We start from the raw sequence: 57,671 nt of genomic DNA, 5'->3' as shown, positions 1-57,671 counted from the left end.
TCTTACATGAATAAAGGAGCGAAACAATATGTTACAGGACTGACAACAACTAACGGAGTCAATGTTTCTAAAAAATGGAGAAGGGAATTATCAAAACACATATATCATTGTAAAAGAGTTGGTGTAGAAAATCATTTAAATTTTAGGAAAGAACTTAAGAATGAATTTAAAAATTATTCTGTTTTGAACTATCATGATTGGCTATATGGTCACATTTGTTTTATAAATTCAATAAATAAAGAGCATAGTGAAAAATTATTATCTGATTTTAACAAAATAACGTGGTTTTTAGATTAAAATTTATATTCCTAATTCACAAAAAAAATATTTGCACCTGTAAATAAAGCTCTTTTAATCACCCATTAACGGAGCCAAAACACTACCTTAAATAACAATTTTAAGAAGTATTTTCTACGTTTGGACTCTTATACTATAGTTAGACATAAAAGCCACGTACAGCACTAAAATCAATAGTAAACTTCCAATTTAATTTTTATTTCCTGACCATGTGCCATTCATTCCCGCAGAATTATTTATCCATGTGCCATTAGCAGAATTACCGCTCATTTGCCCTGTAAACGTTGCTCCTGATGTTGCATTTCCAGCAATTGCAGAGAATTGTCCTGATTGAGATACATTTCCGTTTATATCAAAATTTTCTTGAAATACGACTGACATTGTTGTTCCAGTAACAATACCAGTAGAACTTACATTGATTGAAAAAGTTCCGTGGTCTTGTTGTCCTGAGTAAGTTCCCGACCAATGCCCTTGAAAAGGAAAAGTATTGTTTTCATCATCATTGTTTGAGCATGATAACATAATTAGGCTAAAAATAATTGTTAAGGTTGTGAAAATTAGTTTTCTCATAATGTTTAAGTTTATAGGATTAATATTTTTAGATTTCTTTATTGAAAAATTTAATAATGATTGTAGCAAAAGTCTCATTATCAGTTACAAAATATATGACATTGATAAATGCTACTATGATAAGAAAAACTTGAAAAGGGATGCTACCCTGATATTTATTGTTTTCACCAGAAAAACATTCATACAATGGAACTGAAAGCCACAAAATTCCAGCAATAAGAATAGATGTAATCACACCTCCAAAGACTGATATTAACACCAATGAAATGATATTCATCAGATTATAATTTTCTCTTTCAAAAAAAGAAGTATAGAAATGTAAATAATTTGAAATTCCTGAAAGAAGTAATATAATTAACGTTTTTTTTCTATATAAAAATGATTTTTCCATTTCTGATTTTATTCTTTTTGATTATATGTGAATTTGGTTCTAAAGTTATTCTCAACTTATGATTAATTTTTACGGATAACCATAACTCAAATTCCTTCCTTCTTTCTCATTAGAATTAGCATAATAAAATTCACTACAAATTCATAAATTAAATAAGCTAATAGAAACCAACCAATAAACTTGAAAATGTTCCACAATTCAAATTCTTCAAATCTTGAATAAACAAAGGAGATAGGGATAACGAAAGCTGATAGTTTCAGTAAAAAAAGTAATAATTTTCCTATTGGGGAATAGCAACCAATACCATAGAGGTCTAAAACTGTTCTGATTCTGTGAGTTGTGTTTGAGCCAAAAAACATATATCAATATTTTTTTTCATCGACCCACTTAATGAAAGGTTATAAAACAAGAAGACGTGTGGGTTCAAATCTTGTTGTAAGACGGCTCGGCAAAGCCTACAGCAAACAAGTTTTACTAACACACGCCCAAGCGGACGGTGCATAAGACTTGTTATTCTTGCTGTTAAAAATTTTGCCGATTTTCTTACAGAACAACAGAGTTTACGCTCCTATATATTTTAAAAATTCTATTTTTTTATTATATCATTCTAAATTTTTGTTAAAACAAAAATAGTAATTGTCTTTGTTCTATTCAAATTTAATTTTCATTAACTATTTCAAAGCTATTTATTAGTTCATAATAAACAATTCTAACACTCAATCCGAAAACAGTATTATCCTCATTACTGATTGGACTTTTACCAAATCTTTCATTAAAAACTTCATCTAAAGCAATCAAATACAATAATTGCTGATGAACTCCCCAAATTCTTTTTTGACGGTTGTAAGCATCTATTAACTCCTGATTGGATTTGTTTAAAAATAACACGATGTATTTTTGAATAATCTCATTATCTTCTTGGGTACATATATCTGTTTCATAAAACAATATTTTAAGAAGTTAAAATATCATTCCGACAACAATAAGAGAAAAAATTATGTAATAAACATATTTTTCAGTTGGAGACTGCTCATTGTTTTACCACCTTCGCTTGTCAGCAGGTTGGTTTAGCTTTATTGCTAATCGTAATGATGAAGTAAAAATATAAATAAAATTCTTAATTTACATTTTCTTATCAAAAACAAATAACACATGAGTTTCAAATTATTAGCTATTAGACCTCTGGCAAATTGTAATGAAAAATTCCTAAAAAGTTTAGAAGTTGGAAGAATTTACAAATTCTATAATGATTACAAGTTTTTCAACAATGACATTGAACTTGATAATATATCATTAGATGATATAACCAAAATAGAGCACAAACCTCTAATTTCCATCCCAAAATCATTTTTCAACAAATCTAATGTCAATCTAAATATTTCCGCAATCGTTGGTAAAAACGGAAGTGGAAAAAGTGCATTAGTAGAATTACTTTATATGGCACTGTATAATTTATCAGTTTATAGAGGCATATTAAAAAAGAAAATTAATCCTGACTATGACAAAATTGAAGAAATTGAAGTAGATGATAAAATAATTGAAAAAATCACTGGTATATTAAACAATGAATACATTGAAGAATTAGAGCTTAAAAATTATATAGAACAGATTCTTTCAGTTAATAAAAACAACAAAAATTTAGCTATTCAAAATGGTAACGGCATTAAAGAAAATTTTGAAAAAGAGATAGATATACTTAAAGATAAAGCAGATGCAGGATTTATGTATGATGATGATTTTGATAAAGTTAATAAAATGTTGAAAAATTTTAATGACTTTAAATTTGATAGACAATTGAATTATTTAAAAAGAGTCACTGAAGGTTCTAATATTGCTATTAAAAATATTAATATTGAAATATTTTTTCAGTATACTATCGAAAAAAAAAATATAATTTATTCATTTAGACTGGAGGGAGAAGATATTAGACTTCATCAGCTTACTTCTACTAAAACTGATTTATTTCTTTTTAATAATCCAACTTTATTAAATGAAGTAGATACAACAGAATTAATCAAAAGCAATTTCTTTTATACTTTAGCTATTAACTATTCATTTTATGCTTTAAACTCAAATGATTTAGGATTATGGCTTAAAAATATTTTTCATAAAAATGATTCTTACCAAATGCCTGTTGTTCTCAATCCAATGAGAACGAAAGGAGTTATTGATGTTAATACTGAGACAGAATTAACAAAATCAAGATTTTTATATAACTTATTCCATCCCCTTGTATTTGGTAAATTAGAAAAACCTAATCCAATTAATGGTAAAACTCCACACAAATTAAAAATAAGAGTAAATCATCATAAACTAATTGAAAGTTTATTAGAAAATAAAATCAAATATTTATCATTTACAATACTAAAGCAGTACGAGCATTTTATTCCAATGATTAATGAAGTGTTTGAAACTAACATTGATTATACTGGCTTCGAAAATCTAAGCGAATTTGAAAAAATATCCTATCAATATATTTTGAATAAAATCTTTTCTATTGTTGGCAATTATGGTACATATAGAAATGAAAAATATTTAAAGGTTTTTGCTATTAAAGAACAAAAAGGTGATATTAATGAATTTAAAAAATTATTAATCCACTTAAAGGAAAAAGATAACAGTCATATTACAACAAAATTAAAACAGGCTGTGAACTTCTTAATTAATTATGAGGAACATTTTAAAAATGAAATTAAACCAATTAAAGAAGGGCAAAACAATTTTTTAACAGATGAGTTTGAAATTAAAATTTCCGACTATACAAAGAAAATAATTGCTTTAGTTAAAAAAGGAGATACTTACAATCAATTATTATTACCATCATTCTTTGAATTTGATGTTATTTTCGAAGATGGCAGTAGCTTTTCATCATTAAGCTCTGGAGAGAAACAATTAGTTTATAGTACTACTACCATAATCTATCATATCCTAAATATTGAATCAGTATTTGATAACGAAGATGGAGAATTATCTAAATATCAACATATAAATATGATATATGACGAGATTGAGCTTTATTATCATCCTGAATATCAAAAACAATTCTTAAATTACCTTCTTAATGAAGTCGACAAATTAAATCTAAAAAAAATAAAGGACATCAATATTCTTTTCATAACACATTCTCCATTTATATTATCAGATATTCCGAAACAAAATGTTTTGTTCTTAGAAATTGATGAAGCAACAAAAAAATCTATTGCTAAAAACAACTATCTAATGAATACTTTCGGAGCAAATATTACTGACTTATTTGCTGATAGCTTCTTTATAAAAGACGGTTTGGTCGGTGAATTTGCCAAAAAGAAAATAAATGAAATATTAATACATTTATTAGGAAAAAAAAGATTTGGAAAAGCAAAACAAAAAGAACTTTTCGAAGCCATTAATTTGATAGATGAGCCAATTATTAAAGACAAACTTCAAGATATGTTTAATTATAAATATTCTGAGTATGATATATATTAATAGAGATTTTGAAAAATCAGCACTCGCTCATTATTATAAGATAAAAGATGATATAGAGAAAAAAATTGACAATGGTCACAATTATATTAATTCAAAAAACAAACCTCCACTTTCTGATTTTCACAAAAGATGTTTAAAAATATTCTTAAAAGAAATCATTCTTGCTAATCCTGATAAATTAATTAGAATCTTTAATCTATTTGAAAATAAATTTCCAAATACTGATTATAGATTGATTTTTGATTACAAATGGTTTAGTTCGAAAAGTAGAAAATATGGAACTTACGAACTTGCGAAAATTTTAGGTATACGAATATGTTGTTATTGTAATAGAAATTATACAACAACAGTAATTCGCAAAAATGAAAAAATTTCAAGACCACAGTTTGACCATTTCTATTACAAAAAAAAATATTCAATTTTAGCTCTTTCTTTTTATAATTTAATACCTTCTTGCAGTTTATGTAACACAACATTTAAGGGAGAAAAAGATTACAATATACTACATCCTTATATTGATAATATAGTTAGCAATTTTGGATTTACTGCAATTCCACAAAATATTACCACGTTATTAAATGTTAACGAGGATTTTAAAATTAATATAGTTAAGAAGGATAAAAAAAATATATTAAATTCCAAATTAGATGAAAGTATAAAACTGTTTAAAATAAAAGAAATGTACTCATCAAATGGAAGTGAGATTAAAGATTTATTTTTATTAAGATATAAGTATTCTGATAAGTATTTAGAAGAATTACAAAAAATGACTAAAAATAAATTTACCAAACCAGAATTATATCGCCTTGCTTTTGGGGCGGAAATTAACGAAACAGACTTTGAGAAAAGACCATTTAGTAAATTAAAAAAAGATATTTTAAAAGAATTAAAGATTTTAAAACCGTAATATTTTATTAGGCAGTAGGTAAGTTTAATTTTTCAAACAATACCTTATTTCTTTTTTTAGAATCCCTCAATAGCTTATCAAAACTAATTATCTCAATATATAAACTATAGTTTCTATTGAAATTAAAATAACCATCATTATCAGGTAATATCGTAAAATTATGATCATCTGCAAATTTTCTCATATTGGGAGTTAAATCACAAACGATATAAGCATAGATAGGTGTTTTATCTTTTATATCAAATTGTCGCCCGTCCTTATCTAAAGCCTTATTAGTAATTATTTCTCTTGCATAAGTAGTTACTTGGTTAATTGGATTTTCAGTATCAGAATAATCTTTTCTCATAGGTCTTTTAAACTCTACGATCACAATTGATGAATATGGTTTTTCATCATCGCTTAGAAGATGAGGTTTATTAAAAATGAGTAAGTCGGTTTCTTTTGTTGATTTTGATTCAGTTCTTTCAATTGATTTAAAAGTTTTATCTGAAGACAGATAATCATGAAAAGACAATTTATCATCAATTACCCATAAATTATGTTCTTCAAGAGAAATATCATTAGATGTTTTTCGTAGTGGAAATATTAAACTATGAATAACCTCTTCAGTGGAGTATTGACTATCTTTTTTCTTTAGGTGTAATTCCAACAAGTCTAAAATATGCTTCCTATGTAATATATATTCAGAAAGTTTAGCATTTCCTACGTCAAGTATTTTTTCGTATAAATCTTCGTTAATTGTATCTTCCTTCGAAACAATATTTTGCATTTCCGCTTTAGTTTCTGTTAAAACTTCTAACTCCATTTTTTGCTGAATTTTAAAAAGCTCAACCTCAAGTTTCGAGTCGTCAAGAGAATTTGATATTCCTAAAATATCATTTGGCTTGTATTTTAACAAATGTCTATATCTTGGATGCGAAATAACAAAGTCTCTAACACGATTTAACTTTTTTTCAGAAAATTCAACTAAATATTCTTTAAAGTGCTCTCTTATAATTTCAGAAACGACACTTTTTACTTCTGGTAGAGTAACGGCTTCTTCAAACATACTATTTTCATTATCGAAGATAATTTCAGTTCTTTCTTCATTAACTTTCTCGTCAAAATAATTCCCCGACACATAAATACTAATTGAAAACTTTTGCCCAACCTCATCAGTAATGTACTCAGGTATTTCAGGTATTGTTTCTGAAATTGAGAAATTTGTAACTTCCCTCTTATTGGCAAGTAAGTGTACTTTATTATCTGTTTTTGTATTATACAATTTAACTATATCAAGCTTGAAGTTGTTTGTATTAACAATAAATGGTTTTTCTTCAACAGCCTTCTTCATATATTGAAGAAAATAGTCATTTACCACGATTTGTCTTTGAATATCCTTTAGAACGATGGTAGGGCAGTTTGAATCTAAGAAAAAAGAAAAGCAGTGTTCAATAATTTTAAAAGCAATATCTTCAGAATTATTATTACACCATTTTCTGTAATTCTCTTTTAAATTTTTAAGAATTACTATAGTTGACCAAAAATCTTCTTTGCTTTCTATTTCAATTAAAGATTCTTTTTCAATACCTTTTCTGGTTGGTTCAAAATTAAAGGTTCTTTTCTTAAGTGAATTCCCTTCTTTAAAATGACTTTCAATAATTGCCTTATCAAATGCTCTCAACCAAGTAATTCTCCCTATTCCTTTTCCTCCTCTTTCAAATTTGTAAGATGAGTGAGCAAAATTAAATGACTCATAATTCTCTTCATTAAAACCAATTCCATTATCTTTTATGTGAAAATCAATTATTGGTGGCAACTTTTGTAAATCTTCGTATGGAAACTCTTCTTGATTAAGTCTTATCAATTCAACTTCAATTAGCCCTTTTTCCGGAAGATTTGCATCTTCAATTGCATGAATGGAATTAACTATTGCTTCATACAAAGGAAGCAAAACATTATTGTTTGAAAGTTTTTTCTCTCTTACCTTTCCCAAGATGTCTATTTGCATAAGAAAATTAGTTTTTCCAAATTTACAATACAATATCTTAATATCTAAGCAATTGTACAAACAAATCTGCAAAACACTAATAATCAACACTTAGCATATTTTAAAATTGTCTAATAAAAACCTGCAACATTAGGGGTTGGATTCCTTAATTTATGTTATTCTTGTTACCAGTATTCTTCTATTGCTATTGCTTGGTACTTCTTAGTATCTATTGTTGTTAAATCACTCAAAATCTCTTCTATCTGTTTTTTTAACAACTCAACATTACTTTCCGTTGTTACTAAGCTGTCATGAATGCTCCAAATCGGCACATTTGGATATTTTTTACTAAAATTCAATGCAACTATATCTAATAGACAATGAGCTTCTACATTAGTCAATAAACGGTCAAACTCAACACAATGCAATTTAATATATTTCATTATCTCGAAAACACTCGGATATGATTGTTTGAATGCTTTTGTTCCTTCAAAATTATGATTTGGTCTACTAAAAAAAGTCTCCATAACAACTGATTTTGAGTAACTCCTCTCATTTTTATAAATCTCCTTTATGAAAGGGTTTTCAAAGTTTATTACCTTATTTTTCTTGTTTTTATAATTTGTAACCATTCGATACGGACTCCCATTTTCATCATATTTCATTTCTAAACTCTTTTGAAAGTTGATGTAGAAGTCACCATTTAAAACAATATTAACGAATTCTATAACATTAGATTTATCAATATTTAAAGAAAATAATCCATCTATATTTTCATTGCTTAACACTTTGGTTGCTCCAATCTCATGAAGCAATTGTTTATCTTTTTTAAGAATAGCTTTTAAGATGACCGAAAAAAAATATGGTTGTGATGTTTTTATATCTACAGCCCCGAGTTTTTCACCAAAATAATTTAGCGTTTCTCTTAATTCCTTATTTAATCTTGTTAAGTTACTATGTAGCCTATCATCAGTTTGATAACTATTGGTACACCTCCATTCTTGATAGTGAAATTCCTTTATTATTTGCAGACCAGATTGGTACTTTTTATAGTTTGTTTTTCTGTATTGTTCAATAATACTATAAGCCTTTTTCGTATCAATTATTAAATTACCATCAAAGTATTTTATTAGATGAGGTCTTCTATTTAAACAATTTAAAATCCTATCATCGTTACCTGTGTTATTTAGACTTTTAATTAATTTGGGATTTGTAATTTCATAACTCACTATTTTACTAAAAAAATATTTAGTGTTTAATACAAATCTTCTACTTGTTTTATTATCCGAACTATGATTAGAAAGTATTTTAATAATTTCATGCTTAATCAAAAAATCAAAGCAATTCACATAACCAGAATAAATTTTTTTTAGGTTTTTTGATGAAAGGCTTACAATATGGTAATCTTGATTTTCATTTCTATAATAACTTGGTAAGCTAATAAATAAGCTCATATAATAAACTAAATAATCAAGATTGAGCTTTCCTGTTTTTCTATTGTAATTATATTTTATCAAAAAGCCCTCTAAATCACATAGAAGGCTTTGTTGGATTAGGACTTTATTTTTCATAGCTAAAGAATTAAAGTTGTACTAATGCTTTTTCTATGTCAATCATCCTGTAATAAACACGACCACCTAAACCAATGGGTTTAAGTATGCCTTTCTGATGCCAATTCCATAATGTACTTACATCTACACTAAGTAAATTAGCTGTTTCTTTTTTTGTTAAAAATGGTTTTTTAAAGAATTCCCCATTCTTATCGATTGCTGTTGAATTTGTACTCATAACATTTATTTTATTTGTTAATGAGCAAAGATTCATTTAGGGGAAAATTAGGGTCAAGGAATTTTTATTTGTTGGAGTCGTTTTAGGGGAAAAATTAAAGTCCCTAACTAAAACCTACACATCAAATCCGTAATCAATTAGTTTATTCTTAATTATTTCTACTTGCTTTTCATTACTTACAAATGGATTATTTCGCTGATTTACAGAAATATTATCGATCGGATTTATCATTGGCTGTATAGTCTGCACTTTTTCTCCTGTAATTGCACTTAATACGGTAGCTAATTTATTAATTGAAATTCCTTTTTTTGCTTGACTTCTCAAAAAATCTAAAATCCCTAATTTTTGAAGGTATATTATTTTTTGAACAGCAGAAGTTTCACTTAGATCAATTAGGATTTCTTTTGAGATTATTCGATTATCCAAGTCTTTTGAATAAATGTAAGAAGTTACTTTGTCGTTTGACTTTTTGTCTATTTTAAAACCTAATTCTTTTATTTTTTCATCAAGAAATTCCTTTACTCTTCTCATAGAAACCTTCATATTCTCTTTTAGGCTTTCAGAAGCAAAAGAAAATATAGATTCTTCTTCTAAACTATTATAATCACTTATTATAAAATCTATCTCCAAAGCATCAGAAGTATTTTTTAAATACTCTTGTAATCTTTGAGGATAATATTTTTTATAAATCTCAAGAGTACATCCAATGAAGAAATTTTTATTTTCTATTAAATACTCATAATCAGTTTGAAAAATTTTTGATAAATCATAATCCCAAAATTTTCCAGTATGACTATTTTTAATTACTTCTGCATCTGCGGGTACATCTGGAGGTAAACAGTTCAAATCATCTTCAAAAACTCTATATAGATTTTGCGTATTGGTAAATTCTTTTGGTATCATAATTTTAATTTGCTGTTTTAAGAACTGTTAGTTTAATGTTTTTCTCTTCTTGTATAGCTTGTTCTTTCCAAATTTCTGCGAGTTGTAAAGAATAATCTAAAGGTTTTTTGCCTATGTATTCAAGAAATTGCTTTTCAGAACTATGTGCCGTTATATTCATTAATAAAGGAGTAGGGAATTCTCTTTTAGAATAAAAGTTGGTGGCAAAACTCCTTCTACAATCATGAGAAGAAACCAATTGCCATTTATTAAATTTACCTTTTTCAGTTTTTTTTGTTTTTTTGTCAAATAAATTCCCTTCTACGATTTCGTTAAGTTCTGCAAGTTCACAAACCTTTTTAATATATCGATTAAAGAGAGTTGTGTTAGTCTCAATATTATTTGAAAATAAGGGTGGAAATTCTCCGTTTCTTTCATTCAAAATATTTTCAACTTCTCTATGTATAGGTATTTGAACAGTTTTTTTTGTTTTTTTCTGAGTAATCGTAATAAATCTCATACTTTCAAATACCTCTATCATATTCTTGTTCATTCTGAATAAGTCTGATGCTCTTTGTCCTACATAACATCCTATAACAAACCAATCCCTTGTTATTTGATATTTTTCTTCAACAAAATTTGTACTTTTGATTTTGTTTATTTCTTCTATTGAAAAAGGATTTTTAGGAGGAGCAACAGTAAACCCTTTTACGCTATCGATTTGACTGTTTACTTCGTATCCGTTTCTTCTGGCATCTAAGACAATTGTTTTAACAAATTTAATATATCTTCCTGCCGTATTTTCATTTGTAATACCTTTATCTAAGAGATATTTTATAAATTCTCTTCCAAACTCAATATTCACATCCTTTAATAAGAATTTTTTCTTTTTAAAATTTTGAAACTGAATTATTTTATTAACGATTGTTGTGTATTTTTTTACTGAATCAATACTATTACCTTTTAATCCTTTAGAGATTGAAGCATAAGGCAATTGTTCTACATAATGGTTTCCATAGTTTACCAGATATTCTTTATCATCAGGCTCAATCCTACCATTAAACAGATCAATCTTACTTATCAACCAATCTCCATTAATAATAACTCCCTTGGAAAAGTCATTATTATACTCCTCCAAAATAAGAACTTCTAATTTCTGTAAAGTTGTTTTAAGATTTTTATTATTAGCTTCTCCTGTTTTAGGAAGACCAGTCTTAGAACTCCAGTTTTTCGCATCACAAATAAAACCTGTCTTTCTTTTTATATCTAAAGCTCTACCTAAAGAAAATCGGACATATATTGGCGCATTAGGAGATTGGCTTTGAATAAAATATTGGACTCTTGCCATAGTAAATGTATTTGAATACAAATCTATTAACAATAAAATAATTAGGCAACATTTAAGCAACAATTTATATATACGAATAAATCAAATTAGATAATTTTCAACGCCATTTTTCACAAAACACTTATTAACAAACAATTAACTATCTAATAATATCTAATAACATTGAATCAATTTTAAATAAAAAACATAGTCTGGATCCCTCCAACTCCACCGGAATGAAAGGTTATGAAATCTTTTAACAAATAAAACACTCTTTATCACTGATTTAGAGTGTTTTTTATTTTTCACTAACTTCCATTCATTGTCATTGAATATCATTTTGGTGGGTGCAAATGTGGTAGCAAACTTAAAAGTTGCCCCACCAAAATTCAAGCGTTTAATTTTCTCTTAGTTATTTTGAAACTTTCTGAATTACTCCAATAATTATTGTCATTTACATTCATTAGTTACTATTTACTTTCATTATCATTTTAAGCGATGGCAACTTAGATTTTTTGCCCGACATTAGCCTTAAAATCAAGATTTATGAGTATAAAATATATATTAAGGAAGAAAAACGGTATTGCAAAAATTAACTTCAGATATCGACAAGGAAGAGATGTTGATATTGTATTATCAACACCATTTTCGATAAATACCGAAAATTGGGATTTAGAGAATGAGTGTTATAAAGAATCTCTAAAAAAGAAATCTGTAAGAAATGAGATTGACAAAAATTTCAATTTAGCAATAGATCAATTTAATATTAAATTAAAAGAGTTTAAAATTCATATTGAACAATTTATTATTTCACAGGATTATCGAGTCAATTCCGATAATCTTAAAAATTATATAAATTCCAAATATACCCTTAAGAAGAAAATTGTAAAAGAAAACACTATACCTTCCCTTTTCTCTGACTTTGTCACATATTATATTGAGCAGAAAAGTCAGTATTCTTTAGGGAAGCAAAAACCTATTACACAAGGAACAATAAAGAAATATGGTGTTGTAAAAAATAAAGTAAAAAAAATTGATTCCAAATTGAAAATATCAGATATCAACGATAATTTCCGTGATAAATTTACTCAGTGGAATGTGAAAAATAAATATTCAATTACAACCATTGTGAAAGAATTAAAGATTATAAAGGGTTTTGTAAAATTTGCCGAAAACAAAAAATTAAAAGTAAGTATCGATGTAAAAAATTGGACCTTTCATATTCCACAAAAAGATTATTGGTACCCTTCTTTAGACCATACTGAACTCAAAAAAATCTCTGAAAAAGTATTTGACTTAGATTATCTGGACAACGCACGAGACTGGTTATTAATCGGTTGCTACACAGGACAAAGAGTATCGGATTTACTAAATATTAATTCTTCTATGATAATCAAAGATAATTTTCTTTCCTTTAAACAGAAAAAAACGGATACCAACGTTACTATTTTTCTTTTACCACAAGTCAAGAAGATTCTCGAAAAGAGGAATGGGGAATTTCCAAGAAAAATTTCGGATCAACGTTTTAACGAATTTATAAAAATAGTTTGTGAAAAGGCAGGAATTAACAAACCAATGAGGGGAGGAAAAATGATTAATAAAAGAAAAATTATAGATATATATCCAAAATGGGAATTGGTAACTTCCCATATTTGTAGAAGAACTTATGTTACACTATTTCGTCATCTTTTTGGTGATGAAGGAATAATGATAAATACTGGTCATAAGTCTATAAATATGCTGGAAACATACGATCAAAACAACGATCTTGAAAAAGCGTTGAAATTCCAAAATAAAATCCACCATATCATAGAACAGTTGGAATCAGAATTGAACTAAAAAAGAGGCTGATCTTTTCGGACAGTCTCTTCAGTATTTTAGATAGTTATCAATCAGGTAATTTATAAACCTCTGAACTTTTATAATAAATTTTATTCCCAACATACCGCCCTTTAAGCTTACCGCTTTTAGTCCATCGATTAAGTGTTGATTCATGAATATGAAAATATTGACAAACTTCTTTCCTCGTCAAAAGATGATCATCTTCAGTTTTATTTCTTTCAAAGAGAATTTTTATCTCTTCGATAATTGAATTTTTAATTTCTTCTACTAATTCTTCTTTGGTAGATTGCAACATTAATATATCATTCATTTTTAATTTATTTTTTATCGTAATTAATTTTTAAAAATTTAAACCCACTGTTCTGGAATTTTAGACAACAAATTCCCGGTTCACAAAGTGTGTGAATTTGAAATTTTGTTAAAATTTAGAATTTAAATTACCGGAACGGTGGAAAATTGGAGTATAAATCTTAGGAAGGTTCTAAAACCTTTTAAGCGGCGTCATTCATTTGATCTTCAGAAGACAGGAAGTCATTTTTTAATGTAGTATAATCCGTCTCATTATATTCCGAAACCCCTTTTTCAAGAATTTCACATATCTTCACAATATTCTTCTCATACAGTTCGCTGATAATCACTTTGCGGTTCAGCATAAGCGCTGCCCTTCCGGTCGTTCCGGTTCCTCCGAACGGATCCCATACAATACCGTTTTCAGGAAAAAAAGATAAAAGAAATGGTATTGGAAGCAATGTTGGAAAAGAACCGAAAAATCCGTTCTGTAAGCCATCCTGTTGAGATCTTTCCTTTGAAATATTTAATTTCAAAATCTGTTCAATATCATTGTCACAAAGGAAGTTTCTGATTGTCTTATATTGGTTGGATATATGATAAGACGGTACTTTATCAGCCCCTTTATTACCCTGCTCTGAACACCCTTTCTTAACTGTCGCAGATTTCTCCGGATCAAATATTCTCAACTGATCATAGTAATAATCTTTAGATTTAGAGAAAATAAGAATTGATTCATATCCATTGGTAAACCTTTTAGTCTTATTTCCCTGTGGTTTATTGTTTGATTTCTGCCAGATTACCTGATCAATGTAGTAAAAACCTGCTTTCTGCATTTCGGTTATTAAAAGTGCAACTATACCTACACATATTCCGTCCTGATAAGAATCGTGAAGATTTATTACTATCACACCATTTTCTACCATGTTTTCCGCACCGAGTTTCATCACATCAACAATATTTCTGGTAAAGTCTTCTGGTTTCTTTTCACGACCGATCTCAAATTCCTGATCTTTAGTATTCTTTTCTGAATACTCAATCTGATTATAATACGGAATTGAAGTAAAAATACCATTTAATAGTGTTCCTTCTGGAAATTGAGTATCGAGACAGTTTCCCGGTAATATGGTGTATTTTTCTGAAGATATTTTAGTGATGGGATCTATAACTGTTATTCCTGTTTCCTTTTTAGTATTGTATTGTCTTACCAATGACTTTGCCTTTCCAAGGTCATATTTTTTGTTAATAAAACCATCAACAATTTTAGCTTCTTTTTCTTTTTCAATATTATAATCTAGATTGTTTTTTGTTAGTAGATCTAAAGTCTGTTTTGCCCTGTCAAATGAAATTTCATTTTCTAAAATCTTTGTAGACAAATTCAAATTATTATCCGGGTTTTCTTTTTCGAAGATCAAAGATTTTTTAAATGTAATTATATTATTTCGGCCCCATCCTTTTCCATACTGTTCAGAAATAAACTTATACTTTTCGTTATAAGTGGTTTCATCCAATTCACTTTCACAGTTAACAATTCTAAGATAATGGGTAAGAAGTTTCTTACGCTCCTCAATTGTTGGGACAGATTTCAAATTGAATTCAATCATCCAGTCTTTAATCTCATCTTTCGATTCAGGTTCATTATCTAAGATTATACAATCGATTTCGTTTAAGTTTAAATTCTGTAATGCCAGAAATCTTAATACACCATCGACAATTACATACTTATCTTCAAATTTAAAAACAACTATTGGAGAAGAGTATCCTGTATTTCTAATCTGATTCTCAAGATTTTTAATAAATTGACTTTTTTCTTTTCTCTCGAACAGTTCATCCCATTCTTCAGGAATTTCAATTTGTGATGTTGATAATTTTGTTACTTTGTTTAGTAATGGTAATACTACCCCTGATTTGATTGTTGACTTTTTCATAATATTTATTTTAAATTATGATACAAAAGTCCCGAAATTAAAAACGTACTTTGAGATTCTGCGACGCTGCAATTAGTTGTCGATTCTGTACTTTTTCAAATAATCCGGTATAGTAATATTGTTGTTAGTAGAAGAAATCTGATATGAATATATATCCTGTTCTATACATTGAGATTTGATTTTGAAATAGGAAGAAAGAACATCACTTTTAGAGTGTTCGATTATAACATCATTAGACCTGTTATGATTGCACCTTAAATTTTTTAAATGACTGGAATAATTAGTTTCAGTCATTTGATGATCTAACACTGATGCCAGTTCCAAAAATTTAGTTTTAATTTTTTCAGTTTTTAAATCGCCATTTGACAGAGGAATATCATAATTGATTAGGTGAAAAAGATAGTTAACTTTTGAAATCTTACTTTTTTTAAAATCAATTTTTCCATTACCTAAAAATACATTTCCTTCATCGTCAAATGTAACTTTTAAATCTTGTGCTGATGGTGTATACTCATGATTATGTCGCAGACGGTCACTGATAATTTTAAGTAATTTTTCAATGTGTTCAATATATCTGAAATCATTATAAAAAAGTGCTTTATCTTTACATTGTTGACATATAAATCCGGAACGGATTTTACCCTTTGTTTCCCAAAGTTCAGTACAATAATCATTAACACAGATTTCGGTTTCCTGATGAACACTTTCCAACTGTATTTGAGAATTCAATTCCATGTGAGATAATGCCTGAAAAACATTCTCTACAATCTGGTGAGCAACTGCTAAATAAACTTTTCCGTCAGTAATTTTTTGCCATCGGGAATAAGAGCAATTTACTGCTATGGAAAGATGGATAAAAACACTATTCCAATCCTTTTCTTTTGGTAATTTTATGATTGGGATGTCTAAACCTTTATTTGTTAAAAGTACTACGTAACTTTCTCCGATATATTCATTCTCTTTCCGTATACGATCAATAATTTCTAAAATTTTATCCTGTTTTAGTTTTGTCAAATCTTCATAGTCGTATTGAAGATTCCTGTTAGTTTCAATTTTCTTAAATTCAATCACACCATCAACAGAATTAAATAAGTTCAAAACTTGATCAACATACTTTTTACCGTAATTTTCCAATGCGCAAACATATACTTTCATAGTTTTTTTCGGAAAATAGCAACAAAAAGGGATTCCCGCAAGAATCCCTCAATATTTTCACATTTTTTTATATTTTTCTTTTCTCCGTTTATTCATTACCTTTTTAAATGATCTATTCCATATTTCATTAATTGTCTGTTCAATTCTGTCAAATGGGTCAGTGGTAGGCTTGATAACTAATCCTATAGGAGTTCCGGTGGTTTCTCTGATAATTTCTGCCAGAGAATTTCTTACTTCTATTGCTTTAGTTTGTTCTATAACAATTGAATCATGAACGGTGAAAAAATTTAAATCAGGCATTTCCTGTAACAGTTTCCTTATTCCTACATCCAAAAGCAGATACGATTCAAAACGTTGGAGGAGAATAGACATCCATCCCCTACTTTCATCAATTTCGTTGATCATTTCGATAATCCCGTTAACACTTGGAAAACGTTCTTTCATTTTTCGGATAAATGTATTGTTCTCCCGATGTCTTTTGAGATTCAGATAACTCATAACATTTCTTTTAATGAAGTTCCGGTCTTTCTCACCATTAAAGATAAGTTCATTCAAATGATCATAGATGTTATTATTGAATGGTAATGATCTGAATTCTCCTATATCCTCCTTATTTAAAAAAGTGCCACATATATAGGGTATATAACTACTTTTATGTTCATATAATAATTGATTATTGAATTTAAATTTTTTTATTAATTGTAGATAATATCTAGTTCTATTGAAATTCTTATTTATTTTATTATATAAATTACTATCTATATTAAATAATGATAAATTATTTTTATTTAAATAAAATGATTTATCTAAAATATTTGATAATATGTATAGATGACTATTTGATATATCTATTTCTGACACTTTGTTATTTTTTATTTTAATAAATTTCCTAATCTCCCGTTTACATGACGTTAAAACAGAATACAGTCTGTTATTTCTTTTTTGAAAAGTGGGTTCAAATTCACCATTTTTAATTTGAATAACATTCCTTCGCATTGAGAGTATTTTATCTTTTAGACTCTTTTCCAAAGATTGATAATACGGTTTGGCGGTTTTTTTTGAAAGTCTTTTTAACAGTTCTAATTCTATTGCATTTATATAATCATCAACACGATTATCTATTGTAATAATATCTTTTTCGTACTGAGAAAATAAATATTCCCGATCAATTCCGGTTTCACAAGTCTCATTTTTTATCTCATCCAATTTTTCCTTATTATATTTTATTATCCTGTTGTGGTAATTCTGAGAGATCAGAGATTGGATTTTAACATTTTTATTTCTACAAAAAAGGAAGAAATCATTTTTCAATTTGTAGGACTTTGCATAACTGCCGACTTTATAATTTCTGGTTTCAATAACGGGATAATCAGGATCGGTAAGGATTTTGACGGTAGTCGTGAGAAGGTTTCTTGTAACAGAATTGAACTCTTTACTGAGAATTTTTTTATAGAATCCATTGTCTTTGGTGTAAGTCATATAATTGGAGGACGGATAGATATAGTGTAGAAACAGATAGATGGAATCCTTTATTTTATTTCTGGCTTTATCACTGGCATCACTTACGTAAATTTCTATTTTTGACCACATTCTATCATAATCAATATTGTCAGGTACAGTCAAAACTTTTTCAACATATTTAGTCATTTATATAAAATTATTTTGTTTATACTGGTTTGATTATCAGTTATTTAAATTATATATAAAATAATTGGAAAAACCAAATAATGTAATTGTTAAAAGAAAAGTTTTCTAAAATTTTGAGAAAGATGGAAACCCTCTTTTTACATTCAATGATATAAATTGGGAGAGTTCTTGAGATTTAAAAAGAAAAAACCAGAAATTTTTTTTTCAGAAAATGACCATTAACTTCAATTTTTAGATTTTTTACCGGAAAATTTTTATTGAGATTTCAGGTATGGTATTGAACCCTGATTTTTTTAATCAAAACACCGCAGGGAGGGAGGTCGGATTTGAGGGGTACCCCCAAGGGAGGGAGTGGCAACTATTTAGGAATATGATAAGTGAGGATCAATTGACATCCTATTCTATAGTAATATTGATATCTCAAGGTATCGCTTATTATTTTGCTCTTAATGTACTTTATTGCAGTTTCAACTAAGCCTACAGTTTATTACATTTTTATTTTGCTCAATCTTGTCTTCCTTTATATTAAAACAAAAACTAAATCTATTTTAAACGCTAAATGGTGCTAAAAGCGTAGGCAGAACGGTGATTTCGCAGTAAATTTAATTCAGATTTTAAATTACAACAAAATGAGAGTTAAATATAATAGAGTTTCTACTTTAGGTCAGACAGGAAATCGTTTTGAAGCAGATCAGGATAAATATGACTTAGTTTTATTAGACAAAGTTTCAGGTACAGTAAATTTTAGAGACCGAGAGAAGGGTCGAGTGTTAATTGACTTGATTGAAAAAAATGAGGTAGAAACCGTTGTAACAGAAGACTTGAGTAGATTAGGAAGAAACACCCGAGATGTCCTGGCGACCCTTGACTTTTTTGATCATAAAGGGATTAATGTAGTGTAAGAAACATGGGATTGCAATCTCGTCCCAATGGTGAGAAAAACCCTATATGGAAAATGATCACTACCATAATGAGTTCGCTGCACCAGAACGAGATTGAGACTCAACGTCAACGTTGCGAAGTAGGACGAATGGTAGCTCGTCAAAATGGCAATGTGACCTTTGGGAGACCCAATGGATCTAATGAAAGTGATGCTACTTTTATAAATAAGCCAAAAAATAAAAAGGCGTTGGAATATCTGAAGAAAGGAAGAACTTTAAGAGAGATCGGAAAACTTCTTGAGATGTCTACAAAAACCGTTATGAAAGTGAAAAAGGTGGCGATAAAACTTGAATTAATTTAACCTTTAAAAATAAAATACAGACTACCGTTTGTATTTTAATTACGTGAGCAAAATAATATTTTCTGATTTGTAGAAAAAAATAACACGAATTCGTCGGATATATCGATACTTTTCAAATGGAATAAAGTCCTTATTTTTCTTAGAAAATGTTAAAAACCAATACTGGAGTATTGTATAAAGGATTTTAGTTTTAATTTAAACTTAAACTAGGTTTTAGGATTTACGGCAAAAATGTACCAAATTAGTACCGTAAAAACACCTAATAGTACAATAAATGATTATTAAAGTACATAGATTTTCACATAATTTTAGGTAAATGAATGAATAAAATATAATGTATTTGCCTATTTTGTGGTTTGCTTTTTCAGAATTTCCACCAATTCTTCCTGTGATTTTATTATTTTTTTCCAGTTAATTTCAGAGGATAAAAAAATCTGATCCTCAATTAACATATTTCCCTCTCCTTTAAATAACCAATTGGCATTAAGATCTGGACATCCATATAGTAATTTTGCTATATTTTCTTGAGATAACCCTCCCCGTTTTCTTCCTTTTCCAATTAATCCAACAGAAATACCAGTCTCTACGGTAATTTTATTATCGTTTAAACCCTTGTATTCCATGTATTTATCTAATCTTTCAAAAAAATCACTCATTATTGCTATATTTCAATTGACATATATAGTAATATTGATATATTTGTTTCGTCTTTGAAACAACATAAGCAATGGATAAAAATACACAAAAAAGATTGAGTTACAACACCCAAATCATCAAAGTTCTTTCGAAGTCTTATCAGGTTTCAGAATACTTTGTCCGTGAATGTGTCAAAGGAAATAAGAAGAGTCTTACTGCAGACGAAATCAAGAAAAAATATAACGAACTCAATAATCCTACACTGGAGAAAATCAAAGAGTTTAAAAATGAAAAATAAATTTAAAAACTTAATACCATGAAAAAACTTCTCATCATCTTAATCTTCAGTTCAGCACTGACAGGATTCAAATCACAAAAATGTTTCTATAATGATATGGAAGTGCAGGAATATCTTGCTCAAAATACCTCATTTAGAGATCAAAGTGATATTATAATCAGATTCTCAAATAGTGGAGGCGTTTTTTCTACCGGAATGGTGGGATCAACGATGTATTATCTTGACAGAGTCACACTTCTTTCTTATAGTAAGGCAGTTCTGACTTATTACGATTATCAGAATACAAATTCAATTGTAAAGATTTTACTAAACTGTGAAAACAATACGATTACAGATCTTGGTGATAAGAATGTATTCAGAAGTACAAAAGATTTAAGGAATGATTCTTTTAATCAGTTGGTTCAGAAAAACACTAAAAACAAAAGATAATAATGTGAATGCATGTTGAATACTGTTCATTACAGAAATTACAATTAATAAAATCTCAACCATGAAATATTTTGAATACCTGGAATATTTTAATTTCGAATCACTGTTGAATACTTCATTTTTTATAGCATTTTTTGGATGTATAATTGTCATGAAAATACTCTTCATTTTTATCTTTCAAAAAGTATTGAGCAAAGGTGGTGAAGATTATCATATAAGTGTATTTTCAAATATTATTTATTATATGATTTTTTCTTTTTTTATGGTCACTGTTTACGATTATAATAAAAGGTATAAAAATTATGATTTCCGGTTCTCTAACTTAAATGTCCATTCCCAAATTAAAAATACTATTAGTACTATTGACAGTACCGGAATTAGAGAAAAGTTTTCACCCAATGTAAAATACAGTCGGGTTCCTAATAATGAAGATGAATCTGAAAACATCGGTGAAAATGAATTAAAAAGATTGGAGACCGATTATAGTTATTTAAAAACACTGGAAAATATTCTGACTGATACAGACCAGTATAATGAAAGTTATGCGGGAGAGATTTGTGGTCATGAAGACGGTAAATGTCAATGGTGTGGAAAGATATTTCAATTGAATAAAATATATAAATCTTCTTATTTGGTTATAGGAGAAGAAGTGGGATTTAATATGGCAATATCCGGTGAAAACTGGAATACCCCATTGGTTTACAAATGTGTCAGGGATTATGAGAACGGTATTAAATATCAATGTGTCACTGAAAAAGAAAAATTTTGTTCTCCTAAATGCGAACGGGAACACCAACTTTACAATAATTAAAAAATGAAAACATTATCGATTATAGGGATTTTGCTCAGTGTATTGGGGATTATCATGTGTTTTGAAATTATTAATACCCATATTGATTTTTATCATTCCGTTATTAATTATCTGGGTGATGATCATGATTCAATACGGAAAAAAATATCTGAATTGGGAACTGAGCATTTGGATTTTGGAACAGAAATCTGTTTCGGATTAATGGGTATTTTTATATTTTTCCTATTTACATCCGTTAAGTTAAATCGATACAAAAATTAGTATTGGTTTAAGTTTAAATCATTTTTCTTTTTAAGACCATTTGATTATAAATGAGAATATATTCTTGGAATTATTAAATTTCTTAGAACGAAAAGTTTATACTCATATTCGATATACGCAAAGGGTGTCAATTGACATCCTTTTGTTTTTCTGCTTTACTCTTTTGCAAAAAACTAAATAATAGTTTTATATTTTTCACTTAAATTTTGTCTCAAAAATAGTTACAAGTTCATTCTTAATATTACACACATATTAAACCAATATTTTAAAATTATTAACTTTCAAAATCCCCGTTCTTTCTCGTCTTTTTATGATATAAATTCGCTCAATGAAAATGATCAAATCATTTACGGTACTGTTTTTTAATGAATCTAAAGTCCAATATGGTGACTTTTTGATAATAAATAAAATGGTACAATATAATAATTAACGGATAAAAAATATAAAAATAAACTGACCATGAAAAGAAAGGTAATTTTACCTATAGTTTTAACATTATTGAGCATCAATAGTGCTTTTTCACAGGAATTGCCCAAAGTTATGCCTCCTTCGCCAAACGCGTCTGCATTAGCCCAATATGCCAATCAGCCGGTGAGTAATTATACAGGAGTCGCTAATATTTCTATACCATTATATAACATAAAATCAGGAGAAATAGAATTGCCTATTTCTTTAAGCTATCATAGTTCTGGAATAAAAATTTCCCAGGAAGCAAGCTCAGTGGGATTAGGATGGGCTTTTAATGCTGGAGGAGTGATTACTCGTTCGGTAAGTGGAGTAGATGATTTGGATCCATTTAATGGGTATGTCACAGTGAGTGAATTGCCTTCAACTGGTGGAGATGATATTGTTGCAGGGCCGGGTTGGCAATACTTCAATGCCTACCAAGAAATTAATTCAGGTTTAAGAGATGGAAAGCCGGATATTCTTTATTATAATTTTGGTGGAGAGTCTGGAAAAATGATTTTTGAAAAAAGACAACCTAATAATAATAAAGTAAAAGGGATACCTCTACAACAAACCAATGCTAAGTTTGTTTATGATTTGGACACAAAAGAATGGGAAGTTACTGATGGAAATGGTTGGAAGTATTATTTTGCAGAAAGAGAAATTTCTCGTGGTTATAGTGGTGCTGATGATCGGAACGCACCTGTTTATTTAGTAAATGACATACAACGAGGAGCACAATATGATAGACTAGATCCCAGTATAAGCTTTAATGAATATATTTCAGCTTGGTATATTAGTAAAATTGTTAATCCACAAGATGATTCTATATCTTTTGAATACGATGGAGACGCAGGACACAAAAGTATAAGCCAATTAAATTTTTATGAACAGGAAAGCTATTGGGGTAACCCTCTTAACAATTCTGGGAAATTTTGGTATGGAACTCTTCTTGAGAAAAAGAATTCTATTGCAGTTAGTATGACATCGTCAGACAATCTAAATTTAAAAAAAATTAAATTTAAAAATGGTTATATTGACTTTCATACAAGTGACAGAGAAGATTTACGGCCATATAACAATTTTGGTACCTATTCATCCAAATCACAAAAATTGGATTCTTTTGAAGTCTTTAATTTAAATGGTGAATCAATTAAAAAGGTTGATTTTGGCTATAGTTATTTTGGAGATTCTTATACAGGGAAAAATAAAGAGAACTATTGGAGATTAAAACTAAATGCTATTCAAGAGTCCTTTTTTGATAATGTCTCAGGTGTTTATAAAAAAAATCCACCTTATAAATTAAGCTATAACTCAATGGAATTCCCAGATAAGACTTCTGCATCAACTGATCATTGGGGATATTACAATGGCTTTGACAATGATCATCTTATGTTATATGATAATGTAACGCAATTTCTGAATGGAACCAGTCCTGATGTAGAAGATTATCCAAATCCACCATCTTATTCAAATACCTATCAAAGTTTTGTGCCTTTTCAACTAGAATATGGGCCTACTCCAAATGGCCAGACAGCCGCATTTTTAAATGGTGCTTTCAGAGAGTCTGATCCGGCTTATATGCAAGTGGGCATTTTAAATCAAATCAATTATCCAACCGGAGGTGCAACCAAGTTTACTTATGAACCGAATAAATATAGCGTTGGAGATCAGGATATTTACAATTATGATACTAGCTCATTTTCGGTATATGCTGACGGAGACAGTGTAACCGATGAGGTGACCAGCTTTTACCTTAGCAATTATACACGTGTAAAAATTAACTGTAATATTTTTAATTCAGGACAACAAAGTGCTTTGTCAAGTATGAAAGCTTCCATACAAAACTCTGGCGGTATTGATATTATACGTTTTAGTCCAAGTGTTAATTCTTTTAATAGAAGTATTCAAGCAGTTTTATCTCCTGGCATGTACTATATTAAAGCCAATACCCATGCACCAACACAGAGTATGACAATTCATATAATGCTGAATTTTTTACAACGTAACTTGGTAGATGCAGTAACTGGAGGAGGTTTACGAATTCTCAAACAAGAAAACTTAGATAGAGATGGAAGTGTAAAATCAAGAAAAACTTACAATTATACTTTTAAGGATACGCCATGGACTTCTGGAAGGCCAATGAGTAATATCCAGCACATTTATAGAGACGGAGGTGACCGCATATATTATAATGAGTATGGACAGAATATGGCTTATAGAGATGTTATTGTTTGTTCTTCGGAAAACAATGCGCCTATAAGTTCATCTGCTCAAGGAAATTTTGTGGGATATTCTGAGGTATCGGTTTCTGATATTGATCAATTGGGAAATAACTTAGGAAAATCAATTTATTATTATTCAAATAATCCTGACGTAGAATGGGTGAATCACCTGCCAGGAATGCCAATAATAACACATATGGATAATGGAAACTTAATAAAAGAAGAACATTATAATAGTAATAATGTCCGTTTAAAATTAATTGAAAGTACATATGAAAAGGACGAATCTTCAACTAAAATGGTTAAGGGGGTATTTACTAAGAATGTTTTAAAGGATCCACCGTATGGACTAGGTTATGGTTGTTTTATCAGTCTTTATAGGGTTTATTCTGAATGGTGGCATCCAAAACAAACGATTGAAACAAATTATGATATGAACGGAAATAATCCTTTGGTTACAACAACAAATTACAGCTATGAGAACCCTCTTCATAAGAATTTGACGAAGACAACTGTTACACGAAGCACAGGAGAGATTGAAATAATAAGAAACAAATATCCTCAGGATCTATCTTCCGGTATTGATGAAACATCAGCAACCATAATAGCTGGTATGACAACGCAGAATAATATTAATCCTGTTATACAAACTGAGGTGACTGTTGATGGAAAATTAGTCAAAGGAACGATTAACAATTTTAAAGTTAAAAACTATACAGATCAAAATAATATTTCCAGAAGTATGTATCTTTTTAATAATATAAAAACTTTAAAAACGGGCACGACTGGTGATTACGATAAAAGAGTCGATTTTGTAGATTATGGAAAGTATGGAAATATAACAGAAGCAAAGAAAAGCGACGGCACAACATCCGTTTATGTTTGGGGCTATAAAGAGGAATACCCGGTTGCAAAAGTGGACAACAGTACATTGTCTGCCGTTGAAGCTACTTTAACAGCAACAGAGCTTGCTGGTATAAAAGGGGGGACTTATGATCAAATCGCTATGGTTAGCGTTTTGAACAAAATAAGAATTTCTTTGCCAAATGCCCTTGTCACAACATATACCTATTCTCCTCTTATTGGAGTGACAAGCATCACCCCACCTTCTGGTATTATAGAATATTATAAGTATGATTCTCAGAAAAGGTTGGAAAGAATTGTAAATATCGACGGAAAGATTTTAAAAGAATTTAAATACAATTATGCACCAATTGCTGCAAGTATTTTTTCTAATTCCTATAAAGATAAAACATTTATCCGTAATAACTGTGGTGCTTCTGCGACAGGAAATCCTTATCTCTATATGGTTCCAGCCGGAACGTATTTTTCAGATTTAAGTCAATTAGAAGCAGATCAAAAAGCACTTGATGACATTGATGCCAATGGTCAAAACATGGCCAATCAAAATGGGACTTGTACAGTACAACCGTCTTGTAGTTTTGTTTTTTCTTCTGGGGTTAGTCCTCAATACAGTACTAACTCTACGACAACTGTAAATAATACTGTTAATTTTAATGTGGTATTTCCAGCTTATGGACTTTGGCAAAATTGGACTAATGGAATAAATCTTGGCAAAATTGGGTCTGGTTGTATTCCTATTGCAAATCGACAATTTACATATTTGGAAGCAGGGGTTAATCGCCAGTGGAATATTTTCATTGATACCGCTGGGAATTGCACTGTAACTTTATTATCAGGAACATCAGCTGATCCAACTTCATATGATCCGTTGAATTTTACATTTCAATATCAAAAGTAACACAAGTATGAAAAAACTTATTATGAGTGCATTTTTTATATGTACAATCGGTGTATTATATTCTCAAGAAGTTATCTGGCAACGAGATATTAAATCCCCGACACAGGATTTCCTTTCTCAAGTTACCACAACCATTGATCAGCAATATCTGATTTCGGGAAGTTCAATTCAATCAAATAAGGTTTCTCAGGAAACTAAGCAGACCAATGGTTATGATTTTCACTTGATAAAATTAAACCAACAAGGGGAAGAGGTTTGGGAAAAGTACTTTAGTGGTAAGAATCATGATTTTTTATCTGCTACAGTAAATACACAAGAAGGAGGATTTCTTTTAGCAGGTACTTCATATTCAGGGAAAGGATTGGATAAAAAAGAAGATTCCAGAGGCGGATCGGATATTTGGTTGATCAGAATCAATGAGTTTGGGGATGAATTGTGGCAGAAAACCATTGGTGGAACTTCTGATGAGGAAGCAAGAGCTGTTATTCAAACGACAGATTTAGGATTTTGTGTAGCGGGAAATATTCAAAATTCACCAAAAAGTTACGGATCAAAAGATGTTTTGGTTGTAAGACTTGATAAAAACGGAAAAGAATTATCTCAGGCTATTTTAGGTGGAAAAGGACTCGATGAACTTGAGAAGATGATTCCAACGAAAGATGGTGGTGCTTTATTAGGAATTTATTCAAGAAGCAATTCAAGTGGTTCTAAGAAAACAGAAAACATTGGAGAGGGCGATTACTGGATTATTAAACTTTCAAAAGATGGAAAAGTAGAATGGGAAAAGAATTTTGGAGGAAAAGGAGATGATCATTTGAGAACACTTTCTTTAACATCAACTGGTTACTTAATAGGCGGAGAATCAAGATCAGAAAGGTCAGGAAACAAAACCGTAGGAATCGAAGAAGGTGCAGACTTATGGCTGATTTCTTTAAATGAAAGAGGAGAGGAAATTTGGCAAAAGTCTTACAATTTTGGTAACAGGGATCTTTTAATGGGCATAAGTGTTTTGCATTCTTCAGATGACAAATCTTCGAAAGGAATTCTGCTGGGAGGTTATACTCAGGCAGAAGGAAGGATTGAGAATAATGATGAGACTTTTTGGATGTTGTATCTGGACTATAATGGAAATGAACAATGGAGAAAACATGTGAAGGGAGAATCGAGAAAAAGAGAGGAGAGATTGTCTGATATTAAACTAAACAAAGATGGTTCAATTATTCTGGCAGGAACAAGCGCAGAAGTATTAGGTAAAGAAAATTGGAAAATTATAAAGTTGGGGGATAAACAAATTGATCAATTGATCGAAAAGCAGAATATTAAGATCTATCCGAATCCTGTTTCAGATTATGTTTATGTGGAAATCGGATTTGACTTTAAGGAAGCTGAGATTATGATGTATGATATGGGAGGAAGACAATTACAGAGTCTAAAAACTAAGAATAAAGTAACCAAAATGAATACGCAGGCTTTGATTCAGGGAGCTTACTTAGTGACAATAAAAACAAATGATCATCGAACTGCGAGCGCAAAATTGATAAAAAAATAAGCACACTCAACCATGAAAAGAATAATTTTACCGATCAGTGCCTTGTTTTTGTCAGGATTTATCTTTGGACAGGCAACAATTACTGAAAACTATATACAAACCAGAACCTATCTTGAGCCTGTAACTTCTACGAGTTCAACAGCCAAACAATCTCAAACAGTTCAGTACTTTGATGGTTTGGGAAGAGCTAAGCAGGTAGTTAATGTAAAAGCAACCCCTTTAGACAAGGATTTGGTTACTACGATACCTTACGATGGGTTTGGCAGACAGGAAGATTCCTGGCTTCCTGTGCCTATGAGTACTTTAAATGGAGGTATCCAATCATCTGTCAATGGTGCGACTCAAGCCTACTATAACGATACAAGAGCATTTACCCATCAGAATCTTGAAAAGTCCCCTTTAAACAGAGTCTTTTCAAAAATACAGCCGGGAACGATATGGGAAAATCATGCTGTCCAATTTAAATATGAAACAATTGGTACTAATGACCATGTGAGGAAATTAGTATGGACCGATAATGCCACTAATTTGCAAGTTGAATATGTTTCCGACTTTAGTTTAGGTCAACTATATAAAAATACAGTTATTGATGAAGACGGGAATACAACCATTGAATTCAAAAACGGACGAGAACAGGTTTTATTAGTTAGAAAAGTGATCAGTGCTACAGAAAATGCTGACACTTATTATGTTTATAATGAATATGATCAACTAGTATTAGTAGTTCCTCCTCAAGCAATTTTCGCATTTATAGAAGAATTGGGAGCCGGGTTTGGTGATAATATATCCGAGGATATTTTGAACAATTTTTGCTATCAGTACAAGTATGACATAAGAAACCGTTTGGTTGAGAAAAAGCTTCCAGGAAAAGGCTGGGAATATATGTTATATGATAAACAGGATCGAGTTGTTGCAAGCCAAGACCAGGAATTAAAAAAGAAAGGACAATGGCTATATACCAAATATGATCAGTTTGGAAGAGTCGCCATTACAGGAATTGGGACAGGGGGAAACAGGAGTGCAGAACAGACAATGGCTGAAACATATGGTTCTAACAATGTTAACAGATTAAGTACTCCATCTTTTGCAAGACAAGGAATGGATGTTTACTATGGAAACCAAGACAATACTTATCCGGATTCTACGAAATGGGTTACTCTGCTGTCATTAAACTATTATGATACTTACCCGGGATATGGGTTTAATCCGCCTGTTCCATCCGCTATATTAGGGGAAGCTGTATTGACCGAAATTCCTGATACCAATGGATTAAGCACAAAAGGATTGCCGGTGATAAGTGTTATTAAAAATATAGAAGATGACAACTGGACAAAAAATTATACATATTACGATAAAAAAGCAAGACCCATCGGATCTTACTCCATTAATCACTTAGGAGGACGTACAAAGATAGATTCCAAACTGGATTTTGCAGGAGCTGTCCAGCAGACCATCACTACTCACAAAAGATTAAATACCGATACGGACAGGGTGATAACAGAAAACTTCACGTATGATACCCAAAACAGGTTATTAACTCATAGTCATCAGGTTGACAGCAATCCCACGGAATATCTTGCTCAAAATAAATACAATGAACTATCTCAAATAGAAAGCAAGAAGGTTGGAGGTACATCAGTATCTTCCCCTCTACAGCAGGTGGATTATCAATACAATATCAGGGGATGGATGACCAAAATTAATGACCCTTCTACTTTAGGAAATGATTTGTTCGGATACGAAATGAGATATACCAATCCGATAAGTTCCAATATTGCTCCCGGAAGATTTAACGGGAATATTGGAGAAATAGATTGGAAAAATTCATCTGAAGATGTATTGAAAAGATATAATTATGAATACGATACACTTAATAGATTAAAAAACGCATTTTATAAAGAGCCCACTACAGGAATGGACAGCTCTTTCAATGAGTATCTGACCTATGATTTGAATGGAAATATTAAAACGTTAAAAAGATTTGCTCCTCAGGTATTTTCGACTACAGCAACTCTGATTGATGATCTTGATTATCAATATAATGGTAACCGTTTGGATCAGGTTATTGAAACGATGAATAGTACCGGGTATGAAGGAGGGAATAATGTTATTGATTATGACTTAAACGGAAACATGACCAATATGAAAGATAAGGGGATTGAATCAATTACTTATAATCACTTAAACCTGTCAGATTTTTATTCTATCAGTCAAATTGATCCATTTGGAACAAATGTAAGCTTTAGTTTAAATTATTTATACCGCGCAGATGGTACAAAAGTCCGTAAAACCTACACGAGTGGCGGAACTAGGGGGAATTCCAATATTACCAAAAATATTGTTGATTATTTAGATGGATTCCAATATAAGTTTTCAGAGGTTACTCCATGTCTTTGGTGCAGGACAAGTGTAGCCTATGAACAGGAGGCTTTTAAGGATCCTATTACTTTAGATCCGCCACCTCCCCTTTCTCCTGTCTGGCTATTGGATTTTGTACCGACATCAGAAGGCTTTTACAGCTTTACGGAAAATCGCTATATTTATCAGTATAAAGATCATTTAGGAAATGCAAGGGTAAGTTATGCAAAAAAGAGTGATGGAACATTGGAGGTAACTGATACTAATAATTATTATGCTTTTGGGATGAATCATATCGGAGGTATAAGGAGTTCTCTGGGAGGATATCAAAGTTATAAATATAACGGCAAGGAGATACAGGAATCTGGCATGTATGATTATGGAGCAAGGATGTATATCGCAGATATAGGGCGATGGGGAGTATTGGATCCATTAGCAGATAAGATGACAAGGTTTAGTCCATATGTTTACGCTTTTGATAATCCGATAAAATTTGTTGATCCAGATGGAAAAGCTCCAAGTGACATAGTATATTTTAATTCTCAGGGAGAGGAAGTATATCGAATAAAAAGTAATACGGAATTTAAAACTTATGTTCAGGCTACTGTACTTTCTGAATTTGGAGATCCTAACAGAACAACAGCTCCTTTCAATAGCGGAGTGTCTGGAGTATTTGTTCCAGCCCAAATGCCTAATGTAATCCAAACTAGAGAAGACAACAATGGAAGGCTTGAAGATGTATCAGGGAAAGAATATCAGCAAAATGATTATCAAATTGCTGCAAGTACTCATTTAACAAATAATGAACTCAATTCAGGTTTGATGGTTGTAGTTGATAGAGGAGGACATGAAATTTCTCAAAATAGCTTAAAAAATGTAGAAGATATTTCAGTAAATAAGGTTAAAGCTTGGAGTATGCAGGAAACTCACGCTGGAACTGAGTCAAATCGAGGCGGAATTTTACAGGTAAACGTAAATGGCGATTTTACTCCTGATAAAACAGGTTTAGGAATTAAAAAAGGTGCAGTTTATACTCCGCATAACCAAATAAATCTAGCCATAAGATATGCAATAGGAAAAGGATTTACAGCTGATGGAAAAGGTAATTGGAATTGGAATGGTTGGACAGAAGCACTTAAAAGATTCGGTCCAAATGCTAAAGATCCAAGATATCAGGAACGAATAAATAAAATGGAAGTCAAGAGCAGATACCCAGGTCCAGTTGATTATTAAAATATTTTAAAAAATTATGAAAGTATTAGCAATTATATTATTATTTTGTGTTAACAATTTATACAGTCAGGAAATTTTTGCTCATCAGAAAGCACGACATGAATTTAATAAATCGTTGATCAGTTCTAATGATATGAATAGAGTCAGAAAGAAAAGTTTTGAAAAAGGTTATGAATACGAAGCTAAGTTTCTTGGAAGTTTTAAAACGAAAAAGGGAGAGAAATTCTATATTATAAATTCTACTTATGTAAATCTGAGGAATTTAAGCAATGATAATTATATCTTCGTTTATAATAAAAAAAAACAATTTATTGGTTATTATATTGTTCCGGGATTTCAATTACCAACGAAACTCTCAAATAATGAATTGTTTTTTAAACAGGAAGATTGTATCAACAAAATTAGTTTAATCAATGGAATTAAAAAATGGATATGTCTGACATGTAAAAATGGAAAGGATTGTATTGAATTTCAAAATTAATTTTTAAGAAAGTTTCTCATTTTTTGTATATACTAAAGCTGGTATCTCGATTTTAAGCAGAAAGTTATACGTTTTTAATTATGAATTTGAAATAAGGTTTAAAAATCATAATGAAGCTTGCTATCTTTTTATAACAAAAAGTTTAAATCAAGAAAAGAAAAGAGTGTCAATTAACACTTTTTTCTTTTTCTGTTTTTTTTAAGAACAAATGAGTAATAAATTTTTATAAAAAATTAGTTACAAGTTCGAATATTAGTTTATAATTTAATGTCATCAATTATTTCTCGGAAATAGTTATTAATCCCATTTTTCCATAAATAATTTAGATGATATGTTCTGTAAATATCGTTTAAACTGGAAAAGTCATTCAAATTGACCAGTATTTTTCGGAGTAAATTGACCACCAATTATGCCTGAAATATTTATTTAGACGTTGGTATCTTTGAGAAAAGAAAGGAAGAAATACTAGGACAAAAGATTGTCGAAATAATTAAATGAACTTTCATTAAGATATTACTTTACAAATCCTAGAGTTACTATCTTTTTTGTGCAAAAATTTTGTACTTCGTGTTATTAAAATATAAACAAAAGGGTGTCAATTGATATCCTTTTGTTTTTCTGTTTTATTTTTTTATTATCAATTGAATAATATTTTTTGAATATGAATTTTTCACTCTAGCTAGTCATTCAAATATTATTTAATTAGATTTAAATCTGTTGCAATATCATTTTCAACAGAAGTTCCAAGTCTATCTTAAATAATAGTTTGAACATAGTTGGGTACATTATATATTCCTTCATTATCATTACCGTTACTGACTATAATTTTAATTATAAAAATCCACAGTTTTGGTTTTCGAATCTTGAATTGAATCCGATTCCGGAAACAATTATAAACCATATTGAAGAAAAATATGATATCTCGCAGGTAAATGAAGATGAACAGTCAGAAAATCATTATGATAGCTTCAATTGGGCAGATATCAGTATAACCACAGAAGCAGATAATCTGATAAATAATGCTGAATTCATCTTACAATATAATTTGAGTGACGAACAGATTGTAAAACTCAAAAAGATTATGAGTGATCCCAATCCAGATCCGCAAAATCTTTCAGGGAAACCATGTACTTCTGAAACCAAAGAATGCAAATGGTGTGGTAAGGAGTTTTCTCTTGAAAGTAAGTACTATTCATCCAAACAACTATTAAGTAATATTGTGGAACCAATTGAAGATCCTATGGAAGTAATCGGTTTATTTGTAAACCTTGGTCGTGTTGATCCAATCTTGTGTATTGAAAGTTATGAGACTGGAAATAAATATCAATGTATTATTCTTGAAAAGAAAGATTTCTGTTCTTTAAAATGTGAAAAAGAATATAAATTTAGTCACTAATTATTTCATTTCTTAATAAATTGTATAGTACAGTTATAAAAGGAAACTATTTCGCACTAATCATTAACTTTATTGGATTTCATTCTATCTCTTAAAATTAGATTTTATAACAATAGGAAGCCATGGCTTTTATCCTCTGTAATATATTCTACCATTGTCTGAAATTTAGCCAAATTAATTTCACAATTACAATTTAGTGGAACTGTTCCCATGATAGATGTTTAGATTTTTCTAAATAGTTATCTAAGCAATAATTTTATAATACCATGTCTAAGTAGACTTTTACCTTCCCAATTTTATAGACATGAAAGTTTTGAAAATTTCTCAAATTTGAAAGTTGTCTTAGAATGATTTCCCATTATTTTACTTAAACCTGTAAGTAAAAAACCGCAAAATCTGCGGTTTTTATTATAATTAAATATTTAAAAATACATAAGGCATTAGTTATCCTTAAAATCAGAAAAATTAAGGTTTTATTAAACCTGTAATAAGAGAATGAGAATCACATATTCTTTTCTTTCCTAAAAAAATTGCAATAGGTTTATTTACCAATTTTTCTTTTATAAAAATACTATCCTGTGTATTTATAATACCATATTTTTCGACTATCCATTGCTTATTTGCGGAAAATATGTCCATATAAAAGTAATCAGGCTCTAAATCTGTATTTCGAACTTTGATACGGACACCTTTTTTAGAAGCTTGAATATTGTTAGGCTCTATGTAAATGTTTTCAATTTTTGGGTTAGTTTTTACATAGCTTTCGTTTTGCATTGGTAGTAAGGTGATAATAGGATCATTGTCTACATACAATGTGAAGCCGTTATTATTTTCTACGATTTGTAAGTACTCATTTTGAGAATCACCAGATATATCATAAGTGTAATTATTTACATTGTTATTTACTATATTTTGTTTTTTACAACCAAAAAACAAGAAAAAACTACTTATGATAATTACGACATTTTTCATAGTTAAAAATATTTTTAAAAAAATTAGTATATAATTTTCTTTCTGACAAATGATTAATACTTGCAACATGTTTCTCCTGTCCATCAAGTGCTTTAGGATAATTGATAGCTGCCGAAACCTTTGTGGCATCATCAATATCTGCGTACTTACTTAAGTCTTTTTTATACCAATGCTGTAATACCCACTGTGCCATTACCTCACCTCTATAATTAAGCTCCTACAAATTTGCAGGAGCCCTAATTAATTAGTTTATGATTTTTTATTCGGATTTACTTAAGAATTTTATAGTCTTTTTTAGCAATAACCCCTTCTTCATCCTTAATCCATGTTTTTGTGTCATTACTATATTGTTTTCTGTATACTATTTCTAAACTGTCTTTTAAATCTCTTAATACAACCACTGGCAAATTATTAGTGTCAATATTATTTTTTTCTTTATTCTTAATCTTACCAACATTTATTGGAATTGCTATTCCCACAATGTCGTTATTTATTTTTTGTAATTTTAAGGTGTCATTTTTATTATAGCTCATAGAATTATTAAATATGATTTCGCATCCTACCTGTGGCGTTTTGCATAGTGTAATAATTGTATTTCCTTCTAATTTAAAACTAACATTACTGGCACTATTAGAGACAATAGTATCAAATACAGTGTTTTTATGAGTGGAATTTTCTAAAAAATACCCTTTTGTAAAAGACTTGTCATTTAAAATCCCTCCAAAACTTAGTGAACATCCGTATTTTCCAATATCTATCGGATTACAGAAAACAGTAACTTGATCACCTTTCTTTTGTAAGAGAACAGCATTGTTCTCAGACTTAAAATATTCAACTTTTGACTGTGGGTTTGCATTTAACAACGACTTCTCTTTTTCACAAGACAAGCAAATTGACAAAATAATTAATCCAAAAATTTTTTTCTCCATGGCTTTTTATTATAATATTGTTCTATATTTTTAGCATATTTAGGATTGTAAGTTTCCCACTGTGCTCCATTATAAATTGAAGCCGCTTTTCTCCAATTCTTATTATTTAAAGCGCTAGGCAAATCTTTTTTTGCCCCATCCTTTTTTATAAAATTGACAAATGCCTGAATTTGAAATTTCTCAGACCTTGACATTTCTTGTAAAAACTGTGTTGGTGTTTTGTTCGAATATGTGCAATACTCTCCTAAAACTTGAAATAATCCAAATGAAGTTGACTTTATTGCCATATCTTCATTGATTTTTTTTGCTTTATCTAATCTGTCAAATTGATGGTTATAATACCCTTCATTATCAAATCCTTTCTCAGAAAGAAAATCCGATGAGCCATAACCTCCATTTGCATTTTTGATAATGTTTTCATTCATTAGACTTAATTGATCAGCCTTAGCTACACCATATTTTTCTTTATAAAAATCATAAAAATGGTGACGTTCATATAATATTTTAGGTTTTCCTGAAACTAAAAATGCGATATTTTCACTTTCTTGCTGTGCAATTGCTCTTAATAAATCAGGATCATTAACCCCTAAGTCTTTCGCTGCTTTAGCCCAATCAGCTTCAGTTGCATATTCTTTTTGAGTTGGCTCTCCTACTTTTTTATTTACCGCGCTTTTATTAAAATTTAATTTAAATTCTTTACTTTTTGCAGATAAACCATCACAGGTAATAGTTGCTTTAAAAATATTTCCATCATCACTGAAAAGTTCTGTGAAATTTTTATTTTTATCAAACTTCAAAGGAATTCCCATTCCGCTATTTTGAGAAATGGTAATTTTTGTCTTTGGAACCGCAGTGTCATTTATCAGATAATCAAGCTCATCAACATATATCTCAGCTTGATTATTATTCAAGCCCGATGCATAAACATCAAAATATAAATATATAAATTTATCGTCTTTTGAACAAGATTTATATGTAATACTCAGGCTTTTCTTCTGAGACTGATCAATACCATGAGTATTATTCAATCCTAGAGCTTTTATTTTTGGAATCTCTAATTTTGCTATTGGTTTCATTATTTGTAAATTTTAATTATTAAAAAAATAGAAATGGTGGTTTTTATCCCACCATTTTATTAATAATTTAGTCTAATGTACTATCTTCAATTGTCCCATGAGATAACTGAATATCCCTCTGTTCAAAACTAGTTTCAAACTCCAGTTCTTTAGGGTTTTCACAGTTTTTCGGATCATCCTCAGGGAAAATCGGTAATGGCTGTTTAACAGGTAATCCTGTAGATTTGTCCTGAAGAATTGTCAATGTTGTTGGTATTCTTGTGATCCAATATTTACCTTGAGCTTCTCCTGTCGGTTGTCTCATTTCGTCTACAATAGACATATACATTGGATCTCCGATCACAGGAACTGCACCTCCGTTCCAAATTAATCCTGTTTCCAAGAAAAACTGTACAGCAGCTTCGAAACCAGGTTTTACGGTAACGATGATTCTTGCCATACCTGCCTGTAAGAAACTTCTGAATAGTGGATCCATACTTTCAGTCAGGTAAAATTCCTGCCAACTCTTACGGTTTGCCCAGTAGTAAGGATAGAATGTATAATCCATGATTTCCCATTCAAAAGCCTGTTCCATAAACTTCGCTAAAGCTGTATACTGATCAAGACTATCGCTCAGGTATACCTGGAAGTTATCCATTCTTGTAGTATCTTCAGCACCGTTTGTTGTTACTTGACCAAGCGTAGTAAGATAATCCTGTAATAAGTAAGCAATACAATTGTGTTTCAATGTATCATGTTCCATATAACGGTAGAAATTACCCTGTCTTTCTTTAGCTGCTGCTTCTTTTTCTTTTTGTTCAGCATCTAATCTTGCCTGTTCTTCCTGAAATGCTTTATAGGCTTCTTCATAGGCTTTGATGATGGCTGCAAAACTTTCTGTTTTCCAATTCTGGATAAATGCATCTGAAAGTTTGCAATGAAGGTTTAAGTTTATCGAAACAGAATTTAAATAATTTCCATTATAAGGTACTTTCACAGAATTTTCCAATAAAAATCCGGAAGCTCCAATAGGTCCGTCAGGACTACTGTTGTAATAAATTGTACTGCTGTTGGTAGGATGATATACCCAGATTTTAGCATTGTGCCATCCTTTAGATCTTTCGTAATGAACGCCACCATCGAATGAATAACAGGCATAGTTTGCAGGAACCGAATAATCAAAAACTCCGTCTCCACCTCCGTATTTTGTATCAGAAACAGTTTTAGTGGTTGGCGGAAGAACAGATAATGTGACATTATAGATCTGTGCCCAATGTTGGATCTGTTCTACAGTTGCAGATTTCGGATCCGGCATTGTCCATGCTCTTTCCGGAGCGGTTCTAGGATCTACAGGAGCAGTAAGTACCTGAGCTTTTGCAACAGTAAGAGCCAGACGGTGTAATCTTGAAGGTTCAGGAACCATAAATTCAAACATAGTACGTTTACCATAGTTATAAATTTGGTTTTTCATTTTTTTATCAATCCAGCGGTATACTCCGGTAATATGCTTCGGTTGTGCTGCATCGGGATTATCCGTATTGGTTACCTTTCCTCTGTTATCAAATTCATGAACATTCGTTTCCGTGTATTCCTTGATGATTTTCTGTACTCTTTCTTCGGAAATTTTGGTAAGAACTCTTTCCATTGCTCTTTCCGTGATTTCCTGAGACTTCATCATTGCCTGTCTTGTACTGTCGTGCTGTGCTGTATTATTGGCATAATCTGCACCGACTTCAAAGACTGTTTTACTCGCTCCATAGCTGTATCTTGTATATGCGGTAATACTTTGGTCTTTTTCCAGTTCTTTGGCAACTTCCGTTTGCATTTCAGTTCTGGAAGTTTTGGTCGTATCAGAGATTTTCTCGGTTTCTTCGGATTTAGAAGTAGTATCTGTAATTTCAGAATAATCTCTGGAAACAGAAGATTTATGTCTCAATTCACTTGCCATGACATTCTCAATATTGGAAACTTCTCCCGGAACATACGCGTGAACACTTTGTACCACTTTCAGGTAATCAGCCACACCAAGCCTTTTAATTCCAAAGTTTTTACGTTTTTGGATTGTTATTGTTTCAGGTTCTTCCGGATTTTCAATTGCTGCTCTTTTCAAGATAAGCATTCCGGTGAGACTTAAATCACCCTTTGTATATTGCTGACCAAGATCTGCATAAGCAAAACTTCCGTTATCAAAAATAATTTCTATTCTGAAAGCAATACTTGTTCTGAACTTATTTATTAAGCTTGTTGGCAAGGTAATTTTATCGTTTACTACAGGAATATTGCTGAAATTCTCTTCAAAACTTCCCGCAGTATCTGTCGTTACAATGATTTTAGCATTCGCAACACTCCATGAAGTATCTTCCACCTCAAAAGAGAAATTAACAAATCCTCCTGCTGCTAAGATTCCATAAGAACTGTGTGCGAAAAAACTGTATGCCATTGGTGTTCTTGCTGTATTTTGTACAACAGGAACTGAAGCACCTCCGATATTGACATATTGCTGCTGTACAAGCGGAGAATTCTGCATGGCTGTCTGAATCGATGAAGAAATATTGTTTCCAATAATGTTTAAGGCATCGGAATACGTTTGCACTTCGTCATCAAGAACAATAGTCTGATTTCCAATTCTCAGCGTATTGTCAGAAAGAATCTGAATTCCTTCTTTTGCGGCATCTTCAGATGCTTTTTCATGGTCAAATTCTGCGAAAAGTTTCAGGAAGTTATCAAAAGATTCCGGAGTAAGTTTTTCCTTCAGCTCTTCAAGATTGATTTCATTTTTATATGAAAACTCAAAAGGTTTAACTTCAAGCTTTCTTAAATCTTCGTAAAGACGAATTTTTTCTTCTTCTGAGGTTTCATCAGTAATTTTACTTTCGATTTCAGCCAGCTTTCTTTCATAGGCCTCCAAAGCTTCTCTGTTTTCTTCCAAATATTTGGCATATTCATCCTGATAGGTCTGATAACTGGATTTATGATACTTTTTTTGAAGTTTTTCCAGTTCAGTATTCAATTTTTCGAGTGCTTCTTTTTGGTGTAATGCTTTGTTGGAAACCAATGAAGCTTTAGCTTCTGACTCTAACCTTTGAGTTGTTTTTGCTATCAAAACAGGATTTGAAACTTCTCCAGACATTCTCGAAGAAACTGAACCTACTGTACCTGAATCCTCAGAAAATAGATATTTTGGTAATACAATTTTACCATCGAATGCTTTTTCTAATGGTTTTTCTCCGTTTACCTTTATAATTTCCTGATCTGTTAAATCAAGACTTTGAGCAAAACCAATATGAATTGCCATTAAGATATGGCTGATCGCTTCTTTTACGTAGAAATTTCCCTGCGTAACGATCTGATAAATATAATGATCCCAAAGTTGAGTGAAAATTTTAATACCATCAACAGTAAGCTCTTTATTACCATCAATAAGATTTTTGTAATAATTTTTAACATAAAGCCAATCAGTATTACTTAGTGTTTCTTTCTTGGAAACCTTTCTTCCAATAATAAGAAGCTCACCAAAAACGCCTTCTTCAATTTTCTTTTCGGTTTCAAATCCTGCATTACTGAAGTTTCTGGCAGCTTTTACCATTTCTCCTATTTTTGAGGATCTTGAAGACATTCCTGTAACTGCCGTATCAAAAATTCCTTTTGCTCCTTTCGGCCTGTGAATAAATCCTAAGTTTCTTTCTTTGGTTTCTGTAAGTTGTGGGTTTCTTAAACTCACGAATCTGAAAAGCGTCTGTGACGCATTGTTGTTTGTAGACATTTGTGTAAATTTGTTTTGGTTTTATAAAAGGTTAAGATTTGAAGGTTCTTTTTAGTAGAGTATCTTCAGGTTTTAGCCTTGTTTTTTTAGGTGGTTTTCAGGCTAAATACGTCCACCATGAGTTTTAATTTCGAGTTTCATTTTCTGTGTCTTTCTATAATGCAAATATCCATCGGAGAAGCGACAGAACTTGACGCATTAAAAATTATTCATTAAAATTTTATAAAAAATCAGAAAAATCATTTCAGGAACGATAAAAACCCCACAGAGGAAAAGCCTGTTAATAATAAGTAACACGAAAATAAATTATCAAATGAATTTATTGGAGTTTAAAATTAAACCACCTTTTGATTATAAATTATATATGAAACTATACCTATTCTATAAGATTAACACTGCGAAAAATTGAATAAATCATTCTAGAATTTTTTTACGGAAATAAACTTATTATTATAATTTTAAACAAAGGAAATCGTGATTTAATAGTTTAGGTATCAATATATTTTAAAATTTTGTATTTTTATTCGTTTAGTTTTGTCGGATAGGTATTCAAAATATTTTTGAAGAAATAATTTTAACTCAAACAAAATTGATTAATCCTTTTTCTAACAGCTAAGTTTCATTAAAACTATATAAATTGGAAGATTTACCTAACAGACATAGAAACCACGAAATAGAAACATTATCAGATAGATATCTTAAAAGCAAAATTCCGTACTCATGGGTTGTAAATCATTTTCAGGTTGATTATGGAACTGATTACAATTGTGAAATAGTTCTTGATCGAGGGGTTACCGGAATGAATTTTACGATTCAGCTTAAAGGTAAAGAAAAAGAAGTGAGTAATGATGCTGTAAAGCTTAATATTAAAAAAAGCACTTTAAACCGATGGAACAACAGATTGGAGCCAACGATGATTGTTGCATATATTATTGACGAAGATGAGGCATATTGGAGTTGGTTCAGTGCAAATGAGTTTGATTTGACAAAACCTAATGAATCATTTACTCTTACAATCCTGAAAAACAATAAATTAAGTGCTCTTGATTGGAATACTATTACTGATGAAATACAGAAAATTTTCAGTAGAAAACATCTTTTGTATTCTATGCCCAAGTTAAACAGTAGTAATAAAGATGCTTGGAAATTATACTTTGAAAAGAATTATAAAGCAGCAAAGCTATTATTTTATGAGATGATTAAATATGATTTAAAAAATGAAGCTGTTATATATGAAGCTCTTGCTATTTGTGAATATGTAGATTATAATTATACTAAGGCCATATTAAACATAAATAAGGCATTAGAAATTGAAAAAAATGATAGTATTTTACAAAATAAGGCATCTATATTGACGGAAATTGGTATGTTGAATAATGATCTGAAAAAAGTTGATGAAGCATTAAGTATTTATGAAGTCATCATGAAAAAAGAAAAAAACTCAAGTGGGCTATATTATAATTTTGCTTCTGCCTTGACAAAAAAGGCAGAATACGAAAAATCAATAGAGTATTTTCTGAAAGCAATTCATCTTAACCCAAACAATCCCATGTACTGGAACAATTTGGGCAATTCGTATATGAATATTGGAGAACACATTAAAGAAATGATGTGTTATGATAATGCACTTACACTTGATCCTGATCAGGCCGAAACACTTTTTAGTAAGGGATCATCTTTATTCAGGTATTTTGGGAAAATTGACGAAGGACTAACGTTAATGCTTCAGGCATCAGAAAAAACCAAAAGATATGAAATAGATAATCCCTATCTTTTCTTTTGGATCTCCGAAGCATATTTCCATAAGAATGACATGGATAACGCAATGAAATGGAATGAAAAAGGACTTATATATTTTTGTGACGATTTATATCTAAAAAAGCAAAATAGTCGCTTAAATAACGAGAATCACAACTAAAGCCTCATTTATGGAAATAGAAAGATTTTTTAATATTTTGGAAGGTTTTAATTTTGCCAATCTAAAAGACTCTGAATTCAAAGAAGATTCTGTAAGAGAAGAAATAATTCTGCCTATTATCAAGGGGTTAGGATATACTGTTGATCCGCCCAACAAAATAATAAGAAGTAGAAAATTGTTGCATCCGTTTGTTTCTATAGGTTCTCAAAAAAAAAGTATTTATATTATTCCCGATTATCTTTTAGAATTAAATGGCAAACCTGCGTGGATATTGGATGCAAAATCCCCCGGTGAAGATATCATGAAATCCAAGAATGTTGAGCAGGCTTATTCTTATGCCATACACAGTGAGGTAAGAGTTAATTTTTATGCTTTATGCAATGGAAAAGAATTTATATTATTTGATGTTCAAAAAACAGATCCTGTTTTACATTTTCCAATAGAAGCAATCCCATTATATTGGGAATCATTAAAAAAAATTTTAGCTCCTGAAAATGTATTTGCAGAGAATCATTACATATTGGCAAAAGATTTGGGACTGCACCTTAAGAGACTAGGATTTGCTAAGAATGACCAGTTAATATTCAGTAGTTTCCCTCTTAATGATATTACACAATTAGGCTTTGAAATGTATACTATTTCAGGAAGTACCGAAATTGATAAGAACAGATACGTTGTCAGTTTTGATTTTCCTTTGGAAATATTAAACCAGTTATCTGGAAAGATTCCCCAAGAACTCATTGATGATTTAAAAATAGAAGACGGGCAAAGACAGAAAGCCTACAGATTTGGAGACATTTCATTTTTAATAGATATTGAGTGTGTACTTAGTGAAGAACTGCAGGAGAATGAAAATGAAATTTTTCTTCCGCTTTTTATTACAAAGGTTTTATAAAATAAATTAACAAAAAAATTATCGCATGGATAAAATTGTTACCAGTATAGAGATTTCAAAAAAGCTTAACAGAATAGGATTTGTAGAAAACTCGCTATTCAGCTATTATAAAAATAATTTAGGGGAAATAATCGTTTTGGAAACCGATCTTAATTCTGACTATGAGTTTATTTGTTATACATATACATTTCAGGAATTATTAAAATATGTTCCGGGACAGCTTGAGATAAATCCTGATACATATATTCCAAAAGATGATACGTTCCAAAAAATAGGTAAAAAAGATTTCGAATATGGTCAAATACAATTTGCAGGCTTAGAGATGTTTAAAAGTGACTCTGAGAGAAAATCTTCCGTTTATATTATGCGGTATGCGTACGAGGGGAAAATGATTGCTTTTACACAAAGCAATAAAGGTCTTTTCAACAATCTTTTGCGATATGATGAAAATATTAATGATTGCTTGGCAAAAGTTTATATGATGTTAAGTGAAGAAAAAAAATTAAATAGCAGTTTAATATCACACCATATGTAACAAATATTTTGGAGTTATTATCTTTTTCAGTACAAAAAGTTATACTTCATGTTATTAAGATATAAACAAAGGAGTATCAATTGACACTCTTTTGTTTTTCTATTTCATTCTTTTAACAACAATTTGACTAATACTTTTTAATGTGAAATTTTTTTTATCAAAAATATAAATGGTCAATTTAATCCAAAATTACCTTATCACTTTGAATTGAAAATTGGTGGTCAATATCACTGGAATATACAAATTGAGTTATTCATTTAAGAATAAACTCATTATTAAGTTTTTTAATTATATGCATATTGCAAAATGGGAAGTGAAGAAGATTAGATCAATACAAAGAAGAGATACTATCTTCGAAATATTCTCTGTCTTTCAATAGAAAATTATCTGATAAAATCTGCATGTTGAAATTATTAGTAATCAGTTCTTCTGCTAACTCATTAAATGAAGCCTTTTCTAACTGATACATTATACCACGCGCTCCTTTAAATAAACAACTTAATGCACCAAACGATTGAGCATATTTTAATATTTCTTCTATTCCATCGATAGAAATATCGTTAATCGAATTAATATTATTTTCCATTAATCCTTTTATCAATCCCGCAGTAGTCCAATCACCTGCCCCAGCTGAATCAATAATATTTACAAGATTGAAAGAAGAAAGATGTTTCCAATTACTGTCAAAATCTTTTATATTTCTATTAACCCTATAATTAATTCCATTTTTACCTAAAGTCTCAATTTCTAGTGGAAATAAACCCTCTCTAAAAATTGATTTAAATTCTGGAATTCTATCATTTGAAAATTTCAATATGTCAACAAACTCACTAAGCTCTTCAATTATTTTTTGATTCTCTATTTTTAAGGAAGAAGGTTCTAAAACCACAATTGCACCATTTTTTTTATATAATTTAGCTAACTCTATTGAACTTCGACTTATCCTATCCAAGAAGAAAAAATCGCAACTTGCTTTCTTCTCATAAAAATAATCAATTGTTTTTGCTAACACTGGCTTAAATGATGGCAAATACTTTCCATTCTCAGGATTTTTAAATTCAAATTTATGAATCGGCAGACCTTCTTTCGATTTACTTATCCTCTGAATAATTATTGGTGTACTACCATCATTACCTTTAAAAATAAGTTCTGTTTTCACACCGCAACTTTCAAAATCATTTAAAATTTCCTCCGTTGCTTTATTTTTTGCTAATCTAGCAATTGGATAGGTATCATATCCTAAATAGGAGAGAATACACATCAGATTACCACAAGAACCACCTGCATATAACAGAGGTTTAATTTCAGAATTTTTTTCTACAACTACATCAAGCGCCACAAGCCCAATCCCAACTATACTTTTCATTATCTATTCTTATTTATATATAAGGTTCACCAGCTATCCACATATGAAATAGTTCGTTGTTTTTTAAAATTTCCACCTTATCATTTTCATCAACAAATTTATGACTAATTGAATCAACATGCTTTATACCTATTCTTAAATTTTTCCTTTCATGCTCAAAACTTTTTGTTTCATAAACTGCCAAAAATGCACCAACCGTTAATAATTTACTAGAGAGGGCGGAAACAATAACTTTTGTCCCACCAAAAATATTTAATGATAAGCTATGTCGTTCAATTGTATTTCTTATTAATCTATATACTTGAAAAGGATTTTGTTCATCAGCATATATAATATTCTTTACATCAAAATCTTTATCATTAAGTAATTTATCTTGATAATGATTAATCAAATCATCACCTCTTCGCAAATCTTTTGACGGAAAAGGTAGAATTGCACAAGTAGAAACAGGATTAACTGAACTTCTTATCTTTTCATATTGCTCTAGCTGTTTTTCACCTAAAATAGCTATCCAAACTTCTTTAAACTTTTGGTTAAGAGTTAATTCAGGAATACTTAAACCGTGAATAAATTCTGCAGATTGTTCAACGCCCTCATCTTCAATTTGTGCATCTAAAAGATAATTTTCGGTAACAATAACGTGTAGATTTACATTGCAATTTGGATTATTATCAATTATTTTTAAAATTTTGTGTAGTAGAGGAATAAAAATACCTCTTGGCATCGCACTTATATCTACTATTATATCACTGTAGTCCCTAATCTGGTCAATACTATCAATTATATCATATGCCGTGATGGATGCTATACTTTTTTGTTCCGATCTAGTAATTATTGGTATTATTTTATGTTCAGAATTTTCAATTTTTTCCATAAAATCAATCAATTCATTTTGATGATTACTTACCGTTTCTGATGTAATATTTTTATCTTTTTCTTCTTGACTTTGAAAATATCGTACACTTATAACGTCTCTTTTTCCAGTGCCATCAATATCATAGATAGTTTTAATTCCACTTAATGTTCGTGGATCAAAGCCTAAACCAAGTATATATAATAAATCTTTATTTGTTTTAAGATATTTATTCCAAAAATCGATTGTTTTTTCAGATTTTTTATTTAAAATATAACTTTCCCATCTTGTTTCCATAATCAAAAATTCGCACTGTTGTTAAATAAATTCGCCTGTTCTTTCACCAAAAATTGCTTTAAATCATTTATTTTCATCACTTTAAATTTACCATTATTTAAAGGAAGTCCGTATTTGGAGCAATAAATTCTGTTTAAATAAAGAATCATAACTTCTTTCCCCTGAACTTTGTAATGTAATTTAAAATCAAGTAAATTATAGGCAATACAAAGAGCAATTACATTTGCTGTTGTATGCAGAGGATGCTTTGAATCAACGATTGCTTTATTTTTCAGCACTTCTCTCTCCTTCATTGTTATTGCAACCCCATTTATACCTGGTGAATTCCAAGCATTTGGAGTGTAAGTTTGTTGTCTGCAAAATGAACCTATATTGTCTAGGAAAATTTTAATTTGAGATGCATTAGGAACTCTGATGTCCATTTCTTTCCATTTCTCTTCAGTTAATTTTTTAATTAACTGATCTTGTTTGCGCGGCGAAATCTTTACTGAATTACTGTTGTTTTGTGAAATCTTCTTCAATTGATTGAGAGTAATTGCTTCAAACAATTTTCCAGAAATATTTAAAAATTGTTCAATATTAGATGAAGACAGTCTACTTATCTTATCAATACCGTAATAATATGGAAATTTAAATTCATCGTGAAGGAATAGTTTAGCGGCATTCTCAATGTCTGATCCATCCTGATCTTCTAATGTAGTTTCATCTAAGAATTCCTCAAATTGTAAAACCTGTTGCGAGTTTCCATGATCTCTGTTAATTAAAATCTCAAGTCTTTTCCACTCTATCAAAGTTTCAATATCGTTACCGATAAATTCTTCCCTTGTTTTGAGCCAAATTTCATATTTTCTTTTATTGAATTTTGTATAGAGTCTATCTTTTATTACTTGGATACTTAATTTTGCAACTTCGTTATAGTCTTTGTCAATATCTTCAGATAGGTAAGATGAAAAGTTTGTGGATTCTCCCTCTGTTATTGTTGATAATCGCTTTTCTGCAACTGAACTAACAAACTTTTGGAATTTATTGCCTTTACTCCAAAATTGTTCTAAATTTACAAGAACATAGTCTCTGTTAACAATATTACCTTCTGAAATTATTTCTTCCATAGTAAGAGCTTGTAATCTTTCAGCAATCCAAACATTAACCAAAGGTCTTCTATCTATAATGTTTTTCATTAATGAAGTTCTTTGTTTGTGACTCAAATTATGAACATCATCTAGCATAATTAGAATCTTTTCTTTGATAGGACTACCATCATAAATGATATTTTTGTTATCAAATAGGTGTAAAGAATACAGCTCAACAACTTTATCTACTTCTTGTTTATCTGACAATGTTATATTATCAATATCACCACAGATTTTCTCTTCATTTTCGCAACACCAATCATAAATATCCTTTCCGTTATTTATATTTCGTAATGGATTGTATCCTGTCATAGCAGGATTTTGATTAATGAGTAATTTATCCAAGTCTTCGGGGAAATCTAAATCTTTTATTCTACAAAAAGAATAAAGAACAGATAAGATGATTCGTGTATTTAGTAATGAAAAAAACAAATGATTTTTTACAGTATCATCTATATTTAAATATTCTAAAGTTGAGTATTCATTTGTGAAGGGAATATGTGTTGAAATTAGTAAAGGATTATCTCGATCATCGTAAATTCCTAATGATTTTAATTTTTTATAAATATCTACAAGATGCTGTTCATCTTTTTGTTTATTCTTTATTCTTAAAAGAATGTCGGGAGTAAATAGTCTTAGTAACGTCGTCTTACCTCCACCTGGAGAACTTCTAATAATATTGACAATATCCCAAAGTGGCTTTTTTCCATCAAAAATATCGAGAACATCAGGACTGAAAAGTTGAATAAACTTGTCATCAGCACCAATTGTTTCGGATGGTCGTGAAAAAAATGGATTGATATCTATTCTCATAACACTCTATGTCTTGGAATTCTTGGAAACAAGCCTGTGAAAATTTCTGAATAGTCATATGTCCACAGAAGAGGAACTGAATTATTAGGTGTATTATGCTCTAAAATTAACGGAAGAGCACACTCACTAAAGCCAAGTTGAATATTTGTTTTTGTATGTTTATCCTCAATTAATTCTCTATCATAATATTTATCCTTTTTACATATATTGAATATGTCTTCGTCTGCGTTAATTTTGTATTTATCATCTAACTCATGCATAATAATTAAATCTGGTTTGTGACCATATAACTGAAATAACTTTTCAAAATTGCTTTCTATCGTTTCCTTTGCTTGGGTGGAACAAATGTATAATATGATATAGATTTTCAAATTATCCTTATCAAAAGCGGATTGTATTTTCGTTTTCTCACCAAATAAATCTTCATACAATCCAGCAATTTTGCCTTTTAATTGCCCACTGGAGCTTAATTTTAAATAGGATGTACCACTTGCAGAAAAATCGTCGATTAAAAAAAGTGTCTTAAATTTTGCTTCACTAGAATCTGGCTCTAATTTGAGATCAAACCTAATATTTAAATCTTCAATCAGCTCATCTTTCATTTTAGAAATTCTTTGCTCTGATAACTCATAAGTCAGATAGATTTGTTCATGAGTAAGAATTCCTGTATTCGCTCTACGAAACATATCAAGTCTAGCACCGTCACTCAGACCACAAAACAATGATTGTCTTTTTAAAATTTTATATTCATCAGATTTCTCAATGTATTTTAGTTTATATTCTGGAATATCTAATTGCGTAGCTGTAATTTTTATTAAAATATATTGAAGTTTATCAATAAAACATGATTCAGCTATTAAATTAATTTCGGATGATGAGATATAAACCACGCGTTTCATAATAAAATCTAATGCAATTTTCTTATCTACTGAATCAAACTGTTCTAACCAAATAGCAAGTGTCTCAATAAACCTTAACCCTGCTGAATACTGCTGATAATTATCATACTTATAACGTGCAATTGCCTGAAAATATTTGATATATGATTGTGTCATATCTTCATCAACGTAATTTATACTACTTATTACTTTTTCAAGTAAAGCTTTTACTACATCATCTCTCATAATTTAATTTTAAAATACCCATCATAGATTTGGATTTGACTAAAATAAGTTAATATTTTATCTGCATTTTTATACGTCCCACTTATAAAATTCCAACAAGAATCCAGATCTGATGATACTTCATCAACACTTAATGAAAAAGGATGACTTAATAATTCAAAATCATTCCCCGGAAATTTTCCTTTATCACCAAAACAAAGTGTCTCAAATTTGCTATATTTTAAATTATTTTTAATAAAATTTAAAACATTTAATTTTGAAACTTCCGGTCTAATTATTACATCAATTGAGTGATCAGATTGAACACAGAGTATCTCACTTTTATTCTGTAAGTAGATATATTTAATTACATCAGTAATAAATTCTTCAGATGCATTATTTTTTAACTCAATAGTTAATTGGCTTCTTTTATGTTTTAAGCCTATTTCATCATTATATTTTTCACTTAATTTATTATTAAGAAATTCAAGCCTCTGATTTTTATCAAATATTTTTTCGGGTATATTATCATCACCTAGTAAACCTATTTCACCTCCATTATAGTATCCTATAATAACTTTGTCCCAGTATTTTTCATCAATAACTCTTTGTAAATCTTTTCGAATTGATTTTCCTCTTCCTGTTGCAATTCCAATGATTATATTATTCTCTAAAAGCTGATTTAATTTACTACTTATATCTTCTTTTAAACCAAAATATCTATCAACTGCATGGCACAAAGTACCATCATAGTCAAAAACTACTGAGCTAAATTTTTGTTTACTAATTTTTCCTTTATAATCATTTGAAGCTTTAATCCATTTCTTTTTTTCCTCTTCATCAAGACCAAAAAATGAAACATTACCCAGCTTTCTTTGGATTGCAACTTTTTCTAATTTTTCATTATTTTTATTTAAAAATTTAAAATAATTTAAATGATATAATTTAGAGCCATAATCAGGAACACCTGGCCGCCCTGGATCTATGCTTTGTATGTCTCCCATTAAATCTGTCAAGTAAAATGATTTTATTAATAAATCAATTGAGCTCATAGAACCAATAGTAGAAGTTTCAATTTTAAGAACAGGAATATTCGAAGGTATTAATGCTAAAGTTTTTAGAGCTAACTCTTTATCTTCTGGAGTAATTAGAGCTATTATTGCGGTATTTGAACCTCTTTTGTCAAGCCAATTATGTCGACCATGACCAAAATTCCTATAGTCTGATAATAGCACATTTCCTAATGCTGCTTCCGAAAATTTTGATTCAATATCGATTGCGACAGGCAAGCTCCAGTCAGCAAAAAGTAGTTTGAATGTGAAGTCTTTATTTATTTTATCTTCGAAAGTCTTTAAATCCTTACTAAATTCTTTATCAACCAAAGCTATTGAATGATCAATCTCATATCCGAAAGCTCTATTTAATAAAATAAAAAAAGAAATCAAAGAATTCGTTGCTAAAAACCCATCTTTACCAACTGGATTTTCATATTCAATAATGGATGCTAATCCAAAATTCAAACTTAGTCTATTTAATGGCGTATTTTTTGATAAAGTGATGCCATTTAAACTTAAAGGATTTTCAGTAACAGCATTTTTGAAAGAAGTAAGAATATCTGTATTTCTGCCGCTAGAACTTAAAAAAAGTAAAGAACATTTATTTATTATATTTTTTGAGTAAAGTAATTCTAATGGTGTTATTGCTTTTGCAATCTGCCCTTTTGATTGAAGTAATTTTGATGCAAAATAGCATGCACTCAATGACCCACCTGAACCAATGATTAATAATGGGTTTTTTTCAAATTTTCGAACTTCATTTTTAAGTTCAGAGATTTCTAAATTACAAGCCCACTCAAACACTTCTTTTATTGATTGTAATTCTTTTTTAAAAGGTTTACCCATAAATATGATTAATTTATTTAAATTTATTATTGTAAACGTGCCATTTTCGGTTACTAATAAAAGTGGTATTTTTTGTTAACATTTCTTGAATTAATAATAGCAACAAAAAATCTATTAGACTTAGTTAATTTCAATATAATTTGTCATATAACCAACAATTTGATTTCTCAATTTATTTTGTTTTGACTTCTGTCATCTTTGTATACTATACTAAGAATGCCTAAGCATACTAAACTATTTAGGGCATACTGGAAATAGCACCTTATTGAATTTAATACTTTTTTATCAAAACAGCCTAATCCAATGCACAAAAATAATGAAAAATGTCTCTTTTGCTGTAAGGTGAAATATAAATATGTACAATACAACAATATAAAATATTATCACAATGCGAAAATCTCTTTCTAAAGAAATATTTAATTAACTTTTACAGACGCAAGATCACATTATCACTGGACGGATAAACCAGTATCAAAAGCTTCTTTTTTAGAAAGGTCTCTTACGATACAAAAGGTTCATTATCAATTTTTTTTCGGTTTCAAATCTCACATTATTACGTATAATTTTAAGATGCTATATCCAATTTCTTATCTTCACACATTATATTAACTGTGGTTTAACCTTAAATGAATTATGATGATTATTAATTATATCATATATTTATTGCAACACTAATCATGATCTTATGAGATAATTATTGATAATTTATACATCAAAGATTTGGCATATATAGAATTACTGAGATGATAATATTAATAATTTTAAGATACTAAATAAAATTAAAAACTTACATAAATTATTATAATGAGATTACGTTTATGCTATTCATCAACACCAGCAAGAATTTATGGTCTTGATACCTATGATAATTTTGAACATTATGGTTTTCTAAAATTAAAAATAAATTATGAAGGTGAAATTAAGGAATTTAGCATTGGTTATACTAAACCTTTCCAGAATAAAGAACTTAACATTTTTGCCAACCTAATTAATTTAAATCAAAATGGTGATTCGGGAGATAAACTTAAATTTAATGAATGGCAGAAATCTATTACAGGAAATAAGACTGTTGTTATAGATATATTTGATTTCAAATTTACAATTTTGGATTAGTTTTATTCTAAATTATCATTTACATTGAAAATAAAGTTGTTACTTTTATTAGGACACAATTATATATTCTTTATACAACATTGAAAAGAATCAGCAAGTAAAAATTACTTATAGTTTAAAATTAAACCTATAAAAAATCCAATTCATGTATCAATCAATTAGTATTCAATATAATCAATATTACTCTGTGGTAATTTGTAAACAATTTCAACATGAATCACCAGCTCTATTGCTTAGTTTGTGTGAAAATATCTATATGTTATTAACCGACACCATCAAACAAAGGCTAAGTCCCTCAAATAACTTGTTGCAATTCTTCTCAACAAACTTCCAGCCTATCTCAAAGCGACTTGTCAGATCCATTTTTATATTTATCTATATCCTTCATAGCAATTACAATGGATTTATATAGGTTATCTAATCTTGGTATGTAACTCTTACAATTTTTTCTTCTGCTTACATTTCCAAAAAATTGTGAAGATCAATATTTAATGATTACGGAAATCCGTAAAAACACGTAGTAGATAAAGAGATACTTTTCATATTTTTATACTAGTTTTCAAAATAATTAAATGGAATGGAGGATCTTTTACTATACACACATTCAGATATTAGATGGATAAAGAGCGTAACAAGAAATCAAGGAGAGTCATGGGCATATATGGAGTATAATATTGGTGATACTTTCCCACTGAATTTTTCTAAAAACCCGAAATGGTATCCGACAAATTATTTAAAAGCAGAGCCAAGGGAAATAATTGCATTGTTTCAAAGTTTAAAAACGAGCAAAGATGAACCAGGCGGCTGGTACGTTACACACTTGGTTGCACCTGTGGATAATCGCCTTGGAAAAGTAGATCTCGCAAGCCACCCCTATACCAGAACAGTTGCGCTTGTAGCAAAAAGTTCGAACCCCGTTCTACTAGATCATGATCAGTGGAGCCTGTATAAATGTAGCAGAGGGCAAGTATGCAATATTAAAACGATTGAACGCAGAAGCGGGAAAGATTTCTCTATACAAGAAAAGCAAAAATTCATTTGGAACTTATTTGATCGAATAGATCCTGATCTTATCAATAGTATCCCGCTAAATGAAAATGATCTGTTTGATTACGATGATAAAGGAGAGGAAGAAGGAGCAGATAGAACTTTACATAGATTACACAAATTAAAGGAAAGAAAACCTGGAATAATTAAAAAAGCGAAGGAAAAAGCAATTAGGGAACATAGGTTATTTTGTGAAGTTTGCTTATTTGACTTTGAAAAAGAATACCCTGAATTAGGGAAGGGTTTTATCGAGTGTCATCACAAGCAACCAATTGCTAAAGGAGGTGTTAGAAAAACCAAAATTGAAGATCTTGCAATAGTGTGTGCAAATTGTCATAGAATGTTGCACAAAAGAGATAAAAATGGAAATTATCTACAGGTCGAAGATCTAAGAATGCTTATAAATAAGATGTAATATTAAGAGCAGTGTCGACATGGCTGTAGAATGACCAGAAAATATATAATCTGAATTCTTATTTCAACAACAAATATTAACCAGTAAAAAACATAATGAATTACACCATCGAAGAAATATATTTTTTAGTTGGAAAAGATGATAAAACCGCATTATTGACCTTTAAAAATGGAAGCGATGCATATAATCAATATGGAGAATCAATCGTTGTTGTATTTGTTTATACCCAATTCGAAAGGGAAGAAATGGACGAATTGTTAAAGGTCTTACCTTTTACTAAAAGTGGCTTGGTGAAAGCAAGGTACTTGGGAATAGATCTTACAGCTGAGAAAACAGCTCTCCTATTAAGTGAAGGAGTAAACTCTAATGATATTGCCAATATTCATTATTTCATTTCTCCTGAGAGAAACACATTTCATTCTAAGGAGAAAAGAGAGTTAAACAAAATAAATATCCCAATAAGGACTCAGCGAAACGGGCAGGATTTGGATTGGATGTATGGATTCAAGAAAAAGCTTGTTAGTCAGGGTATAGGACTTAGCCCCGAGGAAAGGGCTTTTTATCTTGCTGGTAAATTATATTATGAACCCGAAAATTTGACAAAAGAGGAAAATGAAGAGATTTACACTGATGAAAAAATTAAAGAGCCAATAGAAAAAGAATTATTACAAATAAAATATCAACGAAAAGAAATTTCCGATCAAGAAAATAAACAACTCGTCGAATTAATCGGCAAGCAAAAAAAACAAAATTTTGCTGTTTTGGATGAATATTTAAAACAGGCAGGAAGTAGTTTAAAAAAACTTGCGATAGAAAATCTTGAACAGGCTACTACACTTTGTGTCAAACTGGCAATGTTTAAGGAACGTCGTCTAAATGTTATGGGAAAATACCCAATTTATATGAATCGGGATAGTTATCTTCATATTTATATGCGTCACGTGCAAGAATTTAAAATCAATAAACATTTTGAAGATAAAAGCAATTTCCAATGGAACGAAGAAGATGTTTTTAATGTACTTGGACACGTGATTAAGCACATTGACAACGAATATCAGAAATTTAAAGAAGAAAAACCAAATCAAAGATTTAGTAAATACGGTAAAGAGAGTGTCTATTTTGAAGGGGATTATTACACCTTTCATATCGAGCCAAATGGACGAATAAGTACATTCCATAAAAATAGGAAAGAACATGAAGAGGAATAATATGCTTCCTAAGGCCAAAAGCTTTCCAATCAGATCACCTTTTTTTTGGAGTTACCACTTTTTTTGGACAGAAATTTCATACATCTTACACTCTTAATATTATAAATCAATTAAAGCTAAACCTTAAAATCATTCACAGGAATCACATTCCGTATGATGACACAGAATATAAAGTCAAAAAAGCACTTGTGGTAGCAATAGTGGTAGCAAACATAAATTCACCTTCGTAAACTTCTATAAATAAAGGATAATTCTATATCCTCCAACTCCACTTATTAAGCTAAAGAGAATTTGTAAATTATTGAATTTCAAATAATTACATTTTCTCTTTTTCGTTTTGTGTCCGAAATTGTTCCCAAACATTTTATACAGAATCTTCTGATTAACAGAATACAAATTATTTATTCATACATAAATATCTATAGAAAAATAAAATAAATCAAAAACAAGTTTTAAAAAAATTTGACAGTCAGGAGGGGGGGGGGAAGCAACTTCGAACCATCCCGTTAAGAATAGGTAGAATTAATCTATTCACTCAAAATATTTTTATTGGTAGTAAATTGTTGTAAATTCTTCTATAATAGTGCTTGCATTTTATTTTTAACAATTGTTATTTAATAAGAATTCCAATATTAAAAAGAGTAATAAATTATGACCAATGTAAAAATAAAAAATAGGATTATTTCATTAGCAGTGTCTACATTACTAATTGGATGTAAAGAGAATAAAGTAGAAAAACAAGAGTTTTTTTAACCTCTTGTTTTTGAAGTTAATTTTAAAGATTTTGGTGATTATCAAATTGATTTTGACAAAAGTAAGTGGAAAAATCATGAAAGAGATTCTATTGTTTATTTCAAATTCAATTTACAAAATATTAAAAAAGAATCTTTTGTAATAAAGACATCATTAGTTTCACCCAATATTCCCTTTTTAATTAGATACAAAAAATTAGATAAGGTTGAAAAATTTACAGATGGTAAAAAAAATGAATATTTAAATATAAATATAAATCAACAGTTTAATACTATTTATAATGATTCTCTGATCTTTAAAGATATTACAAGTGCAGATTTTCCTATAGTAGATCAATCATTTAGTATTGGTTATCAACATATTGGGGCGGATGAAATCTGTCAGTTAAAAGTAATCAATATCAAGATACTATTGATCTTTCTAATCATAAAATAAAAGGATATATTGAAAGAAAAAGATAATTTTTTATAGACACTTGTTATGTTTATAATGGTTCATATTGGGAAACATATAATCCAAATTACGCTAAAAATATAGAAAAATATTATAGTATAGATTTGTAAGTGAAAGCGAAGAAACACATGTAATTCAAAAAACTGTTGTACAAAATGTTTTCTATGATGATATAGTGATTTGCGACGTTAGCTCAAAAAATCCTAATGTAATGTTCGAATTGGGATTAAGGTTTACATTTGATAAAGCAGCAGTAGTAATAAAAGATAATGAAACTGGTTATTCATTCGATACTAGCCCTGGAGAACATGTTAATTATCGAAAGGACTTAGGTTTTTCATCAATTAAGCAATTTAAAAAGGATTTATTTTTAAAGCTAAAGGCTACCATTAAAAAAATCAAAAGAAGATAACCACTCCATGTATCTACAAGACTTTGGGAAATTTGTTATTAAAAAATTAGACACCAAAACTGTATCAGAAAATCAATCTTTAAGCCCTAGATTCTTTTTTTATTTTAGTTAAGAAACTTTCTTTTTCCTTTTGCTTTCCCTAAAATCCCACGGCGACATCGCGTTCTCATCTGCCCACAAACCTAGCTTATTAGTTTTTGCCTGGTTCTGAAATTCCTGTAGTTTAATATTTTTAGATGCTTTAAAATACCACCATCCAAAACCTGCTTTTATAATTTCAGCGGAAAGATATTTTTCATTTCCATAGAAAATCTTGGCTACTGTTCTTTTGTATCGATCTTTTCCAGTTCTATAAAATATCACTGTTTTCCCAAAAATCTGAGAACTTGTAAATTGTTTTGCATTTTTTCCAAAAGCCTGGCTGTTTTCCGGGCAATCCACATCCGCTAGTCTTAATGTTTCCTGAATTTTACCTGCCAATAAGACAACAACCGTATCACCGTCTTTTATTTTAATAATTTTTCCTTTTGTCTGTGAGAAAATTAAAGTAGAAACAAAAAGTAACTTTATATAGATGAATTTTTTCATTAAAATTTTTGCCGGATCCCCAGAATTACAATGATACGTTTGAAATATTGAATACAAATATAATTAAATAAGACTTTAAAACTTATCAAAGCATCAATTCCTCTAAACAATTTTCTCTAATAAAATCTATAATTTGATTAGTTTAAAACACATTCTATTTCAATTCAGAATCTTAACATATATAATAATAAGGATACAGTAAACTTTATTTTGATTAAACTGAAATTAACACATGAAATGTTAAAATATAAACACCTGAAAACTAAAACACTAAACTTCCGTATAACAAAATACATACCTGTAAGCCACAAAAAAGACTAAAAAAATGTTTTATCGTAAAGAATTTTATATATTTGCACCATCTAACAATTAAAAAAAAATTTACTATGTCAGACATTGCATCAAGAGTAAAAGCTATCATCGCTGATAAGCTTGACGTTGAAGAAACAGAAGTAACTCCAGAGGCTAGCTTCACAAACGATTTAGGAGCTGATTCTTTGGATACGGTTGAACTTATTATGGAATTTGAAAAAGAATTCAATATTCAAATCCCTGATGATCAAG

At 29.8% G+C, this 57,671-nt stretch carries 47 protein-coding genes and 1 riboswitch (2 of these 48 cut by a window edge); of the genes, 23 read left to right on the top strand and 24 right to left on the bottom strand.

All coding sequences use genetic code 11. The features are described 5' to 3' along the window. Positions 1-297, top strand: partial view of a reverse transcriptase family protein gene (locus ABD745_RS00870; RefSeq protein ID WP_344823780.1) — the 3' portion only. 921 nt of this gene lie to the left of the window's left edge; the window shows 297 of its 1,218 coding nt (coding positions 922-1,218); its start codon lies beyond the left edge, outside the window; the stop codon is at positions 295-297. Positions 298-486: 189 nt separating this feature from the next. Here the strand turns inward: ABD745_RS00870 and ABD745_RS00865 are convergent, their stop codons facing one another. The 3 genes from ABD745_RS00865 to ABD745_RS00855 form a co-directional block, all read right to left on the bottom strand. Next, positions 487-867 (bottom strand): hypothetical protein, encoded by a 381-nt coding sequence (locus ABD745_RS00865; protein ID WP_344823777.1) that lies wholly within the window; start codon positions 865-867, stop codon positions 487-489. Positions 868-895: 28 nt separating this feature from the next. Next, positions 896-1,258: a hypothetical protein gene (locus ABD745_RS00860; RefSeq protein WP_344823774.1), complete on the bottom strand. Its 363-nt coding sequence runs from the start codon at positions 1,256-1,258 to the stop codon at positions 896-898. A gap of 657 nt (positions 1,259-1,915) precedes the next feature. Continuing rightward, entirely contained in the window at positions 1,916-2,206 is a 291-nt protein-coding gene (locus ABD745_RS00855; protein ID WP_344823771.1) for a hypothetical protein, read from the bottom strand. A 52-nt stretch (positions 2,207-2,258) separates the two neighbouring features. Continuing rightward, a riboswitch (SAM-I-IV-variant riboswitch) is annotated at positions 2,259-2,355 on the bottom strand. A 55-nt stretch (positions 2,356-2,410) separates the two neighbouring features. Between ABD745_RS00855 and ABD745_RS00850 the strand changes: the two genes are divergently transcribed. Together ABD745_RS00850 and ABD745_RS00845 are read left to right on the top strand one after the other, a co-directional pair. Beyond that, positions 2,411-4,726, top strand: coding sequence for a hypothetical protein (locus ABD745_RS00850; protein ID WP_344823768.1), 2,316 nt, complete (start codon positions 2,411-2,413; stop codon positions 4,724-4,726). Beyond that, on the top strand, positions 4,713-5,633 hold the full coding sequence (locus ABD745_RS00845; protein ID WP_344823765.1) for a hypothetical protein: 921 nt from the start codon (positions 4,713-4,715) through the stop codon (positions 5,631-5,633). The genes ABD745_RS00850 and ABD745_RS00845 overlap by 14 nt, the downstream gene beginning before the upstream one ends. 7 nt (positions 5,634-5,640) lie before the next feature. On the opposite strand, the gene ABD745_RS00840 is transcribed toward ABD745_RS00845, so the two are convergent. The 5 genes from ABD745_RS00840 to ABD745_RS00820 form a co-directional block, all read right to left on the bottom strand. After that, positions 5,641-7,623, bottom strand: coding sequence for a hypothetical protein (locus ABD745_RS00840; protein WP_344823762.1), 1,983 nt, complete (start codon positions 7,621-7,623; stop codon positions 5,641-5,643). A 164-nt stretch (positions 7,624-7,787) separates the two neighbouring features. Continuing rightward, the gene (locus tag ABD745_RS00835; protein WP_344823759.1) at positions 7,788-9,173 is read right to left on the bottom strand and encodes a hypothetical protein; all 1,386 of its coding nucleotides are present in this window, start codon (positions 9,171-9,173) and stop codon (positions 7,788-7,790) included. 10 nt (positions 9,174-9,183) lie between these two features. Further along, complete coding sequence (locus tag ABD745_RS00830; protein WP_344823756.1) at positions 9,184-9,390, bottom strand: helix-turn-helix domain-containing protein; 207 nt, start codon at positions 9,388-9,390, stop codon at positions 9,184-9,186. 114 nt (positions 9,391-9,504) lie between these two features. Then, entirely contained in the window at positions 9,505-10,293 is a 789-nt protein-coding gene (locus tag ABD745_RS00825) for a hypothetical protein (protein ID WP_344823752.1), read from the bottom strand. A 4-nt stretch (positions 10,294-10,297) separates the two neighbouring features. Further along, a complete protein-coding gene (locus ABD745_RS00820) occupies positions 10,298-11,620 on the bottom strand; it encodes a phage integrase SAM-like domain-containing protein (protein ID WP_344823749.1) in 1,323 nt (440 codons plus the stop codon). Between the two features lie 525 nt (positions 11,621-12,145). Between ABD745_RS00820 and ABD745_RS00815 the strand changes: the two genes are divergently transcribed. Beyond that, positions 12,146-13,438, top strand: coding sequence for a site-specific integrase (locus ABD745_RS00815; protein WP_344823746.1), 1,293 nt, complete (start codon positions 12,146-12,148; stop codon positions 13,436-13,438). A gap of 49 nt (positions 13,439-13,487) precedes the next feature. Here ABD745_RS00815 and ABD745_RS00810 read toward each other — a convergent pair whose 3' ends face one another. The 4 genes from ABD745_RS00810 to ABD745_RS00795 all read right to left on the bottom strand — a co-directional run bounded on the left by ABD745_RS00810 (position 13,488) and on the right by ABD745_RS00795 (position 18,459). After that, positions 13,488-13,751, bottom strand: coding sequence for a helix-turn-helix domain-containing protein (locus ABD745_RS00810; protein ID WP_344823743.1), 264 nt, complete (start codon positions 13,749-13,751; stop codon positions 13,488-13,490). Positions 13,752-13,932: 181 nt separating this feature from the next. Then, the gene (locus tag ABD745_RS00805; RefSeq protein ID WP_344823740.1) at positions 13,933-15,657 is read right to left on the bottom strand and encodes a DNA methyltransferase; all 1,725 of its coding nucleotides are present in this window, start codon (positions 15,655-15,657) and stop codon (positions 13,933-13,935) included. Between the two features lie 72 nt (positions 15,658-15,729). Then, complete coding sequence (locus ABD745_RS00800) at positions 15,730-16,812, bottom strand: hypothetical protein (protein WP_344823736.1); 1,083 nt, start codon at positions 16,810-16,812, stop codon at positions 15,730-15,732. Between the two features lie 57 nt (positions 16,813-16,869). After that, positions 16,870-18,459, bottom strand: a complete 1,590-nt coding sequence (locus ABD745_RS00795; protein WP_344823733.1) for a hypothetical protein — start codon at positions 18,457-18,459, stop codon at positions 16,870-16,872. A 629-nt stretch (positions 18,460-19,088) separates the two neighbouring features. On the opposite strand from ABD745_RS00795, the gene ABD745_RS00790 reads away from it, so the two are divergent. Together ABD745_RS00790 and ABD745_RS00785 are read left to right on the top strand one after the other, a co-directional pair. Then, positions 19,089-19,361, top strand: a complete 273-nt coding sequence (locus ABD745_RS00790) for a recombinase family protein (protein ID WP_344823730.1) — start codon at positions 19,089-19,091, stop codon at positions 19,359-19,361. 68 nt (positions 19,362-19,429) lie between these two features. After that, positions 19,430-19,702 (top strand): serine integrase family protein, encoded by a 273-nt coding sequence (locus tag ABD745_RS00785; RefSeq protein WP_344823727.1) that lies wholly within the window; start codon positions 19,430-19,432, stop codon positions 19,700-19,702. A 344-nt stretch (positions 19,703-20,046) separates the two neighbouring features. Here ABD745_RS00785 and ABD745_RS00780 read toward each other — a convergent pair whose 3' ends face one another. Next, complete coding sequence (locus ABD745_RS00780) at positions 20,047-20,358, bottom strand: hypothetical protein (protein WP_344823724.1); 312 nt, start codon at positions 20,356-20,358, stop codon at positions 20,047-20,049. 71 nt (positions 20,359-20,429) lie between these two features. Here ABD745_RS00780 and ABD745_RS00775 point away from each other — a divergent pair, with 71 nt between their 5' ends. The 9 genes from ABD745_RS00775 to ABD745_RS00735 all read left to right on the top strand — a co-directional run bounded on the left by ABD745_RS00775 (position 20,430) and on the right by ABD745_RS00735 (position 33,588). Further along, a complete protein-coding gene (locus tag ABD745_RS00775; RefSeq protein ID WP_047397500.1) occupies positions 20,430-20,636 on the top strand; it encodes a hypothetical protein in 207 nt (68 codons plus the stop codon). 18 nt (positions 20,637-20,654) lie between these two features. After that, positions 20,655-21,065, top strand: a complete 411-nt coding sequence (locus tag ABD745_RS00770) for a hypothetical protein (RefSeq protein WP_344823719.1) — start codon at positions 20,655-20,657, stop codon at positions 21,063-21,065. A 61-nt stretch (positions 21,066-21,126) separates the two neighbouring features. Next, positions 21,127-21,876, top strand: a complete 750-nt coding sequence (locus tag ABD745_RS00765; protein ID WP_344823716.1) for a hypothetical protein — start codon at positions 21,127-21,129, stop codon at positions 21,874-21,876. A 3-nt stretch (positions 21,877-21,879) separates the two neighbouring features. Continuing rightward, positions 21,880-22,137 carry a hypothetical protein gene (locus tag ABD745_RS00760; protein WP_344823713.1) on the top strand — a complete coding sequence of 86 codons (258 nt, stop codon included), beginning with the start codon at positions 21,880-21,882 and terminating at the stop codon, positions 22,135-22,137. A 459-nt stretch (positions 22,138-22,596) separates the two neighbouring features. Beyond that, positions 22,597-26,571: a DUF5977 domain-containing protein gene (locus ABD745_RS00755; protein WP_344823710.1), complete on the top strand. Its 3,975-nt coding sequence runs from the start codon at positions 22,597-22,599 to the stop codon at positions 26,569-26,571. Positions 26,572-26,578: 7 nt separating this feature from the next. After that, positions 26,579-28,120, top strand: coding sequence for a T9SS type A sorting domain-containing protein (locus tag ABD745_RS00750; RefSeq protein ID WP_344823707.1), 1,542 nt, complete (start codon positions 26,579-26,581; stop codon positions 28,118-28,120). A gap of 12 nt (positions 28,121-28,132) precedes the next feature. After that, the gene (locus tag ABD745_RS00745) at positions 28,133-31,711 is read left to right on the top strand and encodes a DUF6443 domain-containing protein (protein ID WP_344823703.1); all 3,579 of its coding nucleotides are present in this window, start codon (positions 28,133-28,135) and stop codon (positions 31,709-31,711) included. Positions 31,712-31,727: 16 nt separating this feature from the next. Further along, entirely contained in the window at positions 31,728-32,192 is a 465-nt protein-coding gene (locus tag ABD745_RS00740) for a hypothetical protein (protein WP_344823700.1), read from the top strand. 766 nt (positions 32,193-32,958) lie between these two features. Continuing rightward, positions 32,959-33,588 carry a hypothetical protein gene (locus tag ABD745_RS00735; RefSeq protein ID WP_344823697.1) on the top strand — a complete coding sequence of 210 codons (630 nt, stop codon included), beginning with the start codon at positions 32,959-32,961 and terminating at the stop codon, positions 33,586-33,588. A 465-nt stretch (positions 33,589-34,053) separates the two neighbouring features. Here ABD745_RS00735 and ABD745_RS00730 read toward each other — a convergent pair whose 3' ends face one another. The 5 genes from ABD745_RS00730 to ABD745_RS00710 all read right to left on the bottom strand — a co-directional run bounded on the left by ABD745_RS00730 (position 34,054) and on the right by ABD745_RS00710 (position 40,307). After that, positions 34,054-34,560: a hypothetical protein gene (locus tag ABD745_RS00730; RefSeq protein ID WP_344823694.1), complete on the bottom strand. Its 507-nt coding sequence runs from the start codon at positions 34,558-34,560 to the stop codon at positions 34,054-34,056. Next, positions 34,532-34,753: a hypothetical protein gene (locus ABD745_RS00725; RefSeq protein ID WP_344823691.1), complete on the bottom strand. Its 222-nt coding sequence runs from the start codon at positions 34,751-34,753 to the stop codon at positions 34,532-34,534. The genes ABD745_RS00730 and ABD745_RS00725 overlap by 29 nt, the downstream gene beginning before the upstream one ends. A gap of 76 nt (positions 34,754-34,829) precedes the next feature. Then, positions 34,830-35,489: a hypothetical protein gene (locus tag ABD745_RS00720; RefSeq protein ID WP_344823687.1), complete on the bottom strand. Its 660-nt coding sequence runs from the start codon at positions 35,487-35,489 to the stop codon at positions 34,830-34,832. Further along, positions 35,465-36,565, bottom strand: a complete 1,101-nt coding sequence (locus ABD745_RS00715) for an N-acetylmuramidase domain-containing protein (RefSeq protein ID WP_344823683.1) — start codon at positions 36,563-36,565, stop codon at positions 35,465-35,467. The genes ABD745_RS00720 and ABD745_RS00715 overlap by 25 nt, the downstream gene beginning before the upstream one ends. 67 nt (positions 36,566-36,632) lie before the next feature. Continuing rightward, positions 36,633-40,307, bottom strand: coding sequence for a hypothetical protein (locus tag ABD745_RS00710; RefSeq protein WP_344823680.1), 3,675 nt, complete (start codon positions 40,305-40,307; stop codon positions 36,633-36,635). Between the two features lie 637 nt (positions 40,308-40,944). On the opposite strand from ABD745_RS00710, the gene ABD745_RS00705 reads away from it, so the two are divergent. From ABD745_RS00705 to ABD745_RS00695, 3 genes are read left to right on the top strand one after another with little or no spacing between them, the layout of a single operon-like run. Further along, a complete protein-coding gene (locus ABD745_RS00705) occupies positions 40,945-42,225 on the top strand; it encodes a DUF4365 domain-containing protein (protein ID WP_344823677.1) in 1,281 nt (426 codons plus the stop codon). A gap of 10 nt (positions 42,226-42,235) precedes the next feature. After that, on the top strand, positions 42,236-43,120 hold the full coding sequence (locus ABD745_RS00700; RefSeq protein WP_344823673.1) for a restriction endonuclease: 885 nt from the start codon (positions 42,236-42,238) through the stop codon (positions 43,118-43,120). A 25-nt stretch (positions 43,121-43,145) separates the two neighbouring features. After that, positions 43,146-43,655: a hypothetical protein gene (locus ABD745_RS00695; RefSeq protein WP_344823670.1), complete on the top strand. Its 510-nt coding sequence runs from the start codon at positions 43,146-43,148 to the stop codon at positions 43,653-43,655. Positions 43,656-43,983: 328 nt separating this feature from the next. Here the strand turns inward: ABD745_RS00695 and ABD745_RS00690 are convergent, their stop codons facing one another. Genes ABD745_RS00690 through ABD745_RS00670 form a run of 5 tightly spaced genes read right to left on the bottom strand, consistent with a single transcriptional unit; the run spans position 43,984 to position 51,118 of the window. Then, positions 43,984-45,021: a carbohydrate kinase family protein gene (locus tag ABD745_RS00690; protein ID WP_344823667.1), complete on the bottom strand. Its 1,038-nt coding sequence runs from the start codon at positions 45,019-45,021 to the stop codon at positions 43,984-43,986. Positions 45,022-45,034: 13 nt separating this feature from the next. After that, positions 45,035-46,171 (bottom strand): hypothetical protein, encoded by a 1,137-nt coding sequence (locus tag ABD745_RS00685; protein ID WP_344823664.1) that lies wholly within the window; start codon positions 46,169-46,171, stop codon positions 45,035-45,037. 2 nt (positions 46,172-46,173) lie between these two features. After that, a complete protein-coding gene (locus ABD745_RS00680) occupies positions 46,174-48,114 on the bottom strand; it encodes an ORC-CDC6 family AAA ATPase (protein WP_344823661.1) in 1,941 nt (646 codons plus the stop codon). Next, a complete protein-coding gene (locus ABD745_RS00675; protein WP_344823658.1) occupies positions 48,111-49,238 on the bottom strand; it encodes a phosphoribosyltransferase-like protein in 1,128 nt (375 codons plus the stop codon). The genes ABD745_RS00680 and ABD745_RS00675 overlap by 4 nt, the downstream gene beginning before the upstream one ends. Further along, positions 49,235-51,118, bottom strand: a complete 1,884-nt coding sequence (locus ABD745_RS00670; RefSeq protein WP_344823655.1) for an HAD-IIB family hydrolase — start codon at positions 51,116-51,118, stop codon at positions 49,235-49,237. The genes ABD745_RS00675 and ABD745_RS00670 overlap by 4 nt, the downstream gene beginning before the upstream one ends. An 804-nt stretch (positions 51,119-51,922) precedes the next feature. On the opposite strand from ABD745_RS00670, the gene ABD745_RS00665 reads away from it, so the two are divergent. From ABD745_RS00665 to ABD745_RS00650, 4 genes are all read left to right on the top strand, one after another. Continuing rightward, on the top strand, positions 51,923-52,231 hold the full coding sequence (locus tag ABD745_RS00665; protein ID WP_344823652.1) for a hypothetical protein: 309 nt from the start codon (positions 51,923-51,925) through the stop codon (positions 52,229-52,231). A gap of 577 nt (positions 52,232-52,808) precedes the next feature. After that, the gene (locus tag ABD745_RS00660) at positions 52,809-53,693 is read left to right on the top strand and encodes an HNH endonuclease (protein WP_344823649.1); all 885 of its coding nucleotides are present in this window, start codon (positions 52,809-52,811) and stop codon (positions 53,691-53,693) included. Between the two features lie 95 nt (positions 53,694-53,788). Next, a complete protein-coding gene (locus tag ABD745_RS00655; RefSeq protein WP_344823646.1) occupies positions 53,789-54,901 on the top strand; it encodes a hypothetical protein in 1,113 nt (370 codons plus the stop codon). Between the two features lie 1,417 nt (positions 54,902-56,318). Continuing rightward, positions 56,319-56,519 carry a hypothetical protein gene (locus ABD745_RS00650; protein WP_344823643.1) on the top strand — a complete coding sequence of 67 codons (201 nt, stop codon included), beginning with the start codon at positions 56,319-56,321 and terminating at the stop codon, positions 56,517-56,519. Between the two features lie 108 nt (positions 56,520-56,627). On the opposite strand, the gene ABD745_RS00645 is transcribed toward ABD745_RS00650, so the two are convergent. Continuing rightward, positions 56,628-57,107 carry a thermonuclease family protein gene (locus ABD745_RS00645; RefSeq protein WP_344823640.1) on the bottom strand — a complete coding sequence of 160 codons (480 nt, stop codon included), beginning with the start codon at positions 57,105-57,107 and terminating at the stop codon, positions 56,628-56,630. Between the two features lie 386 nt (positions 57,108-57,493). Here ABD745_RS00645 and ABD745_RS00640 point away from each other — a divergent pair, with 386 nt between their 5' ends. Beyond that, positions 57,494-57,671 carry the 5' portion of an acyl carrier protein gene (locus tag ABD745_RS00640; protein WP_002976354.1) on the top strand. The gene runs 62 nt beyond the window's last position, so the window shows 178 of its 240 coding nt (coding positions 1-178); its start codon is at positions 57,494-57,496; its stop codon lies off the right edge, out of view.

It is taken from the genome of Chryseobacterium ginsenosidimutans (assembly GCF_039536845.1).
GTDB classification, from domain to species: domain Bacteria; phylum Bacteroidota; class Bacteroidia; order Flavobacteriales; family Weeksellaceae; genus Chryseobacterium; species Chryseobacterium ginsenosidimutans_B.
This window is presented reverse-complemented; position numbering and strand designations above follow the sequence as displayed.

Excerpts from the sequence above, each read along its gene's own strand:
- ABD745_RS00830 (WP_344823756.1), bottom strand. The coding sequence starts at position 9,390 with ATGAGTACAAATTCAACAGCAATCGATAAGAATGGGGAATTCTTTAAA.
- ABD745_RS00665 (WP_344823652.1), top strand. The coding sequence starts at position 51,923 with ATGAGATTACGTTTATGCTATTCATCAACACCAGCAAGAATTTATGGT.
- ABD745_RS00750 (WP_344823707.1), top strand. The coding sequence starts at position 26,579 with ATGAAAAAACTTATTATGAGTGCATTTTTTATATGTACAATCGGTGTA.
- ABD745_RS00740 (WP_344823700.1), top strand. The coding sequence starts at position 31,728 with ATGAAAGTATTAGCAATTATATTATTATTTTGTGTTAACAATTTATAC.
- ABD745_RS00860 (WP_344823774.1), bottom strand. The coding sequence starts at position 1,258 with ATGGAAAAATCATTTTTATATAGAAAAAAAACGTTAATTATATTACTT.
- ABD745_RS00725 (WP_344823691.1), bottom strand. The coding sequence starts at position 34,753 with ATGGCACAGTGGGTATTACAGCATTGGTATAAAAAAGACTTAAGTAAG.
- ABD745_RS00835 (WP_344823759.1), bottom strand. The coding sequence starts at position 9,173 with ATGAAAAATAAAGTCCTAATCCAACAAAGCCTTCTATGTGATTTAGAG.
- ABD745_RS00730 (WP_344823694.1), bottom strand. The coding sequence starts at position 34,560 with ATGAAAAATGTCGTAATTATCATAAGTAGTTTTTTCTTGTTTTTTGGT.
- ABD745_RS00685 (WP_344823664.1), bottom strand. The coding sequence starts at position 46,171 with ATGGAAACAAGATGGGAAAGTTATATTTTAAATAAAAAATCTGAAAAA.
- ABD745_RS00850 (WP_344823768.1), top strand. The coding sequence starts at position 2,411 with ATGAGTTTCAAATTATTAGCTATTAGACCTCTGGCAAATTGTAATGAA.
- ABD745_RS00760 (WP_344823713.1), top strand. The coding sequence starts at position 21,880 with ATGAAAACATTATCGATTATAGGGATTTTGCTCAGTGTATTGGGGATT.
- ABD745_RS00680 (WP_344823661.1), bottom strand. The coding sequence starts at position 48,114 with ATGAGAATAGATATCAATCCATTTTTTTCACGACCATCCGAAACAATT.
- ABD745_RS00650 (WP_344823643.1), top strand. The coding sequence starts at position 56,319 with ATGTTCGAATTGGGATTAAGGTTTACATTTGATAAAGCAGCAGTAGTA.
- ABD745_RS00820 (WP_344823749.1), bottom strand. The coding sequence starts at position 11,620 with ATGGCAAGAGTCCAATATTTTATTCAAAGCCAATCTCCTAATGCGCCA.
- ABD745_RS00770 (WP_344823719.1), top strand. The coding sequence starts at position 20,655 with ATGAAAAAACTTCTCATCATCTTAATCTTCAGTTCAGCACTGACAGGA.
- ABD745_RS00695 (WP_344823670.1), top strand. The coding sequence starts at position 43,146 with ATGGATAAAATTGTTACCAGTATAGAGATTTCAAAAAAGCTTAACAGA.
- ABD745_RS00785 (WP_344823727.1), top strand. The coding sequence starts at position 19,430 with ATGAGTTCGCTGCACCAGAACGAGATTGAGACTCAACGTCAACGTTGC.
- ABD745_RS00810 (WP_344823743.1), bottom strand. The coding sequence starts at position 13,751 with ATGAATGATATATTAATGTTGCAATCTACCAAAGAAGAATTAGTAGAA.
- ABD745_RS00840 (WP_344823762.1), bottom strand. The coding sequence starts at position 7,623 with ATGCAAATAGACATCTTGGGAAAGGTAAGAGAGAAAAAACTTTCAAAC.
- ABD745_RS00845 (WP_344823765.1), top strand. The coding sequence starts at position 4,713 with ATGATATATATTAATAGAGATTTTGAAAAATCAGCACTCGCTCATTAT.
- ABD745_RS00675 (WP_344823658.1), bottom strand. The coding sequence starts at position 49,238 with ATGAGAGATGATGTAGTAAAAGCTTTACTTGAAAAAGTAATAAGTAGT.
- ABD745_RS00800 (WP_344823736.1), bottom strand. The coding sequence starts at position 16,812 with ATGAAAGTATATGTTTGCGCATTGGAAAATTACGGTAAAAAGTATGTT.
- ABD745_RS00660 (WP_344823649.1), top strand. The coding sequence starts at position 52,809 with ATGGAGGATCTTTTACTATACACACATTCAGATATTAGATGGATAAAG.
- ABD745_RS00790 (WP_344823730.1), top strand. The coding sequence starts at position 19,089 with ATGAGAGTTAAATATAATAGAGTTTCTACTTTAGGTCAGACAGGAAAT.
- ABD745_RS00670 (WP_344823655.1), bottom strand. The coding sequence starts at position 51,118 with ATGGGTAAACCTTTTAAAAAAGAATTACAATCAATAAAAGAAGTGTTT.
- ABD745_RS00720 (WP_344823687.1), bottom strand. The coding sequence starts at position 35,489 with ATGGAGAAAAAAATTTTTGGATTAATTATTTTGTCAATTTGCTTGTCT.
- ABD745_RS00765 (WP_344823716.1), top strand. The coding sequence starts at position 21,127 with ATGAAATATTTTGAATACCTGGAATATTTTAATTTCGAATCACTGTTG.
- ABD745_RS00805 (WP_344823740.1), bottom strand. The coding sequence starts at position 15,657 with ATGAAAAAGTCAACAATCAAATCAGGGGTAGTATTACCATTACTAAAC.
- ABD745_RS00755 (WP_344823710.1), top strand. The coding sequence starts at position 22,597 with ATGAAAAGAAAGGTAATTTTACCTATAGTTTTAACATTATTGAGCATC.
- ABD745_RS00825 (WP_344823752.1), bottom strand. The coding sequence starts at position 10,293 with ATGATACCAAAAGAATTTACCAATACGCAAAATCTATATAGAGTTTTT.
- ABD745_RS00745 (WP_344823703.1), top strand. The coding sequence starts at position 28,133 with ATGAAAAGAATAATTTTACCGATCAGTGCCTTGTTTTTGTCAGGATTT.
- ABD745_RS00815 (WP_344823746.1), top strand. The coding sequence starts at position 12,146 with ATGAGTATAAAATATATATTAAGGAAGAAAAACGGTATTGCAAAAATT.
- ABD745_RS00645 (WP_344823640.1), bottom strand. The coding sequence starts at position 57,107 with ATGAAAAAATTCATCTATATAAAGTTACTTTTTGTTTCTACTTTAATT.
- ABD745_RS00690 (WP_344823667.1), bottom strand. The coding sequence starts at position 45,021 with ATGAAAAGTATAGTTGGGATTGGGCTTGTGGCGCTTGATGTAGTTGTA.
- ABD745_RS00775 (WP_047397500.1), top strand. The coding sequence starts at position 20,430 with ATGGATAAAAATACACAAAAAAGATTGAGTTACAACACCCAAATCATC.
- ABD745_RS00795 (WP_344823733.1), bottom strand. The coding sequence starts at position 18,459 with ATGACTAAATATGTTGAAAAAGTTTTGACTGTACCTGACAATATTGAT.
- ABD745_RS00780 (WP_344823724.1), bottom strand. The coding sequence starts at position 20,358 with ATGAGTGATTTTTTTGAAAGATTAGATAAATACATGGAATACAAGGGT.
- ABD745_RS00655 (WP_344823646.1), top strand. The coding sequence starts at position 53,789 with ATGAATTACACCATCGAAGAAATATATTTTTTAGTTGGAAAAGATGAT.
- ABD745_RS00865 (WP_344823777.1), bottom strand. The coding sequence starts at position 867 with ATGAGAAAACTAATTTTCACAACCTTAACAATTATTTTTAGCCTAATT.
- ABD745_RS00700 (WP_344823673.1), top strand. The coding sequence starts at position 42,236 with ATGGAAATAGAAAGATTTTTTAATATTTTGGAAGGTTTTAATTTTGCC.
- ABD745_RS00710 (WP_344823680.1), bottom strand. The coding sequence starts at position 40,307 with ATGTCTACAAACAACAATGCGTCACAGACGCTTTTCAGATTCGTGAGT.
- ABD745_RS00715 (WP_344823683.1), bottom strand. The coding sequence starts at position 36,565 with ATGAAACCAATAGCAAAATTAGAGATTCCAAAAATAAAAGCTCTAGGA.